The 49020-nt window shown below is 29.4% G+C and carries 43 protein-coding genes and 1 pseudogene; 23 read left to right on the top strand and 21 right to left on the bottom strand.

The window, feature by feature from the left end; all coding sequences use genetic code 11:
• The 3 genes and pseudogenes from Q0352_RS12090 to Q0352_RS12080 all read right to left on the bottom strand — a co-directional run.
• A pseudogene (locus Q0352_RS12090) lies at nt 1-2026 on the bottom strand (hypothetical protein); the annotation flags it as partial.
• A 63-nt stretch (nt 2027-2089) separates the two neighbouring features.
• Nucleotides 2090-2917 (bottom strand): ABC transporter permease subunit, encoded by an 828-nt coding sequence (locus Q0352_RS12085; RefSeq protein ID WP_299527849.1) that lies wholly within the window; start codon nt 2915-2917, stop codon nt 2090-2092.
• Nucleotides 2918-2919: 2 nt separating this feature from the next.
• Nucleotides 2920-3819 (bottom strand): ABC transporter ATP-binding protein, encoded by a 900-nt coding sequence (locus tag Q0352_RS12080; RefSeq protein WP_299527847.1) that lies wholly within the window; start codon nt 3817-3819, stop codon nt 2920-2922.
• 88 nt (nt 3820-3907) lie between these two features.
• On the opposite strand from Q0352_RS12080, the gene Q0352_RS12075 reads away from it, so the two are divergent.
• Nucleotides 3908-4972, top strand: a complete 1065-nt coding sequence (locus Q0352_RS12075; protein ID WP_299527845.1) for a hypothetical protein — start codon at nt 3908-3910, stop codon at nt 4970-4972.
• A 29-nt stretch (nt 4973-5001) separates the two neighbouring features.
• Here Q0352_RS12075 and Q0352_RS12070 read toward each other — a convergent pair whose 3' ends face one another.
• On the bottom strand, nt 5002-5502 hold the full coding sequence (locus tag Q0352_RS12070; RefSeq protein ID WP_299527843.1) for a hypothetical protein: 501 nt from the start codon (nt 5500-5502) through the stop codon (nt 5002-5004).
• A 78-nt stretch (nt 5503-5580) separates the two neighbouring features.
• Here Q0352_RS12070 and Q0352_RS12065 point away from each other — a divergent pair, with 78 nt between their 5' ends.
• From Q0352_RS12065 to Q0352_RS12045, 5 genes are all read left to right on the top strand, one after another.
• Nucleotides 5581-5997, top strand: a complete 417-nt coding sequence (locus Q0352_RS12065; RefSeq protein WP_299527841.1) for a PaaI family thioesterase — start codon at nt 5581-5583, stop codon at nt 5995-5997.
• A gap of 6 nt (nt 5998-6003) precedes the next feature.
• Complete coding sequence (locus Q0352_RS12060) at nt 6004-6864, top strand: alpha/beta hydrolase (protein WP_299527839.1); 861 nt, start codon at nt 6004-6006, stop codon at nt 6862-6864.
• A 6-nt stretch (nt 6865-6870) separates the two neighbouring features.
• Complete coding sequence (locus tag Q0352_RS12055; RefSeq protein WP_299527837.1) at nt 6871-7941, top strand: chorismate-binding protein; 1071 nt, start codon at nt 6871-6873, stop codon at nt 7939-7941.
• 95 nt (nt 7942-8036) lie between these two features.
• A complete protein-coding gene (gene menD, locus Q0352_RS12050) occupies nt 8037-9704 on the top strand; it encodes a 2-succinyl-5-enolpyruvyl-6-hydroxy-3-cyclohexene-1-carboxylic-acid synthase (RefSeq protein WP_299527835.1) in 1668 nt (555 codons plus the stop codon).
• A 3-nt stretch (nt 9705-9707) separates the two neighbouring features.
• The gene (locus tag Q0352_RS12045; protein WP_299527833.1) at nt 9708-10139 is read left to right on the top strand and encodes a DNA-binding protein; all 432 of its coding nucleotides are present in this window, start codon (nt 9708-9710) and stop codon (nt 10137-10139) included.
• 75 nt (nt 10140-10214) lie between these two features.
• Here the strand turns inward: Q0352_RS12045 and secA are convergent, their stop codons facing one another.
• The 4 genes from secA to Q0352_RS12025 form a co-directional block, all read right to left on the bottom strand.
• Nucleotides 10215-13553 (bottom strand): preprotein translocase subunit SecA, encoded by a 3339-nt coding sequence (gene secA, locus Q0352_RS12040; protein ID WP_299527831.1) that lies wholly within the window; start codon nt 13551-13553, stop codon nt 10215-10217.
• A gap of 174 nt (nt 13554-13727) precedes the next feature.
• The gene (locus tag Q0352_RS12035; protein WP_299527829.1) at nt 13728-13949 is read right to left on the bottom strand and encodes a DUF2795 domain-containing protein; all 222 of its coding nucleotides are present in this window, start codon (nt 13947-13949) and stop codon (nt 13728-13730) included.
• Between the two features lie 87 nt (nt 13950-14036).
• On the bottom strand, nt 14037-14612 hold the full coding sequence (locus tag Q0352_RS12030) for a cob(I)yrinic acid a,c-diamide adenosyltransferase (RefSeq protein ID WP_299527827.1): 576 nt from the start codon (nt 14610-14612) through the stop codon (nt 14037-14039).
• A 35-nt stretch (nt 14613-14647) separates the two neighbouring features.
• Nucleotides 14648-15424 (bottom strand): O-methyltransferase, encoded by a 777-nt coding sequence (locus tag Q0352_RS12025; RefSeq protein ID WP_299527825.1) that lies wholly within the window; start codon nt 15422-15424, stop codon nt 14648-14650.
• An 87-nt stretch (nt 15425-15511) separates the two neighbouring features.
• Here Q0352_RS12025 and Q0352_RS12020 point away from each other — a divergent pair, with 87 nt between their 5' ends.
• Nucleotides 15512-16291, top strand: a complete 780-nt coding sequence (locus Q0352_RS12020; protein ID WP_299527823.1) for a polysaccharide biosynthesis/export family protein — start codon at nt 15512-15514, stop codon at nt 16289-16291.
• Between the two features lie 8 nt (nt 16292-16299).
• Nucleotides 16300-18750, top strand: coding sequence for an exopolysaccharide transport family protein (locus tag Q0352_RS12015; RefSeq protein ID WP_299527821.1), 2451 nt, complete (start codon nt 16300-16302; stop codon nt 18748-18750).
• Nucleotides 18751-18755: 5 nt separating this feature from the next.
• Here Q0352_RS12015 and hutI read toward each other — a convergent pair whose 3' ends face one another.
• Nucleotides 18756-19991: an imidazolonepropionase gene (hutI, locus tag Q0352_RS12010; protein ID WP_299527819.1), complete on the bottom strand. Its 1236-nt coding sequence runs from the start codon at nt 19989-19991 to the stop codon at nt 18756-18758.
• A 142-nt stretch (nt 19992-20133) separates the two neighbouring features.
• Here hutI and pta point away from each other — a divergent pair, with 142 nt between their 5' ends.
• Together pta and Q0352_RS12000 are read left to right on the top strand one after the other, a co-directional pair.
• The gene (gene pta, locus Q0352_RS12005; RefSeq protein ID WP_299527817.1) at nt 20134-22230 is read left to right on the top strand and encodes a phosphate acetyltransferase; all 2097 of its coding nucleotides are present in this window, start codon (nt 20134-20136) and stop codon (nt 22228-22230) included.
• On the top strand, nt 22231-23415 hold the full coding sequence (locus tag Q0352_RS12000; protein WP_299527815.1) for an acetate/propionate family kinase: 1185 nt from the start codon (nt 22231-22233) through the stop codon (nt 23413-23415).
• A gap of 70 nt (nt 23416-23485) precedes the next feature.
• On the opposite strand, the gene fumC is transcribed toward Q0352_RS12000, so the two are convergent.
• Nucleotides 23486-24883 (bottom strand): class II fumarate hydratase, encoded by a 1398-nt coding sequence (gene fumC, locus Q0352_RS11995; protein WP_299527813.1) that lies wholly within the window; start codon nt 24881-24883, stop codon nt 23486-23488.
• A 216-nt stretch (nt 24884-25099) separates the two neighbouring features.
• Here fumC and Q0352_RS11990 point away from each other — a divergent pair, with 216 nt between their 5' ends.
• Nucleotides 25100-26707 (top strand): fumarate hydratase, encoded by a 1608-nt coding sequence (locus tag Q0352_RS11990; protein WP_299527811.1) that lies wholly within the window; start codon nt 25100-25102, stop codon nt 26705-26707.
• Nucleotides 26708-26937: 230 nt separating this feature from the next.
• Complete coding sequence (locus Q0352_RS11985) at nt 26938-27105, top strand: hypothetical protein (RefSeq protein ID WP_299527809.1); 168 nt, start codon at nt 26938-26940, stop codon at nt 27103-27105.
• 56 nt (nt 27106-27161) lie between these two features.
• Here the strand turns inward: Q0352_RS11985 and Q0352_RS11980 are convergent, their stop codons facing one another.
• From Q0352_RS11980 to prfB, 5 genes are all read right to left on the bottom strand, one after another.
• Nucleotides 27162-29615, bottom strand: a complete 2454-nt coding sequence (locus tag Q0352_RS11980; RefSeq protein WP_299527807.1) for a TonB-dependent receptor — start codon at nt 29613-29615, stop codon at nt 27162-27164.
• A 230-nt stretch (nt 29616-29845) separates the two neighbouring features.
• Complete coding sequence (arsC, locus tag Q0352_RS11975) at nt 29846-30184, bottom strand: arsenate reductase (glutaredoxin) (RefSeq protein ID WP_299527805.1); 339 nt, start codon at nt 30182-30184, stop codon at nt 29846-29848.
• Nucleotides 30185-30212: 28 nt separating this feature from the next.
• Nucleotides 30213-32606 (bottom strand): outer membrane beta-barrel family protein, encoded by a 2394-nt coding sequence (locus Q0352_RS11970; protein WP_299527803.1) that lies wholly within the window; start codon nt 32604-32606, stop codon nt 30213-30215.
• Between the two features lie 168 nt (nt 32607-32774).
• The gene (locus Q0352_RS11965) at nt 32775-33395 is read right to left on the bottom strand and encodes an HAD family phosphatase (RefSeq protein WP_299527801.1); all 621 of its coding nucleotides are present in this window, start codon (nt 33393-33395) and stop codon (nt 32775-32777) included.
• Nucleotides 33395-34501 carry a peptide chain release factor 2 gene (prfB, locus tag Q0352_RS11960; protein WP_299527799.1) on the bottom strand — a complete coding sequence of 369 codons (1107 nt, stop codon included), beginning with the start codon at nt 34499-34501 and terminating at the stop codon, nt 33395-33397. Before prfB ends, Q0352_RS11965 begins: the two co-directional genes overlap by 1 nt.
• 44 nt (nt 34502-34545) lie before the next feature.
• On the opposite strand from prfB, the gene Q0352_RS11955 reads away from it, so the two are divergent.
• The 3 genes from Q0352_RS11955 to Q0352_RS11945 all read left to right on the top strand — a co-directional run bounded on the left by Q0352_RS11955 (nt 34546) and on the right by Q0352_RS11945 (nt 36610).
• Nucleotides 34546-35568 (top strand): low specificity L-threonine aldolase, encoded by a 1023-nt coding sequence (locus Q0352_RS11955; protein ID WP_299527797.1) that lies wholly within the window; start codon nt 34546-34548, stop codon nt 35566-35568.
• Nucleotides 35569-35746: 178 nt separating this feature from the next.
• Nucleotides 35747-36289 (top strand): peptide-methionine (S)-S-oxide reductase MsrA, encoded by a 543-nt coding sequence (gene msrA, locus Q0352_RS11950; protein ID WP_299527853.1) that lies wholly within the window; start codon nt 35747-35749, stop codon nt 36287-36289.
• 45 nt (nt 36290-36334) lie between these two features.
• Complete coding sequence (locus Q0352_RS11945) at nt 36335-36610, top strand: hypothetical protein (RefSeq protein WP_299527795.1); 276 nt, start codon at nt 36335-36337, stop codon at nt 36608-36610.
• Here Q0352_RS11945 and Q0352_RS11940 read toward each other — a convergent pair.
• Together Q0352_RS11940 and Q0352_RS11935 are read right to left on the bottom strand one after the other, a co-directional pair.
• On the bottom strand, nt 36607-36918 hold the full coding sequence (locus Q0352_RS11940; RefSeq protein WP_299527793.1) for a DUF6787 family protein: 312 nt from the start codon (nt 36916-36918) through the stop codon (nt 36607-36609). The two genes, Q0352_RS11945 and Q0352_RS11940, sit on opposite strands and share 4 nt — an antisense overlap.
• Before the next feature lie 110 nt (nt 36919-37028).
• Complete coding sequence (locus Q0352_RS11935; RefSeq protein ID WP_299527791.1) at nt 37029-37652, bottom strand: DUF937 domain-containing protein; 624 nt, start codon at nt 37650-37652, stop codon at nt 37029-37031.
• A 395-nt stretch (nt 37653-38047) separates the two neighbouring features.
• Here Q0352_RS11935 and Q0352_RS11930 point away from each other — a divergent pair, with 395 nt between their 5' ends.
• From Q0352_RS11930 to Q0352_RS11920, 3 genes are all read left to right on the top strand, one after another.
• Nucleotides 38048-39034 (top strand): IS110 family transposase, encoded by a 987-nt coding sequence (locus tag Q0352_RS11930; protein WP_299527789.1) that lies wholly within the window; start codon nt 38048-38050, stop codon nt 39032-39034.
• 281 nt (nt 39035-39315) lie between these two features.
• Nucleotides 39316-39495 carry a hypothetical protein gene (locus Q0352_RS14790; RefSeq protein ID WP_367274635.1) on the top strand — a complete coding sequence of 60 codons (180 nt, stop codon included), beginning with the start codon at nt 39316-39318 and terminating at the stop codon, nt 39493-39495.
• A gap of 107 nt (nt 39496-39602) precedes the next feature.
• Nucleotides 39603-40910: a dicarboxylate/amino acid:cation symporter gene (locus Q0352_RS11920; protein WP_299527787.1), complete on the top strand. Its 1308-nt coding sequence runs from the start codon at nt 39603-39605 to the stop codon at nt 40908-40910.
• 56 nt (nt 40911-40966) lie between these two features.
• Here the strand turns inward: Q0352_RS11920 and Q0352_RS11915 are convergent, their stop codons facing one another.
• Nucleotides 40967-41380 carry a thiol-disulfide oxidoreductase DCC family protein gene (locus tag Q0352_RS11915; RefSeq protein WP_299527785.1) on the bottom strand — a complete coding sequence of 138 codons (414 nt, stop codon included), beginning with the start codon at nt 41378-41380 and terminating at the stop codon, nt 40967-40969.
• Nucleotides 41381-41479: 99 nt separating this feature from the next.
• On the opposite strand from Q0352_RS11915, the gene Q0352_RS11910 reads away from it, so the two are divergent.
• From Q0352_RS11910 to Q0352_RS11890, 5 genes are all read left to right on the top strand, one after another.
• Nucleotides 41480-42172 carry an ABC transporter ATP-binding protein gene (locus Q0352_RS11910; protein ID WP_299527783.1) on the top strand — a complete coding sequence of 231 codons (693 nt, stop codon included), beginning with the start codon at nt 41480-41482 and terminating at the stop codon, nt 42170-42172.
• Nucleotides 42173-42174: 2 nt separating this feature from the next.
• Nucleotides 42175-43404: an ABC transporter permease gene (locus Q0352_RS11905; protein ID WP_299527782.1), complete on the top strand. Its 1230-nt coding sequence runs from the start codon at nt 42175-42177 to the stop codon at nt 43402-43404.
• A 2-nt stretch (nt 43405-43406) separates the two neighbouring features.
• The gene (locus tag Q0352_RS11900; RefSeq protein ID WP_299527780.1) at nt 43407-44651 is read left to right on the top strand and encodes an ABC transporter permease; all 1245 of its coding nucleotides are present in this window, start codon (nt 43407-43409) and stop codon (nt 44649-44651) included.
• A gap of 86 nt (nt 44652-44737) precedes the next feature.
• Entirely contained in the window at nt 44738-45853 is a 1116-nt protein-coding gene (locus tag Q0352_RS11895; protein WP_299527778.1) for an efflux RND transporter periplasmic adaptor subunit, read from the top strand.
• Nucleotides 45854-46035: 182 nt separating this feature from the next.
• On the top strand, nt 46036-46416 hold the full coding sequence (locus Q0352_RS11890; protein WP_299527776.1) for a hypothetical protein: 381 nt from the start codon (nt 46036-46038) through the stop codon (nt 46414-46416).
• 31 nt (nt 46417-46447) lie between these two features.
• Here the strand turns inward: Q0352_RS11890 and Q0352_RS11885 are convergent, their stop codons facing one another.
• The 3 genes from Q0352_RS11885 to Q0352_RS11875 all read right to left on the bottom strand — a co-directional run.
• Entirely contained in the window at nt 46448-47335 is an 888-nt protein-coding gene (locus Q0352_RS11885; protein WP_299527774.1) for a 3-hydroxyacyl-CoA dehydrogenase family protein, read from the bottom strand.
• A gap of 9 nt (nt 47336-47344) precedes the next feature.
• A complete protein-coding gene (locus Q0352_RS11880) occupies nt 47345-48121 on the bottom strand; it encodes a PhzF family phenazine biosynthesis protein (RefSeq protein ID WP_299527772.1) in 777 nt (258 codons plus the stop codon).
• Between the two features lies 1 nt (nt 48122).
• Nucleotides 48123-49020, bottom strand: an 898-nt coding sequence (locus tag Q0352_RS11875) for a Gfo/Idh/MocA family oxidoreductase (RefSeq protein ID WP_299527770.1), incomplete at its 5' end; no start/stop codon positions are given.

Here is a 49020-nt window from a genome sequence, read left to right as displayed (position 1 = left end):
CAGTAGAACAAGAAGCATACAGATTATTAGTGATACGAACATATATAGTTTGTCCACCAGGAGTTGAGTTTTGAAATGAGTTAGGGTTTATAGGAGCAGTTAATCCTGCATCTGAAAAATACGAAATTGTAAAATTTGAAGCTGATTGTCCGTTTAAAATTTCAGTTATTTTTTGTGTTAAATCAAAAATTTCAATACCATCTGTATCTGTCCCAACTAAATTTGAATCACATTTTTCTAAAACAGCTATTGATGTTGGAGGAGTTGGAGATTCAAATACTTCAATTGTAAAACTTTCAGTTTCAAAACAAGTAGAATTGTGAATGTTTTGAATACGGGCAATTATTGTATCTGAACTATAAGGAGCAGTGTTTGTATACGGAATAGTAATTGCATCCGTGTTATTATCTGCATCCGTTTGATTTTTAAAGTATAATACTTCAAATTCTGTAGAACTTTGGCCGTTTAAAACTTCAACATTTTTTAAATTTTTTAAATTGAAAGTATAATAACCATCGTTATTATCATCACATTGTTTAATATTTGAAGGTTGGTTTATAGACGGGTTGTTAAAAACCTCAATTGTAAAACTACCTTCTAAAATACTTGAGATACCACATATATCAGTTTGTTCAACAACTAGAGAATAAACACCATTAATAGCTGATGTAACATTTGAAAACGATAAGTCTCTTAATGTTGAAAAAGGAGTAGAAGCTCCATTAAAGTACCATTTATAAATTGGGGTTCCAGTTAAAGGTTCTGGGTTTATATCAAAACTGTCACCAGTACATACATTGGTGGTTTGATCGTTTAAAACAATGGTATTACCATCAGTATCTTTAGTTGTAATTTCTATTTGAGAGAAAATAGAAGCGATAAAAGGAGGTAATCCTTGTGTTGAATTTTTGCCACCTAATGAAATTTCTTCATGTTTATAATTACAAGCAACACCATCATTTTCGGGGTTTTCAATAACGCCCAAAAATGGGATTCCTTGATTATAGGTTTTTGAAAGTGCTCTATATATTTTTTGATCTGGACCCAATTGTAATCCGCCTCTAAACAGATTTTGGGAATCTATAATTTTTCTTGAAGCTATAATTTCAGTTGTTACGTTTGAGCTTACATTAAATTGGTATAAGGTAGAAAGATGATTTACTGGATTGTCCCATTCCGTAGAAATGCTGCTATAAAAATCATTTGTTGCGTGTACATATAATTTTTCGCTATTAGAAGAAAATTCAACACCGTAAGGTTTGTTGATAGGAGCAACTAAAGGGAGGCTTTTTCCATTTGTTACATCTCCTGTTAGATTATTAAAATCATACAGTAAGAACTGTGAATCAGCCATATGTGCAATAGCTATTTTTTTTCCATTAGGAGCTATTTTTAAATAACCACGTCTATCTTCTGCAAAATGTGTAGTTAACGAAATTTTAGGAGTGCTGGTAACACCACCACTTGTTACTTTATATGCATAAAATTGATTTTTCGCGTAGGATAATACCCAAAATGTATTGCAATCACCTCCTTTAATCGCAGCGACTTTTTCTGTCCATTGGGCAGAATCAAAGCCTGACAAGTTATTAGGTCCATTTGTTACAGCACCCAAACCACCATCAGCAGTCATATTAATAATATAATAATTAAACCCAAATTCACCACCACCAACACTAGCTCCTACAGTAAAAATATAATATTCAGTGGTGCTTCCAGGTTTTGGAATTATCATAGCAGATTGTGTGCTAGATGGATTTCCTTTCAACCCCGTACCATTTAACATGATAGCATGATTTTTATTCCATACTGTAGTTCCGTCAGAATAAAATAATAAATTTCCGTTTGAATCAGAAGTAGTTGAGCACCCTTCAAAAGTATTTAATTTACCGCTAGTTAAAGAAGTAGGAGATCCACTGCTAAAATCTAAACCAGCATTTTCACCAAAATACCAAATATTAGCTTCGCCTTGAGCAAAAATAATTAAACTGTTTATTAGAAATATAAATGTGAGTAGTTTTTTCATTCAGGAAATAATTGTTACAATCCCCAAATATAAAAATTACTCACGTTTAAATTTAGAAATTAATTACAAATCTCTTTTTTTAAGTAAAGCATAAGATAAATAGACAAAAATAGCTGTCCAAACGAGTACAATTATAATATCTAATGGCTGAACAGAAAAGTCTTTTGATAAATCTTCACCAGCAGTTTTTGCAACAGCTTTAACCGCATCTAATCTTGTAAAAGGCTCTTTAATTAAATTAGCCATTGCTTCCAATGGAAAAAACTGCATAATTTCATCTACATAGTCTTTTAATTTCCAATAGCTCATTCCTTTAGCAAAGCCTTCTATCATGGCCCAAACTAGCATTGCACCAACAGCAAAAGCTGATCGTTTTACTAAGATTCCTAAAAACAATCCAAATGAAAAGAAACCAACCAATTTTATAAAAAATGCAAGTAAGTATTCTAAATCAGTGGTTACAATTGAAAATTCATTAAAATCAGAATAAATATAACCTAATACAATAGATACAATAAATACAAATATTGTAGAAATTAATGCCAATAAAATAACAGTATAAAATTTAGATAATACAAATTCTTTTTTACTTAATCCATCAATTAAGTTTTGCTTTAATGTTTTGTTACTGTATTCATTAGCCATCATTGAAACAATTACTAATAGTAAGAAAAATTTAAAGATGGAAGCCATGAAGGTGTTAAAATGCCAGATATAAGGAAAATTAAAAATACCTTGTTCAGCCAAATGAAATTTTATGGGACCAATATCAAATTTAATTGCAGCAATTAATGCTATTGAAGTTAATAAAATAAAATAAATTAATATTAAAACTCTACTTGCTCTGCTATGTTTTAATTTATGGATTTCTATATTTAAGAGTCTAAACATTATTAGTTTTTGTTAGTTAGTGATAAGAATTGTTGTTCTAAACTTGGTTTGCGTTTCACTAAATGAGATACTACAATTCCATTTTTAAATAAAAAGCTATTTATTTCTGTTGCAGAAATAGGTTTGCTTAAGGTTGCAATTATGGTGTCATCATCATTTTTAATTGAAGCAATTCCTTCAAAACTGGAAAGTAATTCTAATAATTTTTCTGAATCGGTTTCAACTTTAAGTTCGAACAAACCGTGTGAAGCAGTCATTTCATCAACTCTTCCCGAATATAATTTAATACCTTCTCTAATTACAACCACGTGAGAACAAACTTTTTCAACTTCATCTAATAAATGTGAAGCCAATAAAATAGTAGTTCCATTACTTGCAATATCTTTAATTATTTTTCGAATCTCATGAATTCCTTGAGGATCTAAGCCATTTGTAGGCTCATCTAAAATTAAAATTTCTGGGTCATTTAGTAGGGCAGAAGCAATTGCTAAACGCTGTTTCATCCCTAAAGAAAAAGTCTTAAATTTACTATTTCTTCGTTCGTATAAATTAACAGTTTTTAGTTTTTCTTCAATTCTGGAAAAAGGAATTTCCTTTATTTTACATACCAACTTTAAATTTTGGATAGCTGACATATATGGATAAAAATTTGGCCGTTCTATAATAGCACCTACTTTTTTTAATGCTTGATGAGTAGATAAATTACCGTCAAACCAACTGAAATTACCAGAGGTTTTATTAACTACATTTAAAATGATTCCTAAGGTAGTTGATTTTCCACTTCCATTAGGGCCCAAAATACCATATACATTTCCTTTTTTTATATCAAAGGATAAATTATTTACGGCATGAATATTTCCAAATTTTTTATTAAGATTGTTAAGCGATATAATTGTTTCCAATATTTTGTAGTTTAGTATTAAATTAAGACGATTATTATTGAAAATTGTTACAGCAATATACTAAATTTGGCTAAAAATCAAGATATTTATGGAGGAAGAAAAATTAATGTCGAAGAAAAAACCAGCGTATCCAATTAATGAACGCTTGTATAATTATTTAACAGAATACAACAGAAATATTAAAATTCCAGTATTTTATGATGACTTACTTCGTTTTGCGGGAGCAATTGAAGTGTATGATAAAAATGGTATAGATACATTATGGATTCGGGTTTATTATGCGGAGCATGAACGTGAAGAAATTGATTTGAGTTTGAAGCGAATGTACTTAATTTTGCACGGTGATGGTACGGAAGATTCTATGCCTTTTTTAACTATTGATGGAATTGACTACTGTACTTTTGGGAATTCAAAACCTTTTAGAGTTAAAATTAGAAATATTTTAAATGATAATCACACGTATATTTATATTAAAAAAGCGGATGCTTCTAGAGTTTACGGTTTAGAATTAGAACATATATTATCGCCAAATAGTATCAATTTCTTAATATATAAAGATACGCTAATAGAGGAGCATGTTTTAGGAATTCCTGGGGATCAATTTTTAATTGAAAATATGGATATGGTTTCAATTAGAGGTAAAAAAAGGTTATCAAAAGAATTTGTAAAATTTAATGAACGTTGTATGATTCGTATGTTAGGTGATATGCGGTCTTATAATTATGTAATTGTTGCTTCGTATGATTTTGATCAAGTAGAATACCGTATGCGTGCAATGGATTTTGATCAGCAAAGTTTTGAAGGAAATTTAAAAGTGTATTTTCCTCAATATTTTAAAGAAAATTACCCTTTTGTAAAAATGGTTTCTGATAATTTACAAGAAGAATCTATTGAACAATATAAAAAAGAGGAGCGTTCAGCTATTGCGAGAAGGCTAAGAGGCTCTCAGGATAGAGTGAATGATTTGTTAGATTGTATGTGTAATGATGACATTTCTACTCCTGAGAAAATTTATGAACTTAAAATGGGTCTTAAAAAATATACTCTTGATAAAAATTTTAAAAATTGTAATAATATGGGAGATATTTTAAGAGTAGCTTTCGATTTTGTTACTAGGAACTATGAAAATGTAAATACTTATATTATTAGGTAAAATATTAAAGGAGATTTTAAATTCCTTAGTTAATAATTGTCAAAGTCCACATCATCAATATTATCTAAGAAACTTTCGTCATCAAAAGCGTCAAAATCATCCATTGATTTTTCGGCTTTAAATTTCTTCTCTGGTGCTTCATCAGGTGTATTTCCAAATGATAAAGCTATTTTAGGTAAGCCTTCTTCAGGAGTGTTTATAATTTCAGCTAATTCAACAAAGAATGTCCACATTGCCATAAAATCATACACATAGATTAGTTTATTGCCTACTTTTTTGAAAATGTCAGAAACTAATAAAGTATTCATTTCTTGTAAGTTATCTTCTTCAGACATATCGATAAGCGGAATTTCATCTCCTTGTTCCCAATTATTATCAGTCTCGTAAAATGAAGCCATTTCTTGCCCTTTAAAGCCAAAAGCTTTTGCTATGGTAAAATGTAATTCTTCTAAATTTATAGTTTTATCTACAATTAGATCTCTAATCACATCATTCTTAACATCTAAAATAATTCTAATTCTGTAAGCCATTTTAATAAAATACAATTAGTTTGCAAAGGTACTATTTAAAGTTTTAAATTCTTATTTTTACGGCCTAACAATTTTTTTATGAGTGATAAAACAGCAACATTAACAATGTTAAATAAGATGTGTGAAAATACATTGATGGAAACTTTAGAAATTAAGTATGTAGATTTTGGTGAAGATTACTTAGTAGCAACAATGCCTGTGAATTCAAGAGTTCATCAGCCTGATGGAATTTTAAATGGAGGAGCAACCATGGCTTTGGCAGAAAGTGTTGGAAGTCCAGCTTCATTATTAGCAATTGATAGAGAAAAATATAGTGTTCGAGGTATTGAATTTTCAGCAAACCATTTAAGAAGTGTAAAAAGTGGAATTGTTACTGCTACAGCTAAAATTATTCATAAAGGAAAAACAATTCATTTAGTTGAAATTAAAGTTGTTGATGAAAGAGAAAGAGTGATTTCAATTTGTAAAATAACGAATTATATTTTAGCGAAATAATTAGCTATGTTGCAAAAATTTAAAAAGATTTTAAAAATTATTGCAATTTTTTTAAGTGTTCTTTTAGTAGCTTTAATAATTACGTTTTATCGTTTTTCAATTCCTAAATCTGATAAAAAAATTATAAATGATTTTGTTGAAAGTAATAGTCAGGTTTATATATCTGAACATACATTTAAAGAGTTTAAATATAGAGTTATAGAAACTCAAAAAGAAATGGATACCTTACTTCCGATCATTGTGTTTATTCATGGTTCTATAGGATCAGCGTTAGATTTTAAAAAGTATTTAGTTGATATTGAGTTGAATAAGAAAGCTAATTTAATTTCTTATGATAGAATTGGTTATGGTACAAAACAAACAGGAAATGTTCAAGAATCTATTGCTTTTGAAACCGATTTATTGGAAGATTTAACCAAAGATTTGATAAAAAAAAATACAATTTTGGTTGGATATTCTTATGGTGGCCCAATTGCTTTAGCTTCCAAGAATGAATATAAAAAAATAATATTGTTAGCTCCTGCGGTATATTCAAAAGTAGAACCAATGCCTTGGGCTCTTAATTTTTATAAATGGACTGCAACAAGATGGTTATTGCCAAAAGTTTGGAAAGCAGCTTCAAAAGAAAAGTTATCACATAAAAAAGATTTACAAAATTTTGATACTACTTGGAATGAGAATCCTTCAAAAATTATAAGTATTCATGGAAATGAAGATTGGATTGTTCCGTTTGAAAATTCATTATATTTAAAAGAAAAATTTTCTTCACAACAATTTGATTTAGTAACTTTGAATCATGCCGGACACGGATTGGTTTGGTCTAATTTTAATGAAATTAAAAGCGTACTACTTCAACAGTTAAATTAAAATCAATTGCAAAAAGAAATTATAAATTTTTTTAATGAAATTTCTGAGTTTTATAACTCAAATACACCATTGGTTGTTTTTAGAAAGCCGGATGAGGCATGCATAACTGCATATATTCAAAATAATGACGAACTACATTATTTAAATTCTTTTGAAGATCAAGGTTTCGTTTTTGCACCATTTAATAAGAATGAAAAAGAACTATTATTTCCTATAAATGAATGTACACTTCTAACTTCTGAAGTTTCAGAGAGTGCTGATTTAAAAATAAAGAGAAACGATTCGAATTTTAATATTATTTCTAATGAATATTCAAAAGAAAATCATATTCAATTAGTAAATAAAGGAATTGATTTTATTCAAAATAATAATGTAAAAAAAGTTGTTTTATCAAGAAAGGAAACGCTAGAAATTGATAAGATTGATGTTATTGATACCTTAAAAAAAATGCTGAATAGCTACAAAAATGCTTTTGTGTATTTATGGTATCATCCACGTGTTGGATTATGGATGGGTGCAAGTCCTGAACAATTGATAAGTGTAAGCCATAATAAATTTAAAACAATGGCTCTGGCGGGGACTCAACTATATGAAAATTCCACCAATGTTGTTTGGAAAGAAAAAGAAAAACAAGAGCAACAATTTGTAACTGATTATATTTTAGAAAATATAAAATTGAGTATTGATACTATTAAAGTTTCAGAAGCATATACCGTGAAGGCTGGAAATTTATTGCATATTAGAACAGATATTTCTGGAAAATTAAAATCGAGTAGCTCACTTAGCAATTTGATAGATTCACTACATCCAACACCTGCGGTTTGTGGTTTGCCTAAAGATAAAGCAATTAAATTTATTTTAGAAAATGAAGAATATAATAGGTCTTATTATACGGGTTATTTAGGAGAGCTGAATATTGATAATTGCACTAGTTTATTTGTGAATTTGCGTTGTATGCAATTAAATGATAATATAGTTTCAATTTATATTGGTGGTGGAATTACGATAGATAGTATTGCTGAAAATGAGTGGGAAGAAACAGTTTCTAAAGCAAAGGTTATGAAAAAAATATTATAGTATTTCATAATTTTGATGTGTAATAATACTTGTTTTTATTCAATAATTTCTAAAATTACTTTCCGTAACTTTGCATCTTTAATTTTATAGTGTAAATGCGTCAATTCCCAAAAAATAAATTAGCTCAATTAGTGGTAAAAAGCTGCGAGCATTTTAATGTAAATACAGTTGTAATTTCACCAGGCTCAAGAAATGCACCTTTAATTATGGGTTTTAATGAGGCTAAAGAAATTAAAACACTATCTATTGTTGATGAGCGTTGCGCTGCTTTCTTTGCGTTAGGAATTGCACAGCAAACTCGTAAACCTATAGCTTTATTATGCACATCGGGCTCAGCATTGTTAAATTATTATCCAGCAATTGCGGAAGCATTTTATAGTAATATTCCTTTACTAATTATTTCGGCAGATAGACCTGCTCATTTAATTGATATTGGTGACGGACAAACAATTAGACAAGAAAATGTATTTGATAATCATATTTTATACAATGCTAATTTAGGTTTTGAAAATGATGAAGAAAATATTAATAAAGCTATTGAAACAGCTATAAATAAAAAAGGTCCAGTACATATAAATGTTCCTTTTAATGACCCTTTGTATGAAATTGAAGAAGTTGAATATAATAAAATTGAAGATGTTGAAGAGCTAAAAGAGAGTTTATTAGATGAAATTCCTTTAGATGTAGATGAACTTCAAAAATTTGCAACTATTTGGAATGCTTCAACAAAGAAAATGGTATTGGTTGGAGAACATTTTCCTGATGAATTATTGCAAACTCAGTTAGAATATTTACTGAAAGATCCTTCGGTTTTAGTTTTGATAGAGAATACAGCGAATGTTTCACATCCAAAATTTATAAATAGTATTGATAAATTAATTTTTCCCTTAGAGGAAGATGAATTGGGAAAATTTCAACCAGATATTTTAATAAGTTTAGGGGGATTAATTGTTTCAAAAAAAATAAAGGAACATTTAAGAAAATTTAAGCCAACACATCATTGGCATGCCGATGCTAAAAGAGCATTTGACACGTTTCATTGCTTAAACCATCATTTTAAAATATCGCCACAATTATTTTTTAGTCAGTTTTTCTTTTTAACCAAACCAACCAAAAGTCACTATCAAGATTATTGGTTGCGAAAAAAAGAATTTAGATTAAATAAGCATCAAGAATTTATTGATAATTGTGCGTTTTCAGATTTAAAAGTATTCAGTAAGTTGCTACCTTCAATCCCTAATAGTTCACAATTGCAATTAGGTAATAGCTCAGTAATACGCTATTCGCAATTATTTAATATAAACAAAACATTGCGTGTATTTTGTAATAGAGGTACAAGTGGTATTGATGGAAGTACAAGTACAGCAATTGGTGCAGCATTTTCATCAAAAGAAAATACAGTATTTATTACAGGTGATATTAGTTTTTTTTACGACAGTAACGCTTTATGGAATAATTACATTCCAAATAATTTTAGAATTATTGTAATAAATAATGGAGGTGGAGGTATTTTTAGATTTATTCCAGGTCCAAAAGATTCAAATGCGCTGGATTATTTTGAAACACCACATAATTTAACTGCTGAACATTTATGTAAAATGCATAATTTTGAGTATGTTACAGCTAAAAATGAAGAAGATTTAAATAATCAACTTTCTAATTTTTATGAAACATCTAAGCTTCCGAAATTATTAGAAATATTTACACCAAGAGAAGAAAACGATCAAATATTAAAAGCATATTTCAACAATTTAAAAGAATAAAAAATGGATTTAAAAGTAGGAGATAAAGTAGATTTAATTGTAGTAAGAAATACTGGAATGGGTTTTACAGTGTTGGTAAATGAAGAATTTGAAGGATTGCTTTATAAAAACGAACTGTACCAAAAAATTGAAGAAGGTCAAAAATTGGTAGGCTATATAAAGAAAATTCGTGAAGATGAAAAATTAGATATAAGCTTACAAGCAGTTGGTTTTAAGCATACTATTGTTAAAAATGAAATTATTATACTAAATGCGTTAAGACAGCATGATGGTTTTATTGGTTTACACGATAAAAGTAGTCCTGATGAAATAAAATATCAATTAGGAATGAGTAAAAAGTCTTTTAAAAGTGCTGTAGGTGGTTTGTTTAGACAACAATTAATTACTATTTCTGATGAAGGAATTAGCTTATTTAAACATGAAGAAATCGAATAAAAATAAGGTTTGAAAATCTTATAATTAAGCAACTTAAACTTACCTATTATTCTAAGTTTAAGTTGCTTTTAAGTTTTATTCATCTACAAGTACCCAATCTCCTTTTTGAATTAACGGAATAGCTTGTTTGAATTTTAATGATTTGTTTTCACCAGTCATTACATTTTTTATAGTAACGTGCTCGTTTCTACCAACTTTTCGTTCAGATCTAACAATTGTTTCAACTATTTGAGGCTGTTGTGTTTGATTGGTTTGTGCACTTTCAGATTGGTTGCTATATTCTTCTTTACTTAATTGAACTTTTTCTCTTTTTTGCTCTCTTGCTTGTGAAACCTGATTTACCGCTTGAGATGGTAATTCTCCTTTAAATAAGAATGATAAAACTTCTTTATTAACTTTATCAAGCATTCCATTAAACAATTCAAACGATTCAAATTTGTAAATTAAGAGCGGATCTTTTTGCTCATATGTTGCATTTTGAACAGATTGTTTAAGCTCATCCATTTGGCGTAAATGATCTTTCCAAGTATCGTCAATTATTGCAAGCGTAATATTTTTTTCAAAATCGGTAACTAATCCTTTTCCATTAGATTCGTAAGCTTCTTTTAAATTTGTAACTACTTTTAATTCTTTTGTTCCATCAGTAAAAGGAACTACAATTCGTTCATACTTATCACCTTGATTTTCATAAACATCTTTAATTACAGGATAAGCTGCTTTTGCGCTTCTTTCTAATTTTTCTTTATAATTTTTATAAACGACATCAAATAGTTGATCTGTAAGTTCTTGCTCAGTTAATGTTTTAAATTCTTCTTGGGTAAAAGGAGAACTAGTTGATGAAAATCGAATTAATTCAAATTCGAAATTTTGAAAATCATTGGTAAATTTATTTTCTTTTACTAAGAGATTGCAAGTGTCAAAAATCATATTTACAATATCAACTTGTAAACGGTCTCCGTATAATGCGTGGCGGCGACGTTTGTAAACAACTTCACGTTGAGAATTCATTACATCATCATATTCAAGTAATCTTTTACGAACTCCAAAGTTATTTTCTTCAACTTTACGTTGTGCTCTTTCAATAGATTTGGTAATCATAGAATGTTGAATTACTTCACCTTCTTGTAATCCCATTCTATCCATCATTTTTGCAATACGTTCTGAGCCAAATAAACGCATTAAATTATCTTCTAATGATACATAAAACTGTGAAGAACCTGGATCTCCCTGACGACCTGCACGACCACGTAACTGACGGTCAACACGACGAGAATCATGACGTTCTGTACCAACAATAGCTAAACCTCCTGCAGCCTTTACTTCATCAGATAATTTAATATCCGTTCCACGTCCTGCCATATTGGTTGCTATTGTAACAATACCTGCATTACCTGCTTGTGCAACAATATCAGCTTCTTTTTTATGAAGTTTAGCATTTAATACATTGTGATTAATTTTTCTGATTGCTAGCATTCTACCTAATAATTCAGAAATTTCTACAGAGGTAGTACCAACTAAAATTGGACGACCTAGCTTCACTAATCTTTCAATTTCATCTATAACTGCATTGTATTTTTCACGTTTTGTTTTGAAAACGAAATCTTCTCTATCATCACGAATTAATGGAACGTTTGTTGGAATTTCAATAACATCTAATTTATAAATATCCCAAAATTCACCTGCTTCAGTAATAGCTGTACCCGTCATACCAGAAAGTTTACGATACATTCTGAAGTAATTTTGCAGTGTTACAGTTGCATATGTTTGCGTAGCAGCTTCAATTTTTACATTTTCTTTTGCTTCAATTGCTTGATGTAAACCATCTGAATAACGTCGGCCATCCATAATACGACCAGTTTGTTCATCAACAATTTTAATTTTGTCATCCATGATTACATACTCAATATCTTTTTCAAATAAAGTGTATGCTTTTAATAATTGGTTCATGGTGTGAATTCGCTCACTTTTTATACTGAAATCGCGGTATAATTCTTCTTTTTTAGAAGTTTTTTCCTCTACGCTAGAATCGTCACTATCTATCTGGCCAATTGCTGTACTTAAATCTGGTAAAATAAAGAAGTTTTCATCACCATCATCACCTGATAAAAATGTAATTCCTTTATCTGTTAATTCAATAGAATTGTTTTTTTCATCAATAACAAAATATAATTCCTCGTCAATTTTAGGCATTTCACGATTGTTATCTTGCATGTAAAAATTCTCAGTCTTTTGCAATAACAGTTTAATACCTTCCTGACTTAAAAATTTAATTAATGCTTTACTTTTTGGTAATCCTCTATAAACTCGAAGCAATAAAAAACCAGCTTCTTTCGTGTCACCATCCTTAATTAATTTTTTTACTTCAGCTAAAACTGCAGTTAAATAATTACGTTGTGTTGAAACTATTTTATCTACACTTGGTTTTAATTCATTAAATTCATGTCGGTCAGCATTTGCAGTTGCTCCTGAAATAATTAACGGTGTACGAGCATCATCAACTAATACAGAATCCACCTCATCTACTATAGCGTAGTTATGCGGACGTTGTACTAAATCATTTGGTGAATGAGCCATATTATCACGTAAGTAGTCAAATCCAAATTCATTATTAGTACCATAAGTAATATCTGAATTATAAGCTTTTCTACGAGCGTCGGAATTTGGTTGGTGGTGATCTATACAATCTATACTTAAACCATGAAATTCAAAAATTGGGCCCATCCAAGCCGCATCACGTTTTGCCAAGTAATCATTTACTGTTACAACATGCACACCATTACCAGTAAGTGCATTTAAATAAACAGGAAGTGTAGATACCAATGTTTTTCCTTCACCAGTCATCATTTCTGCAATGTTACCTTGATGTAAAACAGAACCACCAATTAACTGAACATCATAATGTATCATATCCCAAGTAACTTCTTTTCCTTGAGCATCCCATTTATTTGCCCATGTTGCTTTGTCATTATCAAGAGTTATGTTTTCTCTTGTTGCGGAAAGTTCTCGATCAAAAGGTGAAGCAGTTACTGTAATTGAGTCATTTTCAGTAAAACGTTTTGCCGTTTCTTTAATAACAGCAAAAGCCTCAGGCATAATTTCTGTTAGAACCTTTTCGGAAGTTTCATAAGAATCATCTGCTAAGGAGTCAATTTCAGCATAAATTTCTTCTTTTCTGTCAACACTAGCTTCATGAGCTTCTTCTTCTAGAGTTTTTATTCTTGAAGTAAATTCATTAGTAGCTTCTGCTATTTTAAGTTTGAAATAATTAGTTTTATCTCTTAATTGGTCGTTTGTTAATGCTGAAATTTCTTTTTCAAAAGAAATAGTATTAGTGACAATTGGTTGAAGTATTTTTAAATCTTTCTTCTTTTTATCTCCAACAAATACTTTCAGTACTGAATTTATAATACTCATAATTAATGTGTCAATTTTTATTGAATACTTATTGTTTGTGTAATCTGTGTTGTTATCTAAATAGTAAGCGAATTTAAAATATTTTAATTTTAAAAGGCTTAAAATATGATTAAAATTTTAGTTAATAAAGCAAAAAAAAAGTCTCCAACGAGACTTTTTGTATTTTGTTATTTTTTAGTATTCATCTTCGTTCCAAAGATAATCATCTTCAGACGGATAATCTGGCCAAATTTCAATTATAGATTCAAAATTTTCTTCTTCATCCTCAAGTTCTTGAAGGTTTTCTACAACTTCCAGAGGTGCTCCAGTTCTAATTGCATAATCAACCAATTCATCTTTTGTTGCCGGCCAAGGTGCATCTGATAAATAAGATGCTAATTCTAATGTCCAATACATGTGTTCTCGTATTAATTTTTTGCAAAAATAATTTTTTTACTCAAATAGTCAAGTTTTTTATTACTTTTTTTTAGTATTTAAAAGAACTTATGATATTTTCTCAGGAATCCACTGAACTTCTTGAGCGTTATTATCAGTTGTCAATTTCCGTGCCAGCACAAAAAGATAGTCAGAAAGTCTATTTAAATACATTAAAATTAGTGGTTCAATGCTGCTTTCGTCACTTAGTTGGGTGGTTATCCGTTCAACTCTTCTGCAAATACAACGTGCAATATGACAATATGACACTGTTGGGTGGCCACCTGGTAAAATAAAATGAGTCATTTCTGGTAATGATTCATTCATTTTGTCCATCTCTTTTTCTAAAAGTTCAATTGATTCATTGCTAATTTTTGAAATAGTTAAGCGTTCTTTTCCATTTTTTAACACTTTTTTCTCTGGTGGAGTAGCTAACATGGAACCAATAGTGAATAATTCATGCTGAATTATTAGTAAAATTTTAGAAGTATTTGCATCAATTTTTTGATCGCGAATTAGACCTATGTATGAATTTAATTCATCAACTGTTCCGTAAGCTTCAATTCTTAAATCATATTTAGGGACTCTAGTTCCTCCAAAAAGTGAAGTTTTACCTTTGTCGCCTGTTTTTGTATAAATTTTCATAATTTAAAGTATTTAATTTTTTATAAAATAAGATTCTAAACTCTTATTGTGAAATGTTCTTTTTCTTGTTCTTTTCTGAAGAAAATAATTCCCCAAAAAAAAGTATCAATGCTAATTGTTACTTTTGGATGTTTTTTTATTGCTTTCCAAGCTTGTTGCATTTCTGAAGACCAATTTATATCATCAAAAATAAATATAGAATTATTATGCGCTGAATCTAAACACAAATTAAAATAATTTAGGGTTGCTTCTTTTTGATGGTTTCCATCAAAATAAATTAAATCGAATGTATTGTTATTTACGGCTAAAGGTAATGTTTCTTTAAAGTTTCCAGTGGTTAATGTAATATTTTTCAATTTAAAAGTATCAAATAATTTTTGTGCAATACTTGCTGTATTTTCGCATCCTTCAAGAGTTGTAATAGTTGCTTTTGGGTTACCAATACTTAGTGCTGCAGTTCCTAAACCAACTGAGGTTCCAATTTCTAACATGTTTTTTATTTCAAAATAGGTTATTATTCTAAGTAAAAGTGCTGCCTTTTTATTGTTAATTCCTGCAATTTTTGCAATATCAGCTATTTTTCGTTCGTTATTTTTAAAGATTTTTGATCCACTACCAAAATCAGTAACAGTTATTGTATTTTTATTTTGAGATAGCCATTTTTTAGCGGTATTTACTAAATTAACTTTGGAAGTGTTGGCTCTTTGATAGAAACATTTTGTAACTAAGTTATACACAAAAGGCGAGTGTACTCCATGTTGATTGGTAGATTTTGATAGAAATAAAATAAATGACTTAACTTTGAACCACATATTAGGCTAAATTTAGCACGAAAATAATAGAAATATTATTTTAATTTGCTATTTAAAATTATATTTGCCTTACACCACTAAATTTATATGAAGAAACTTTTTTTATACGTATTGCTTTTAGGTTGTTTGTCTTCTTGTGTTACTACAAAACAAATGACTTATTTTCAGGGAGAGCCTATTGAGAAATCGGAAATTTACAAACTAAATAATGAACCTTATCGTTTACAAGTAAATGATGTATTATATATTGATATTAAATCTGTTAATTCTGAGATAGTTTCTCTATTTAAGAGTGAAGCAGGTAATAACAATAGCTCAAATAAAGGGCAAGGTTTGTATTTCTCGGGGTATAGCGTTGATAGACATGGAAATATTAGAATACCTTATATAGGAGATTTAAATGTATTAGGGTATACTGAAAATGAAGTTAGAAAAAAAATTGAAGGTGAATTAAGTAATTTTTTAAAAAATCCAGATTTGGTTTTTGTCACTGTAAAATTGGCGGGTATTAATTTTATAGTTACAGGTGAAGTGGGATCACCAGGTACTATTAATTTGGCTCAAAATCAGGTTTCAATAATTGATGCTATTGCAAATGCAGGAGAAATTTCTCAGTTGGGGAATAGAGAAGATGTAACATTAATTAGAAAGACATTAGATGGTGTTAAAAAATACAAGTTAGACCTCACAAAAATTGAAATATTTGAATCTGAGAATTTTTATATTCAGCCAAATGATATTATTTATGTAGCTCCCTTAAAACAAAAATCTTGGGGAACAGGAACTACAGGACTTCAAACTTTTTCGACAGTTGTAACCGTTTTATCGTTTTTGGTGAGCTCTGTATTATTAGTTAAAAATATATAATATTAATAATGGAGAATAAATTCAATTTTATTGAAAATAGAGCAGAGCACATATCAGATATAAAAGATTACCTGTTTAGAATTCTTGCGAATTGGAAATGGTTTTTATTTTCAATCATTATTGCTTTAGGAATTGCTTATTATTTCAATATTTCAACTGAAAAAATATATGGTTTACAAACAACTATAGCAGTTAAGGAGAAACAAAACCCACTTTTTTCATCAGGTACCAATATTGCATTTAATTGGGGAGGTGTAAGCGATAAAGTAGAATCAATTAGAAAAGCATTAATCTCAAGAACTCACAATGAAAAAGTAGTAAGGGAATTAAAATTTTATATAGATTATTTAAAAGATGGACGTTTTAGAACGGAGGATGTTTATGGTAAAACTAACTTTGTAATTACGCTTCAACCTAATCAGTATCAATTATTAAATACACTTATTAAAATTGATTTTATTGATAACAATAGTTTTAAATTATCGGTAGATTTTAATGGTGAAACTAGTAGTAATCTAATTAATTATAAAGATGAAACTACTAAAAAAATAACTGTTGAAAATGAGAACTTTTCTCAAACATTTTTAATTGATGAATATATTAATTTACCATTTTTAAAAGCGCAAATTGAAATTAAGGATACCTCAAAACCTTTAATGGGGCAATCGTTTTATATACAGTTAAAAACGATAGGTCAAGCAACGGGGAAATATCAAAATGTAAGAGCAAATGGACTTGCAGGAACTTCACTTGTAGAATTATCATTAACTGGTACAAATAAAAATAGATTAGTCGATTATTTAAATAAAACGGTTGAAGTTTTATCAGCATATGAATTAGAACAAAAAACAAATTATGCTTATAGTACAAAAGAATTTATAGATGCTCAATTTAAAAACACATCAGATAGTTTAAAATTAATTGAGGATAATATTGGAAAATTTAAAGAGCAAAATTCAATTTATAATTTATCTGCGGAAGCCGGAGAAATATTTTCGCAAACATTGGGACTTGACAAAATGCAACAGCAATTGGCTGATAGAATTGTATATTTTGAAAATTTAGAAAACTATATTAAGACCAATTCAAATTATTCTAAAATACCAGCACCTGCTATTATAAATATTGAAGATGGTTCTATTGCAGGGATGGTAGGTAAATTAACGGAACTTTCTATTCAAAAAGAAAAATTATCAAGTGAAGTTACTTCAAATCATCCTTCATTAAAGTTAATTAACGATGAAATTGAAACGGCAAGAAATGTGTTGCTTGAGAATATATCATCCTTAAAAAAAGTAACAAATGTAAGTTTAACGAACAGTGTAAATAGATTAAATTCTTATAATTACCAGTTAACCAAACTTCCAAATAAAGAACAAAAATTATTAAACTTTCAACGAAAGTATAGTTTAACAGAATCTAATTTTGTGTTTTTAATGCAAAAGCGATATGAAGCTGAAATAGCAATTGCAGCGAGTGTCTCTGATATTTCAGTTTTAGATACAGCTAAAGATACTGGTCAAGGTTTTATTTTGCCTAGAGTTTCATTTAATTATGTGATAGCTTTGTTATTAGGAACTATATTACCTCTTTTTGTAATAATTGCAAAAGAAATATTAGATAGTAAAATTTATACGGCTGAAGATATTGAGCGAATTTCACCAATTCCAATATTAGGAGTTGTTGGAAAAAATACGGCAGATAATAATTTAGCGGTGTTTTTAAAACCTAAATCCACGGTTTCAGAATCTTTTAGAGCCTTACGTTCCAATATTCATTTTCTATTTGCAAGAAATACAAAAGATAAATGTAAAACTATTATTATAACCTCTTCAGTTAGTGGAGAAGGAAAAACATTTGTTTCAATAAATTTAGCAACAGTTTTTGCCTTAGGAGGTAAAAAAACCATTTTGGTTGGATTGGATTTACGTAAACCAAAAATATTTGGGGACTTTGAAATTTCGAATAAAATTGGGGTTGTAAATTATCTAATTGGTGAGGAAAGCAAAGAAAGTATTATTCAAAAAACGAAAATTGAAAATTTAGATGTTATAACTTCTGGTCCAGTTCCTCCAAATCCGTCCGAATTATTAATTAATTCAGCAACTGAAGATTTAATAAACAGTCTTAAAGAGGAATATGATTATATTATTTTAGATACGCCACCTATTGGTTTAGTTTCAGATGCTTTAGAGTTGATAAAATATGCTGATTCAACAGTTTATGTTGTTAGACAAGGGTATTCTCAAAAAGGTATGCTAAAAATGATTAATGATAAGTATCGTAAGCAGGAAATTTCAAATATTAGCATTGTTTTAAATGATTTTAAAGTAAAATCTAAATATGGCTATGGATACGGATATGGGTACGGATATGGCTATGGAAAATATTCAAATGGTTATACTGAAAATGAAGAAAAATCGACTTTTAGAAAATTATTTAAAAAAAATAAGAGTTAATTAGTTTAAATAATTTTTCCTTCAATAATAACTTGGTATATGTTGTTATTTCCAAAAGAATATGGAATAAAATTATAACTTGGAATTTGTTCAGTAATTATAAGATTTGCTTTTTTACCTTTACAAATACTTCCATGAGTTTTTTCTAATCCCATTGCATAAGCACCATTTATTGTTGCTGCATTTATAGCTTCTTCAGGAGTCATTTTCATTTTAATACAAGCAGTTGACACCACAAAATTCATATTACCAGAAGGAGTAGAGCCGGGATTGTAATCTGTTGCTAAGGCCAATGGTAAACCAGCATTAATCATTTTCCGTGCTGGAGTATAAGGAATACTCAAAAAGAAGGAACAAGAAGGTAAAGCAACAGGCATTGTTTTAGTGTTTTTTAAAACGTCAATATCTTCATCTCTCATTTCTTCTAAATGATCAACAGAAAGAGCTTTATATTTAACTCCAGCTTGTATACCTCCAATAGCATTAAATTGATTTACATGTATTTTTGGCATTAATCCGTAATTACTTGCAGCTTTTAATAACCGATCAGTATCTTCTACTGAAAAATAACCCGTTTCACAAAAAATATCTATAAATTCAGCTAAGTTTTCTTTTGCAACAATTGGTAATATTTCATTAATAACTACATCTAAATAACCACTTTTGTTATTTTTAAACTCAAAAGGTAAAGCGTGAGCACCTAAAAAAGTCGCTTTTATAGTAATCGGATAATTTTCATTCAGTTTTTTTATAACTCTTAACATTTTTAGTTCAGCTTCTAATGTTAAGCCATAGCCAGATTTTATTTCTACAGCCCCAGTACCAAGTTTCATTATTTCTTCAATTCTTACAGCTGATTGTTTGTATAATTCTTCTTCGGATGTTGTTTGTAATAACTTTGCGGAATTTAGTATCCCGCCGCCTTTATTTGCAATATCTTCATAACTAAGTCCGTTAATTCTATCAACAAATTCGTGTTCTCTATTTCCAGCATATACAATGTGTGTGTGACTATCACACCAAGTAGGTAATACAATTCTTCCAGTAGCATCAATAATTTTGTTAGCAATTAAATTTGGTAAATTCTTCATGAATCCAAAATCAATTATTATGTCATTCTCAATACATAAAAATGCATTTTTAAGAGTAGGTAGAATTTTCATTTGATCTCCACAAACCATTTCCTTAGGTGAGTTTTCAACTTGTAATAGTTCTTTTATATTGATGATTAAAGTTGTCATATTTTAGTATATAATTAGGAGTTCAAATATACAGCTATTCTAATAAATTTTTTTGATTAAAGGTGACAAAAGTCACCAAAATATAGTCTAATTATTAATGAATTCATTGAATATTGAAGTATATTTGCAAAAAAAATAAATAATGAGTAAGGCCATATACATAGCTACCAGCGAAGCAAATAGCGGTAAGTCTATTGTTTCGTTAGGATTAATGAGAATGTTATTAGGGAAAACAGCAAAAGTTGGGTATTTTAGACCTATTATTGATGATGTTAAAAAAGGGAAAAAGGATAATCATATTAATACAGTTATCTCTCATTTCGAGTTAGATATCAATCCAGATGATGCATTTGCCTTTACACGCTCTCAGTTTATAAAAAAACGAAATGAAGGGAAAGAAGGTGAAATATTTGATAGAATTATTGAAAAATATAAAGCAATTGAAGAAAAAAATGATTTTGTATTAGTTGAAGGATCTGATTTTTCAGGTGAGGGAGTTGCTATAGAATTAGACGCAAACATTTTAATCGCAAAAAATTTAGGAATTCCTGCAATTATTGTTTCAAGTGGTGTTGGTAAAACTTTAGATGAGTTTATTAATGGGTTACATTTGGCCTATGATTCATTTAAAGAAAAGGATGTTGAAGTTTTAGCTGTAGTAGCTAATAAAGTTCAAGAAATTAATATTGAACTAGTAAGAGAAGGTATTGAGAAAAATTTACCAAAAAGTGTTTTGGTAAATGTTATTCCAAAAATTTCTTCATTAAATAACCCTACAATTAAAGAAATTGCAAAAGCTATTGACGCTAAAATTTTATTTGGTGAAGACAGTATTAATAACCAGTCATCTAGTTTCAAAGTAGGTGCAATGCAGTTAAGAAATTATCTTAACCACCTTGAAGAAGATAGTTTAATAATTACCCCAGGTGATAGAGCTGATATTATTTTAGGAGCATTACAAGCAAATGTATCTTCTAATTATCCAAAAATATCAGGAATTGTTTTAACTGGAGGTATAGTTCCAGATGATTCTATCATTAAGTTAATTGATGGGTTATCGCAAATTGTTCCAATTATATTAGCACAAGAAGGAACCTTTGAGGTAGCAAATAAAATTGGTGCTGTGCGCTCACATATGTACGCAGGGAATAAGCAAAAAATAAGAACTTCATTAAGTACTTTTGATAAGTATATTGAAATAGATAAATTGGACGAAAAACTAATTTCGTTTAAAGATAATGTTGGTATTACACCTAGAATGTTTCAATATAATTTAATGAAACGTGCAAGAACTCAACGAAAGCATATTGTTTTACCAGAAGGTAATGACGATCGTGTTATAACTGCTGCTTGCAGGTTGGTTGAAATGGATATTGTTGATTTAACTATTTTAGGAGATAGAAACACTATTGAAAATAATATTCTTCGACTTGGATTAAAATTAGATTTAAATAAAGTGGCTATTATAAATCCAATAGAATCAGAAAACTTTCAAGATTTTTCAAATACTTTATTTGAATTAAGAAAGCATAAAGGACTTACTATTGACATGGCTGAAGATTTAATGGGTGATGTTTCTTACTTTGGAACCATGATGGTACACAAAGGGTTAGCTGATGGAATGGTGTCTGGAGCAGCACACACAACACAACACACTATAAAACCAGCTTTACAGTTTATTAAAACAAAACCTGGAGTTTCAGTTGTTTCATCAATATTTTTTATGTGTTTAGAAGATAGAGTTTCAGTTTTTGGCGATTGTGCTATTAACCCAAATCCAAATGCTGAACAATTGGCTGAAATTGCAATTTCGTCTGCAGATTCTAGCAAAAATTTTGGTATAGATCCTAAAATTGCAATGCTTTCGTACTCATCAGGCGCTTCAGGGAAAGGTGAAGATGTTGATATTGTTCGTAGAGCAACAGAAATAGTAAAACAATTACGCCCAGATTTAAAAGTTGAAGGACCAATACAATATGATGCTGCTGTAGATGCTAGAATTGGGAAAAGCAAAATGCCAGATTCAGAAGTCGCAGGTCAAGCTAATATATTAATTTTTCCAGATTTAAATACAGGTAATAACACCTATAAAGCCGTTCAACGTGAAACCGGTGCATTAGCAATTGGGCCAATGTTACAAGGTTTAAATAAGCCAGTCAACGATTTAAGTAGAGGATGTACTACAGAAGATATTTTTAACACAGTTATATTAACAGCAATACAAGCACAAGGGATTTAAATGAAAATTTTAGTAATAAATTCAGGTAGTTCTTCAATTAAATATCAATTATTTAATATGCCTCAAGAAGAAGTTATATGTTCAGGATTAGTGGAGAGAATCGGCTTAAATGATGCCGAAATTCACTATAAATCTGAAAATAATAAAATAGATGAAGTTTTAGACATTCCAAACCATAAAGTTGGTTTAGAAAAAGTCGTAAACTTATTATTAGATGAAAAAGTAGGAGTCATAAAATCTACTTCAGAGGTTGAAGCAGTAGGGCATAGAGTTGTTCATGGAGGAAGTACTTTTTCAGATACAACTATTATAAATCAAGAAGTTAAAGATCAAATTAAAAAATTATTTTCATTAGCTCCACAACACAATCCAGCAAATTATGAAGGGATTGTAGTTGCAGAAACGATGTTTCCTAATGCAAAACAAATTGCTGTTTTTGATACTGCATTTCATCAAACTATACCAGTAGAAGCCTATAAATATGCCATTCCAAATAAATTTTTGGAAGAACACAAGATTAGAAAATACGGATTTCATGGTACTAGTCATAAATACGTTTCTGAAAAAGTAATTGAATATTTAGGAATTGAAAATTCTAAAATCATTACAATTCATTTAGGTAATGGTTGTAGTATGGTTGCTGTAAAAAACGGAAAAAGTATTGAAACTTCATTAGGTTTTGGACCTGTAACAGGGCTAATAATGGGTTCAAGAAGTGGTGAAATAGATCATGCTATTATTTTTCATTTAGTAAATAATTTGGGCTACACTCTTGATGATGTAAATAGTATGCTCCAAAAAGAAAGTGGAATGTTTGGTTTAACAGGTTTTAGTGATTTACGTGATATTGAAGCTGAAGCTGAAAAAGGAAATAAAGATTGTCAGTTGGCTTTAGATATGAGTGCTTATAAAATTAAAAAATATATTGGTTCTTATACAGCTGCAATGAACGGATTGGATGCGATAGTATTTACAGCTGGAATTGGAGAAAACTCTGATGTTATTAGAAAATTAGTATGTACTAATATGGAATACTTTGGAATTGAACTAGATGTTGAAAAGAATAATATTAGAGCTAAAAAATTGACTGAAATTCATAAAGAAAATTCAAAAACTAAAATTTTGATTGTTCCAACTAATGAAGAAGTTGAAATAGCTAAACAATCTTTTGAATTGGTAAATTAGAAGATAGGTAATTTATATAAAAAAAGCATTGAAGAAATTCAATGCTTTTTTTGGTTAAAAGTGTTGTCAGTTATTTTAACTGACCAATCATATCTTCAGGTTTAACCCAAGAATCATATTCTTCAGTAGTAACATAGCCTAAACGTACAGCTTCTTCTTTTAAAGTAGTTCCATTTTGGTGAGCAGTATTTGCTATTTCGGCAGCTTTGTAATACCCTATTTTTGTGTTTAACGCAGTTACTAACATTAATGAATTGTTTAATAGTTCAGTGATACGTTTATAATTTGGTTCAATACCAGTTGCACAATTATCGTTGAAACTTGCACATGCATCGCCAATTAAACGAGCAGATTGTAAAAAGTTCACAGTCATTACAGGTTTAAAAACGTTTAATTCGTAATGACCTTGAGTTCCTGCAATAGTAATTGCAACATCATTTCCCATTACTTGTGCACAAACCATTGTTAATGCCTCAGATTGAGTTGGATTTACTTTTCCTGGCATAATTGAACTTCCGGGCTCGTTAGCTGGAATAATTAATTCACCAATTCCTGATCTAGGTCCTGAAGCCATCATTCTAATATCGTTGGCTATTTTATTTAATGAGACAGCCAATAATTTTAATGCACCATGACTTTCTACCAAAGCATCGTGAGAAGCCAAAGCTTCAAATTTATTTTCAGCTGTTCTAAATGGTAATCCTGTAAATTCAGCAATTTTTTGAGCAACTAAAACATCATAACCTTTTGGTGTATTAAGCCCAGTTCCAACTGCGGTTCCACCTAAAGCTAATTCAGCTAAATGCGGTAATGTATTTCTTAATGCTTTTAAACCGTGGTTTAACTGTGAAACATAGCCAGAAAATTCTTGTCCAATAGTTAATGGTGTTGCATCCATTAAATGAGTACGACCAATTTTTACCACATCTTTAAATTCTATCGATTTTGCTTGTAAAGTGTCACGAAGTTTTTCAATACCAGGAATGGTAACATCAATAATCATTTTGTAACAAGCGATATGCATGCCAGTTGGAAATGTATCGTTACTTGATTGTGATTTATTCACGTCGTCATTTGCTTGTATTGTAGGATCGCCTTCGCCTATAATTTTCCCTGCAATTTCGTGAGCTCTGTTGGCAATTACCTCGTTGCAGTTCATATTACTTTGAGTGCCAGAACCAGTTTGCCAAATTACTAAAGGGAATTGGTTATCATGTTTTCTTGCTAATATTTCTTCACATACTTTTGAAATTAAATCTCTTTTTTCAGCAGAAAGTACTCCTAAATCACAATTAGCGTGAGCAGCAGCTTTTTTTAAGTACGCAAAACCGTAAATTATTTCTAAAGGCATAGAACCTGACTGTCCAATTTTAAAATTATTTCTTGACCGTTCAGTTTGAGCTCCCCAATATTTATCGGCAGGAACTTTAACTGGTCCCATGGTGTCTTTTTCTATTCTATATTTCATGTTATTGTGTTTGTCAATTTAAATGGTTTTTTAGTCGAATTAATCATTAGTTAGATCTTTTTTTAAGTTTTTATTTAAATGTAAGCATTAATTTTATAAATATTAGTTTACTAATATAATGTCCAACAAAAAAATCGCATTTATTCTACCAACTATTTTCATCTACCATTGTATATTTGTAGGAGTAAAAAATGAATTACAATAAAATTATATAAAATGTCTGAATTTAAATATCAAAAGCCGTTTCCTATTACAAAGGACACTACAAAGTATCGTTTATTAACTAAAGACCACGTTTCTGTTGTGGAGTTTGATGGGCGAAAAATTTTAAAAGTAGCACCTGAGGGGCTTGAGTTGCTTTCACAAGCAGCATATCATGATGTGTCATTCTACCTTCGTGCTTCTCACTTAAAAAAATTAGAGACGATTCTTAAAGATCCAGAAGCTACAGATAACGACCGTTTTGTTGCTTATACTATGTTGTTGAATCAAATGGTAACTGCAGCTGGCGAATTGCCAACTTGTCAAGATACTGGTACTGCAATTTGTATGGGTAAAAAAGGGGAAGATGTGTATACTGGAGTAGATGATGCTGAATACATTTCAAAAGGAGTGTACAATACTTTTCAAACTGATAATCTTCGTTTTTCTCAAATTGTTCCTCAAACAATGTTAGAAGAGAAAAACTCGGGAAATAATCTTCCCGCTCAAATCGATATTTATAGCACACCTGGTAATAAATATGAATTCTTATTTATAACAAAGGGTGGAGGCTCTGGTAATAAAACTTACCTATATCAGATGACTAAGTCTTTGTTGACGGAAGAAAACTTAACTAATTTTGTTAAGAAGCATATTATGGATTTAGGAACTTCAGCATGTCCTCCTTATCACTTAGCATTTGTTATTGGTGGAACTTCTGCTGAAGCTAACTTAGCAACAGTAAAAAAGGCATCGGCAGGTTATTTGGATCACTTACCAACAAAAGGTAATGATGGCGGACAAGCTTTCCGTGATCTTGAATGGGAAGAAAAAATAACGAAGATTTGTCAAGAAAGTGGGGTAGGAGCTCAGTTTGGTGGTAAGTATTTTGTTCACGATGTACGTGTTATTCGTCTTCCTCGTCATGCTGCGTCTTGTCCAGTAGGTATGGGTGTTAGCTGTAGTGCAGACCGCAATGTAAAAGGTAAAATTACTGAAGAAGGTATTTTTCTAGAAGAATTAGAAAAAAATCCAGGACAATTTTTACCAAAAGAAGCACCGCACCTAAAGGATGCTATTGAGTTAGATTTAGATCAACCAATGGATAAAATACGTGAAGAACTTTCAAAATATCCAGTAAAAACACGTTTCAACCTTAGAGGAACATTAATTGTTGCTCGTGATATGGCGCATGCACGAATTAGTGAAATGCTAGCAAATGGTGAAGAAATGCCTCAGTATTTTAAAGATCATCCTGTGTATTATGCAGGTCCTGCAAAAACACCTAAAGGAATGGTTTCAGGTAGTTTTGGCCCAACAACAGCGGGTAGAATGGATCCTTATGTAGATCCTTTCCAAAAAGTAGGTGGTAGTATGGTGATGGTAGCAAAAGGTAATCGTACGCAGCAAGTAACAGATGCTTGTAAAGCTAATGGTGGTTTTTACCTTGGTTCTATTGGAGGACCAGCCGCAATTCTTGCAAAGCAAAGTATTAAATCTGTTGAAGTAGTTGACTTCCCAGAATTAGGAATGGAAGCTGTTCGTAAGATTAGAATTGAGAATTTCCCTGCATTCTTATTGGTAGATGATAAGGGGAATGATTTCTTTGCAGAATTTAAATAGTAAATAGAAAACAATATTTATAGATTAAAGACATCAGAGAACTTTGTTTCTTTGGTGTCTTTTTTTATTAAAAAAGTTTATTACTAGATATGAACTATATAGGTAAAAAAGGTGCTATTTATTTTAAAAATTTAATAAGAAATGTCATTTATAAAAAATAATAAAAGAAGAGTGATAAATTAAAAATAAATACTAATTTTGTAAAAAACATAAAATAACATTTATAAGTTATGGATTTATCACAATTTTCAGGATTTTTAGTATTTTTAACCATATTCACTATGGGATTTTGGTTAATGATTTTTTTAATCACGTTTATTATTCCTTATTGGTTAATAGGGTATTTTAAAGAATCTTGGAAATATAGAAAAGAAGGAAGAGCGATACCTAAAAAGTAATTTTCGGTATTTAATATATAAAAAAAGGGCAATTTTTAAATTGCCCTTTTTTGGTTTTATGCTTTAAACATTTCTTCTTCTCCACCGCCATCATAACCGTTTTGCGATCTTTCTCGTTTCTTTTTCTGGTTAAATCTATATGTAAAATTCAACATAATTTGACGTTGTCTCCATTGAAACTCACCTACAGATTCTGTTGTTGGTGAATAACTAGTTGATTTTCTTTTTCTTGTATTAAATAAATCACTAACATTTAAAGATACCGTTGCATTTTCTTTAAAAACATCTTTACTAAATGCTAAATTAACACTTAACATGCCTTCTCTTTTAGATTGTGCTCCTTCTGAAGGGCCCATATAAAAACCAGTTGTTTGCCAATCAATTTTACCAGGTAGTGTAACTCTAGAAACCATTCTAGTAAACCAGCTTACATCATCAGAATCGTAACTAATATTATTAAATTCACCATCAGTTACAGATTTAAAAAAGTTAAAACTATTGTTAAGTCTCCACCATTTAAATGGATTGTAGTTTGTTGTAAATTCAAAACCATAGCGATCTTGTGAACTAAGGTTAATAGGGTTTCTAATTATTACCAAAGTAGGTACTCCATCAATATCTCTAACATCTTCAGTTATTGCCATTTCAATATTATTAACGGCATGTTGGTAATAAATAGAAGTGTTTAATGTGAATTTTTCCCATCTTTTTAAATAACCTAAATCAAATGAATTAGTATAAGTTGGATCTAAATTTACGTTTCCTTTTCTAATATAAGTTTCACTTGTTCTAGATTCAAAAGGATTTAAAAACCAATGACGAGGACGTCTTAATCTTTTACTATATCCCAATGTTAAACTTTCAGAATCATTAAACTCTAATCCTAAATTTACTGTTGGAAATAATTCAGTAAATTTTTTATTATAAACTTCGTCTGTTTGTATTAAGTTAATTTGTCTATCTGTAGTTTCAGCTCTTAAGCCAACTAAATAGGAGAATTTGTTTATTTTTTCTCCATATTGAGAATATACAGCAAATACATCTTGATCAAAGTTTAATGTATTTGAAAAATTTGTATTATTAAAAAATTGATTGGTGTCTTCATCAAAATCTTCTACTAAATAATCGGTTGTTAGTTTGTTTAAATCAGCTTTAAAACCAAATTCAAATTGAGCATTTTCTCCAATTGGTAACACATAATCAGCCTTCACTAAAACATCTTTAGATTCTTCGTCTGTAGTATTTTTTTCTGGATTATTTTCAATAAAAGAAGGAAAGGTATCAAAATCTGAAATATAAGCATTGCTGTTTTCAGTACTTTTTCCATATTGAAAATCTATTATTAATTTATGCCCATCCGTTTTAAAATTTTGTGTAAAATTAAATGAATATTCAATAGTTTCATCTTTTTCATTTTCATTTTCAACACGCTGGTAAGTTCTAATTGGATTACTGAGTAAATCTAGTGTATTATTAATGTTAGTAGAAACATCTTCACCATCAGATTTTCTATAAAGTACGGTACCTGTTAGAGAACTTTTATCAGATAAAAAATATTCTACCCCAAACGTTGTATTAAACCTATTGTTTTCTCTGTCATATGTTGTTTTTTCATTTCTGAAACTAGAAATAGATCCATTTTCATTAAAATATTTGGTATTACTAGTAGAATTTCCAGGGGCATTTCTATAATTATAACCTGTACTATTAAAGAAGTTCGCATTTTTTGTACGGTAATTTACATTTACAGAAGCTCCAAAATTATCTGGGTTACCAGCATTTGCTGTTATTGAACCATTAAAACCTTGTGCTTTTCCTTTACGTAAAATAATATTTAATATTCCGGCAGTTCCTTCGGCATCATAACGAGCAGATGGACTTGTAATAACTTCTACTTTTTCAATGGCATCTGCAGGTAATTGTCTTAATGCATCTGTACCACTTAAACCAACTAAACCAGATGGTTTTCCATTTATTAAAATCTTAACATTGTCGTTTCCTCTTAAACTTACGTTTCCTTCAACATCAACAGTAACTGAAGGCACATTGTCTAAAACATCAGAAGCTGATCCGCCCTTTACGGTCATATCTTTACCAACATTGTATATTTTTTTATCCAAACGTATTTCAACAGTGCTTTTTTCGGCAATAATTTCTATTTCATTAAGAGATTCAGCATCAATTTCTAAAAATATTGAACCTAAATCAGTTGACCCATTAATTTCTTTATTAAAAAAAGATTTTGTTTTAAAAGAAATAAATTCAACAAAAATATTATAAGTACCTTTTGCTACAGGAATATCAAATAAACCATTACTATCAGTAATTCCACCAGTAATAATTTTTCCTTCAAGATTTTTTATTACTATAGTTGAGTATTCTAATGGTTGTTTTGTGTCGCTGTCTATAACTTTACCATAAATTGAAACTTTTTCAATAGGTTCGTAATTATTAGCACTTATTGAGTTTACAAATAAAATTGCTAAAATTAAAAATACAATATTTTTCATGAATTATTTTTTAGTTAATATGGTGCAAATATAGCTTAAAGAGAACTCTTTTTGTGTTAACGAGTGTTAACGTTTGTTTAATTAATAATAGATAATGTTAAACAAAGTAAAATTAACCAATGTAAATATATTGTCTTTAAAATCAATATATTAAAAGGTTTTAAAAAGAAATTTATTTAAAAAAAGCAGCTATTTAGTGTGATTATAAGGTGTTAAAAAAAACTTAAATTTTATAAAATAGTTTTAATAATTTCTGGTGGACGTCCAATAATTGCTTTTCCATTGTTAATTACAATTGGACGTTCAATTAATTTTGGATGCTCAATCATTGCAGTTATTATTTCAGAATTGGAAAGAGTTTTACCTTTATAGTTTTCTTTCCAAATGACTTCATTTTTTCTAACTAAGTCTATTGGTTCAATTCCTAATAATTTTATAATTTCAGTTAACTCTTCTTTTGAAGTAGGTGTTTCTAAATATTTTATAATTTCAAATTTTAATTTTGATGCTTCTAAAATAGATAAACCTTCACGGCTTTTACTACAACGCGGATTGTGGTATATTTTCATTTAAATAAATTTTGAGCAAAAGTAAGAATTAGTAATTTGGATTGATTTGTTTTTTATCAAAATCTATTTTTCTATCTTTTTTACTTTGATTAAACCTATAGGTAAATGATAAAATAATAGTACGGTATTTATTTTGAGAAATACTTTTCGAAAAATAGTTGGTATCAAATCTATTCCTATCAGTTTTATTAGATAAAAATATATCATCAACGGTTAAGCTTATAGATGCTTCTTTATCAAATAAATCTTTAGTTACAGTAGCATTCGCATACGTATATGCTTTTCTTGTAGAAACCGGTCCTTCTGAAATTAAAGTATGCTTAACATTTGTTTGAAAATTAAATACTTCTGAAATTTTAAGTTGTGATAATAAACTAAATGAGCCATTTATACTAGCATGATTATAATCTATAATAATGTTTTGATTGGCATCATTTATAATATTAAATATACCAGACTGGTCAAAATTAGAAATAATGGCAGCAGCTGTAAAGTTTAAGCTGTTTGAAGCTTTTAGTATAGTTGTTAAGCTAATTCCATATGTATCTACCTTACCTATATTTATAGGTGTTGTAACAATTTTACTGATACCGTTTATTTGTTCACCCGTTTCATAAGTTACATCTTGCCAATAATCATTAAATCTATTAAAAAATAATGAAGTAATTACTGTTAGTTTATTTCCATTATAAGAGTACGTTAATGTAGCATTATCTTTATAAATAGGATTTAAATTTGGATTTCCAATATAAGAAGATGTTTCACTATATTTTTGCTCAAAAGGTTGTAGTTGACCATAGCTGGGTCTTCCAATGATTCGATTATAGGCTAAACTTAAACTTTTAGAATCGCTAAAACTATATTCTAAATATGCAGATGGAAATAAATCGTTAAATGTTTTTTCTATTTTAGTATTTAAAGTTTTGTAATTAATTTTTGAAGTTAAAAATTCAGCTCTTATATTTATACCGTAATAAAATTTATCACCCTCATTTTCATATTCTATAAATGTAGCGTGTACATCTTCAGCATAATCAATAAAATTATCACCCGAAGTGTCAGCATAAGAGAAAGGAATTTTACCAAATTCCCCCAAATAACCAACTCCCAAGGTGCTTTTTTTTCCAATTGGACTTGTATAATTTATAGAAAATTCATTATTTTTTAAGTTGTTATCCTCAATATAATTTTCGTTTGTGAAATTTAATATATCGGAGTTTGTAATAGTATTTTCGTAGATTTCGTTGTCATTATTTACTTTAATATAGGCTGTTAATTTTCGTCCTTCTTTTTTAAATAATTGTTCATAATCTATAATAAATTCAAAAATTTCATCATTAAAATTCCCGAAGTGTTTTCTAAGGTTACTGTCTGTTTGTACTTTAGAAGCATCAAAAATTTCAGAATTAGTTATGGTAAGTCCTTCATTATTTATACTTGTATAGTTAATACTTGAAGACAATGTAGCTTTGTCTGATAAATAGAAATCAGCCCCAATGGTACTATAAAAACCTTTATCTTTACTATTGTTAGTGCTGTTTTCATTTAAATAAGAAGTTGTAATGCCATTATTAAAATACTCATTTTCATAAGAAGCTTCTTTAATTGGGTTTCTATGAAAATAGGAAGCATTTGTATAAAAGTTTACTTTTTTTGATTTATGATTTAAAGTAAGCATTCCACCATAATAATCTTTATAACCACCTGCTGTAGTAGTAGAACCATTTAAACCTTCATCTTTGCCTTTCTTTAATATAATATTAATAATCCCCGATGAAGAAGCTTTATATTTAGCCCCAGGGTTTGTAAGAACTTCTATTTTTTCAATAGAGCTTGCGGGAATTGTTTTTAAAACATCAGTTTTTGATAGTGAAGATGTTTTTCCATTAATTAATACTGTAGGAGTATCAAAACCTCTTAAAGTTATTCCTCCATTTGGATCCACTGAAACTAAAGGAATGTTATTTAAAATATCAGTTGCAACACCGGCGTCAGAAGAAATATCTTTTCCAACTGTATAAATTACTTTACTACGTTTAAAATCAAGTGTGCTTTTTTCACCAATAATTTCTATTTCATCTAAAAATTCGGTATCTATTTCTAATTCAATAGTTCCAATATTTAAATCTCTTGTAATTGAAGAAATGTTTAGTTTTTTTGTTTTAAAAGAAAGAAACTCAACAGAAGCATTGTAATTACCTTTTTCAACTTCAATAGAAAACTTACCTTTTCTGTCTGTAATTACTCCAAATTTCACTTGATTGGAATCTATGTTTTTAAACACAATGGTTGCATCCTCTAAGGGTAATTGTGTAGATGCATCAATTATTTTACCTGATATTGTGTATAGGGAATTGTTTTTTTCTTGGCCAATTAATAGTGAAGGGAAAATAATAAATAGCACTAAAAATAGTCTTCTCATATAAAAACTTTAAATTAATAATTCGTAACAATTTTTTGTATTTATGCTTTTTTACGAAAGCTTCATCTTTTTTCAAGCGTAAAAATACAAATTATTGTTAATAAATAACATTTTATATAAATTAAATTGCTGTTTATTAATGAATTAATAATTAATGTGATCTCAAGGTTAGAATTCTATTTGGAAAGTATTAAGTGTGCTTAATAATTGGGTTGGATTTTTATAATGTATTCCTTTTAAACCTATATTTTCTGCTGCAATAATATTTTCTTTATTATCATCAATAAAAATTGCATTTTCAGGTGTAATTTTATATCTATTAATTAAGATTTTATAAATCTCAGGATTGGGTTTTCTAGTTTTTTCTTGTCCAGAAACTACTATACCATCAAAATTATTAAAAAAAGGAAATAACTCTATTGCTAACTCCCATTTTTCAGCACTCCAATTTGTTAAAGCGTATATTTTATATTTTTTAGAAATTTTTAGTTTTTTAAATAACTCAACATTTTGGATTATTGGTCCCGAAAACATATGCTCCCATTCGTTATAAAATAGCCGAATTAAATCTTCATATTTTGGAAATTCAGCAATTTTAAGACGTACGCCTTCTTCAATTGAGCGTCCACCATCTTGTTCAATATTCCATTCGGGTGTGCAAATAGTATTTAAAAACCATTGTACTTTTTCTTCATCTCCATTAAAAACTTTTCTATAAACATATTCAGGTTTCCAGTCTACAAGTACTCCACCTAGGTCAAAAATGATAGTATCAATTTCATAGTTCATTACAATTCTTTTGTAGTTTCATTTTGTCCTTGAGCCATTAAAAAGGCTTTTATAAATCCATCAATTTCACCATTCATAACGGCATCAACATTTGCAGTTTCGTGGGCTGTTCTAACATCTTTGACTAATTTATATGGATGCATAACATAATTTCTAATTTGAGAACCGAATTCAATTTTCATCTTTCCTGCTTCAATATCTTCTCTGGCTTCATGTTGTTTTTTTAACTCAATTTCATATAGCTGAGATTTTAACATTTGCAATGCTCGGTCTCTATTTTCGTGTTGTGATCGAGTTTCAGAACAAGAAATTTGAATTCCTGATGGTTTATGAGTTAGTTGAACTTTTGTTTCTACCTTATTCACATTTTGTCCACCAGCACCACTACTTCGTGAGGTTATTATTTCAACATCAGCAGGATTAATATCTATTTCAATACTATCATCAACAAGTGGGTACACATAAACTGAAGCAAATGTAGTATGACGTTTTGCATTGCTATCAAACGGAGAAATACGTACCATTCTATGAACACCGTTTTCACCTTTTAAATATCCGAAGGCATATTCCCCTTCAATTTCAATAGTGACTGTTTTAATTCCAACCACATCACCAGCCTGAAAATTAAGTTCCTTAACTTTATAACCTTGATTTTCGCTCCACATTAAATACATTCTCATTAGCATTTGAGCCCAGTCACAACTTTCTGTACCACCAGCACCAGCAGTAATTTGAAGAACGGCACTTAAATTATCACCCTCATCAGATAGCATATTTTTAAACTCAATTTTTTCTATTAAAGTAAGTGTAGTATTGTATAATTTTTCAATTTCTTCTTCTGAAGATTCACCTTCAGCATAAAAGTCAAGTAGGATTGAAACTTCTTCAAAATTTGTTTTTATCTTATTGTAATCTTCAATCCATTGTTTTTTAGATTGAAGTGTTTTCATGACCATTTCAGCTTCCTTCGGATTGTTCCAAAAATTAGGATTTGCTGTTTTTTCTTCCTCGTTTGAAATTTCAATTATTTTCTTGTCAATATCAAGGTAAGTTTTTAACTTGCCAATGCGTTCTTGTAATTTATTTATATGTTCGTTAGCTATCATTTCTTTAATTAAGTAATACAAAAATAACCTTTCATTTTTAAACTATGCAAATAAATTTAATAAGCGATACTGTAACAAAACCAACTAAAGGAATGTTGCAAGCAATGATGAATGCTGAAGTAGGTGATGATGTTTTTAAAACAGACCCTACAGTTAATAAATTACAAGATAAACTTGCCGAAATGTTTGGTATGGAAGCCGCATTGTTTTTCCCATCAGGAACCATGGCAAACCAAGCAGCTATAAAATTACATACCCAACCAGGTGATAAAATGTTTTGTGATAAATGGGCTCATGTGTATAATTTTGAAGGAGGAGGACCAGCCTTTAATGCAGGAGTAACTTCTTTTTTAATTGATGGAGAGAGAGGAATGTTTACAGCAAAACAATTGCAAGAAGCTGTTTCAGGAAGTAGATCAGATATTCATGTGCCATATTCAAGATTAGTAGCTCTTGAAAATACTACTAATAAGGGAGGTGGTGCTTGTTGGAGTTTTGAAGAAATGTTAAAAGTAAAAAAAGTTAGTGCTGAAAATAAACTAGCATTTCATTTAGATGGTGCGCGTTTATTTAATGCTATGGTTGCTAAAAATGAAACACCTGAGCAATATGGAAAAGTATTTGAAACTATTTCAATTTGTTTATCTAAAGGACTAGGAGCGCCAGTTGGATCAGTTTTATTGGGTACTAAAGAGCATATGGAAAAAGCTTTGAGAATTCGAAAATTATTTGGAGGTGCCATGCGACAAGCTGGTTATTTAGCTGCTGCAGGTATTTATGCGTTAGATAACCATGTTGAAAGATTGGCAATAGATCATACAAGAGCAAAAATACTAGGATCAACGCTACAAAATTGTGAACTCATTAAAAATGTGGAACCAATTGAGACAAATATTGTAATTTTTAATGTTATAGATTCTATAAATGAACTAGATTTTATTAGTCGTTTAAATGATGCAGGTATTCAACTTATTTCAATGGGGCAAGGTAAATTACGTATGGTAACACATTTAGATTTTACGGAAGAAATGTTAGAAAGTGTTGTACATACGATTGAACATATTTAAACTGAAGTTAATAACTAGAATTGATAATTATTTTTAAACGACATGTAATTTTGGACAAGAAGAATCGACTTATTTAAAAATATTAAATATAATGAGACGAAAAGTAGTAGTAATTATAGTTTTAATTTTTGGAATTATTAATTTTTATGGACAATCTTCAATCACAAAAAAAACTAAAATGTCAAATAAATTAGAAACCGCAACACTAGCAAATGGATGCTTTTGGTGTACTGAAGCAATTTTTCAACAATTAGAAGGTGTTGAAAGTGTAAAATCTGGGTTTTCAGGCGGAACAATTAAAAACCCAGCTTATAGAGAAGTTATTACAGGTAGAACGGGTCATGCTGAAGCAATTCAAATTGAATTTAATCCTACAATAATAACGTTTCAAGAAATATTAGATGTGTTTTTTAGTACTCATGACCCAACAACATTAAATAAACAGGGTTATGATAGAGGTACTCAATATAGATCTGCTATTTTTTATCATTCTGAAGAACAGAGAATTACTTCTGAGGAGTTTATTGAAAATTTAAATGAAGCTAAAGTTTTTGAAAGCCTTATTGTTACAGAAGTAACTAAATTTGATGCTTTCTATAAGGCTGAAGATTATCATCAAAACTATTACAATAATAATAAAACTCAAGGATATTGTATGGCTGTAATAAATCCTAAATTAGAAAAATTCATAAAAAAATATAAAAATAAGTTAAAGAAATAAATAATATAGGCTGTATGTTATTAGATCGCTTAAAATTTAATTTTGATGAAGAAAAAATATAAATTACTTTTATTAAGTGTCCTATTTGATGGCATTGGAATGCTTTCCTTTGTAGTCCCGTTAGTTGGTGAATTTTCTGATATTATTTGGGCTCCCTTATCTGCTTTTTTAATTTATAAAATGTACCAAGGTGTTGAAGGTAAAATAGGAAGCTTAGTTTCTTTTGTTGAAGAAGCTGGTATTTTTGGAACCGATTTTTTACCAACTTTTACATTAACTTGGATCTATAAATATGTTATAAAAAAGGAAAAGAAAGATTAATCTTGATTGAAAAACTTTTTAAACCCCATTCTCATTAACATTTTTCTTGTAAAGAAATTCCAAAAGAATTTAAACTGACCAAAGAAGAAGCCAACCAATGGTAAGGTAAGTTGGTAAATAAAGAAAATTAAAATAATGCGTACAGGCCAAAATAACCAAGGGTTTGTAGTTTCGTAATTTAAGCCTATAAATTCAGTTAAAGGTTTAGCGACCCAAGCAGCAAAAGACCCGTTTACCGAAAAGACTATTATAATTAATAGTACTTGAAAGTTGGATGTTAACCCCCAACGTTGTTTTAATTTTTCCATTAGTAGTATATTGCGTGCAAATGTACATTTATATTTGAAAAATAAAATTACAATATAAAAAAAGGTCAAATTTTATAATTTGACCTTTCATATTTTATGCTAATTTAGTCTTATTTACCACCAAATAATCCACCTAATAAACCTCCAAGGCCACCTTTCTTTTTCCCACCAGCAGCCATTCCAATTAAATCATCTACTACACTACCATCTCCATCTGCATCTAAAAGTTTTGTAACTAAACTTTGCTCTTTCTGAGCGCCTCCACCTAATAGTCCACCTAATAAATCACTAATCCCATTGCTATCACTTACATTTTTCTCTCTAGTTTGTTTTCCTAAATAGGCCATAATAAATGGAGTAGCCATTTTTAATAAATTCATAGCTGAACCTAAATCCATACCACTTTTTTTACTAACTGCATTTGCTATATTTTGTTCTTTTCCACTAAAAACGTGTCCAAGAATACCCGCTCCATCTGATAATATATCACTATTACCAAGTAAACCTCCTAAATTATCTAAAAGACTACCATCATGCTTTCCTGAAAGTGCACCTAATAACCCTTCTGCACCTTGAGGTGTTGAAGCATTATTTTTCATGGCGCCTAAAATTAAAGGCAATGCAGTACTTAATGCTGAAGTTGTTTTTAATTCATTTTGACCAAGTTGCTTACTTGTGCTGCTTATCAATGTTTTGCCTAAATCACTATTCAATAAATCTAATAATCCTGCCATTTTGTTTTTGATTTTAATTTAAGCCAAAATAAGTAATTTATTTAAAATATTGAAGAGTTGTATTATTTAATTTTAACTGCATAAAATATAAATTATGAATTTTCGTTGTGAACGTAATGGCATAAAAATTGTTTATTAATTAAAATAATCTTTAAAAATAGTATATATGAATAAATATGTTTTAGTATCGGTATTATTACTCCTTTAGATTAGCAATTATAAATTTAATAAATTTATAAACGGAAAAGGTACACTATCTAATTACTCTAAGTTTTAAAACTTATACTTCGATACAGACCTTTTCCGTTTTAGTTAAAACTCAAATAGAAATTAGGGATTTAAAGCCCATTATCAAGGAGTTGAGTTTAACTTATTGTTTCACTAAAAACAAAGATATGAAAACAAATTTAAGATTTATTGGAATTGATGTTAGCAAAGATACTTTAGATATTGGAATCTATTCTGAAGAAGAAAAATCAACGGTTATTAAAAATAACAAGAAAGCCATTCTAAAGTATTTTAACACTCTTTTATCCAATAAGAATGTATCCCATGTTTGTATTGAAAATACAGGTAAATATTCTTGGGTATTGATGGAACTATTACCTGAACTAGATTGCTATTTTTATGTTGTAAACCCTTTACATTTAAAAAGATCTCTAGGTTTAATTAGAGGTAAAAATGATAAAATTGACGCTATTAGAATTGCTGAGTTTATAAAGAAAAATTTTGAAGAAATTAAACCATATATACAACAAAGAGAAGAAATAAACTTAATGAAAATACTGCTCTCTGAAAGACGTTTTAAAGTAAAACAACGTAAACAATTAAAAACAAAAAATAAAGAAAATAGTATTTTAAGCAATAAAACTATTGCTAAAACCCTAACCAAAAAAAATGATAAATTAATTAAAGAACTCACCAAACAGATAACAGAATTAGAAAGAGAAATTAAACAATTAATCTCAAATGATGAGGCACTAAAAACACTTAACAAGCAACTAAAATCTATCCCAGGAGTGGGAGATATTTTATGTTGGAATGTTTTAGTAAAAACAAATGAATTTAAAACAATTACAGATCCAAGAAAATTGGCCTGTTATGCAGGGGTTGCTCCTTTTTCTAATACTTCTGGGATTTCAATTTTCGGAAGAAATAAAGTGTCAAATTATGCAGACAAGGGACTGAAAAAAATATTGCATATGGGAGCTCTTAGCGCGATAAGATTGGAAAATGATTTGGCTTATTATTACCACCGAAAAGTTGAAGAAGGTAAAAATAAAATGCTTGTTTTAAACGCAGTTAGAAACAAAATTATTCATATTATATTTGCATTAATTAAAAATCAAGAATTTTATCATAATCGTTTGGTTATGTCATAGAAATCGTTGTAAGTTTTTCAGCGAGTTCGCAAGAAATATCAAATCATGCAATTGGGATAAGATTTGGAGATAATGATGGGTTTGGTGGTGAAATTTCCTATCAGCGTCAATTATCGGAAGAATATCGGTTTGAAGTTGATTTAGGTTATAGAAACCATAAAGATTATAATGCATTTAAGTTAACAGGTATATATCAATGGGTTTGGAATATTGATGATGGGTTTAATTGGTATGCTGGTTTTGGTGCAGGAATTGGTTCTTGGAGTTATGGTAATAGTTATATGGGAGAAGGAGATGAAGGATTATTTATTAACGCTGATGGAAATATAGGTATTGAATATAACTTTGAAGCTCCTATATTAATTTCCCTTGATTTTAGACCGGAAATAGGTATTATAGGTGATTATGGAAAAGATACAGATTTAGATTTAGCCTTGTCAGTAAGGTATCAATTTAATTAATTTGATTGATTATTTCATAAAAAGCACCTTGAGTGCTTTTTTTTATGTAAATAATTCACGTAGCTTTTTTGTTTTATTTATCTTTCCACGAATTTTAAAACTTTTAGATGAAAAAATTAGCATTACATTGGCAAATATTACTAGGAATGGTTGTAGGTGTTTTAGTAGGTTTAATAATGACACAGTTTGAAGGTGGTAAAGAAATAGTGCAAGATTGGATAAAACCATTTGGAAAAATATTTATCAATGCTTTAAAATTAATTGCAGTTCCATTAATATTAGCATCACTTATTAAAGGTGTTTCCGATTTAAAAGATATTTCTAAATTATCTAAAATGGGAGGAAGAACAATAGGTATTTATATAATTACCACTGTGGTTGCAGTTTCTATAGGATTGTTATTAGTAAATATTATTAAGCCAGGAAATTCAATTTCAGAAGAAACACGTCTAGAGTTAGTTCAAAATTATAGTGGAGATGCAGGAAAATATGCAGAGGAAGCAGCAAAACAAAAAGAAAGTGGCCCTTTGCAGGCTTTAGTAGATATTGTACCTGAAAATATTTTTGGTGCTGCTTCAGAAAATAAGAACATGCTTCAAGTTATATTTTTCGCCTTAATTTTTGGTGTGGGTTTAATATTAATTCCTGAAAAAAAATCTAAGCCTGTTAAAGATTTCTTTGATGGTTTTAATGAAGTTATATTAAAAATTATTGACCTTATTATGCTTGCAGCTCCTTATGGGGTTTTCGCATTATTAGCAGCTTTGGTTGTTGAATCTCCTAGTTTAGATCTATTTAAAGCATTAGTTTGGTATGCTTTTACAGTGATTTTAGGGTTGTTAATTATGATAGCGTTTTACAATTTAGTTGTATGGATTGTTACTAAAAAAACACCGGCAACATTTTTAAAAGGAATTTCACCAGCACAATTATTAGCATTTTCTACAAGTAGTAGTGCTGCAACTTTGCCAGTAACTATGGAGAGAGTAACTGAACATTTAGGCGTTGATGAAGAAGTAAGTAGTTTTGTTTTACCAATTGGTGCAACTATAAATATGGATGGAACAAGTTTATATCAAGCAGTAGCCGCAGTATTTATTGCACAAGCTTTTGGGATGGATTTATCTTTAGGAGTTCAATTAGGGATTATTGTTACTGCAACTTTGGCAAGTATTGGTTCAGCTGCTGTGCCAGGAGCTGGAATGGTGATGTTGGTAATTGTATTGGGACAAGCAGGAATTCCTGAAGCTGGTTTGGCTTTAATTTTCGCAATTGACAGACCTTTAGATATGTGTAGAACAACTGTTAACGTAACAGGAGATGCGTCAGTTTCTATGATTGTGGCCAAAACTTTAGGAAAACTTCATAAACCAAAAGTTAAAGATTGGGATGATAATTATCCTAAAAAACAGTAATTAATAAAAATGAGGAGCTAACAAACTCCTCATTTTTATTATAAAATTAATTATATTTAATATTCTAAAAACCGACTTTTAATTTCAAGTGTAGGAATCATACAATTGTCTTTTTTACCAAACCATTTATAACGATTTTTTGCAATACAACTATATACCCAATCACGTATGAATTTTGGGAATATCATAAACGCATAAAGTAATTTATAACCTCCATTTAAATGTTTTAAAATTTTTAATACCGCTGTAGATTTTTCATAAATTTTACCATTATCTATTAGAACAATAGTATCTAAATTTAATTTTTTTATGTTGAACTGTAACAAAATTTCTTTTGCGACGTCTGATTGAAGTGAGGTAAATACAAATTGTGTTTTTTTATCATGTTTTATGATAAAATTTACAGATGAGTTGCAAAGATTGCAAACACCATCAAAAAGAATAATTGATTTACCTTTAGAATTGTTCATAAAACAAAGTTACATTTTAAAAAATTTAATTTGTTTTAACAAAATATTAATAACTATTTTAAGTAGCAATTCATAAATTCGTTTAAAACAACAAACCAAATGATTAAGATTGAAAAACTGCATAAATCTTACCCAATGGGAAAAGATTCTCTCCATGTATTAAAGGGGCTAGATTTACATATTAAGGAAGGTGAATTTGTAGCTATTATGGGTTCATCAGGTTCTGGAAAATCAACGTTGTTAAATATAGTTGGTTTATTAGATGGTCATGATGAAGGTAACTATTATTTAAACGGACAATTAATTGAAAATTTAGATGAAAAAAAGGCAGCAATACTTAGAAATAAATTTTTAGGTTTTGTATTTCAATCATTTAACTTAATAACTTATAAAACTGCTGTAGAAAATGTAGCACTCCCTTTATATTATCAAGGTTTGGGGAGAAAAGAACGTCAAGAAATTGCTTTAAAATATTTAGATAAAGTAGGCTTAAAAGATAGAGCCAACCATTTACCAAGTGAACTTTCAGGTGGTGAAAAACAGCGAGTAGCAGTTGCACGTGCTTTGGCAACAAACCCTAAAGTAGTTTTAGCTGATGAGCCTACAGGAGCTTTAGATTCAGCAACTTCAGATTCTGTAATGGAATTATTGAAAGATATTAACAGAGAGGGGATGACCGTTTTTGTAATTACACATGAAGAAGACATTGCAGCGCAAACAGACAGAATTGTTCGTTTAAAGGATGGTGTAATAATAAGTGATGAGAAAGTTAATAAAAATGTAAACGCTTAATTATGTTCGATTTAGACCGTTGGCGCGAAATTTTTCAAGCGATAAGTAAAAACAAGCTACGAACTGCCTTATCGGGTTTTACAATATCATTTGCTATTTTACTTTTTACCTTACTATTTGGTATTGGGAATGGTTTAAAACATACGTTTGAGAAACAATTTGCGGGAGATTCACAAAATTCAATTTATATTAATTCTGGGAATACTACAAAACCATATAAGGGTTTACAAAGTGGTAGAAGAATTCAATTTAGAGATGATGATTCTAAATTTATGAATGATAAATTTGAGGATGAAATTCAATATTTCAGCCCAAATATTCAACGTAGTATGCAAGTAATTTATAAAGGGGAACAAAACAGGTATACTATTAGAGGAGTTTATCCTGATTATCAACCTTTAGAATCTGCTGTAATCCAAGATGGAAGATTTTTATCGTATTTAGATATTGAAAAAAGAGCCAAAGTTGCTGCAGTGGGACGATTAGTAGAAAAAGATTTATTTGGAAGTCTAAGTGCTGTTGGTAAAAACATTAATATGGAAGGCATTTCCTATAAAGTTGTTGGAGTATTTAACGACCCAGGAGGTGATAATGATGAACGTTTTATTTATACACCTTTTACAACAATGCAAGGAATGTATAAGCCAAATGATGAAATAGATTATATTGGGCTTACATTCAATCCAGAATTAAGTGTTGATGAAGCTTTAGCTTTTAGTAATTTGTTAACCAAAATGCTAAAAGAAAAACACAATGTTGATCCAAGAGACCAAGGAGCAATTCGAGTTCGTAATTATGCTGAAGGAACTAAAAATGTACAACAATTTATGTTGGTTCTTAATATTTTAATAATATTTATTGCACTTGGGACTTTAATAGCTGGTATTATAGGTATAAGTAACATAATGGTTTATATCGTAAAAGAACGAACTAAAGAATTGGGTATTAGAAAAGCTTTGGGAGCAACACCAAATTCAATTATTGGAATGATTATGATGGAATCTATATTTGTTACAGCACTTGCAGGTTATTCTGGTTTAATGTTAGGTGTTTTTGCTTTAAGAGCTATTGGTGACAGTTTAGAAAAATATTTTATTATTAATCCAAGTGTTGAAACCTATGTTGTTGTGGGAGCAACTATTATACTTATAATTGCAGGAACAATTGCAGGTTATATACCTGCAAAAAGAGCAGCAAGCATTAAACCAATTGTAGCATTAAACGACGAATAATTATGAAGTTTTTATTTGATAAAGATACCTGGCAAGAAATATACAGTAGCATTCGTAAAAATAAAATGCGAACTGGTATTACAATAATTGGTGTAATGTGGGGAATGTTTTTGTTGGTTGTTTTATTAGGTTTAGCTAGAGGGATGGAAAATAATTTTAATAAATTATTTGGAAGTTTTGCAACAAATAGTGTTTTTGTTTGGGCACAACAAACAAGTAAACCGTTTAAAGGATTTCAAGAAGGTAAAAGTCTTACCCTGAAAATGTCTGATTTAGAAAGTATTAAAAATGAAATTAAAGGATTAGAATTTGTAGTACCACGTCATCAAACTCAGGCGATGGCTATTAATAATTTTAAATCTGGAACTTTTGGAATTTTTGGAGACTATCCAGAATTAGATAAAGTACAAAAGAAAGACCTAGTTTACGGTAGGTTTATTAATGATAATGATATAAAGGAAAAGAAAAAAGTTTGTGTAATTGAAGAAGAAATTTACAAGCAATTATTTGATATAGATGAATATCCTATTGGAACTTATATTAAAATTAATGATATTAATTATATTGTGGTTGGAATGTATAAGCAAGGACAAGTTGGTTCTGGTGGGCCACAAGGAAATATACATATTCCTTTTACAACATTTCAGCAAGTGTATAATAGAGGTGATAGTATTGGTTGGATGATGATTACAGGTAAACCTGAATTTGATATTACTCAAATTGAAGCAGATATTAAATTACTATTAAAAAATTTGCATAAAGTTCACCCAAAAGATGATAGAGCATTTGGAAGTTTTAACTTAGGAAAAGAGATAGCAAAAATAACAGGATTTTTAACAGGTATGCAATTTTTAACTTGGTTTGTAGGTATAGCAACTTTAATAGCAGGTGTTTTTGCGATTGGGAATATTTTATTAATAACAGTAAAGGAGCGAACTAATGAAATAGGAATAAGAAGAGCAATTGGAGCAAAACCTTGGGAAATAAAACGTCAAATCATTTTAGAATCAGTATTTCTAACAAGTATAGCGGGTGCACTAGGAATTATTTTTGGAGGCTTGGTATTAATGTTAATTGATGCAACTTTGGGACAAGGACCCGAGTCGGTACTTTCAAACCCAACTGTTAATATTCCTGTAGTGTTAATTGCGGCCTTAACATTAATTGTGTTAGGAACTTTAATAGGATTAATTCCTGCGCATACAGCTGTAAGTATTAGACCAATTGAAGCATTAAGAGAAGAGTAATTAATTGTCAATTCAGAATTGATAATTATAAATAAATAATTTTTAAAATCTTTAAATTTTTAAATCATTCAATAAAAAATAAACAAATGAAAAAAACATTAATTTTTGGAGGAATAGGATTGGCACTTATAGCTGTTTTAGTCTGGTTTGGAGTTAAGAATAGCAAATCTCCAATACAATATGAAACAGAAAAACCATTTAAAACTAATATTGTTAGAAAAACGGTAGCTACAGGTAAAGTAGTTCCTTTAGAAGAAGCTGAAATAAAGCCAAAAGTCTCAGGGATTATTGAAGAAATATTTGTTGAAGAAGGAGCAGAAGTAAAAATAGGTGATTTAATAGCTACTATTAGAGTAGTTCCAAATGTGCAATCATTAAATAGTGCTCAAGGAAGTGTTAAAACATCTCAACTTCGTTATGATAATACTAAAATATTATTTGAAAGAAATAAAGGATTATTTGAAAAAGGTGTAGTATCTCGTCAAGAATTTGAAACTGCTGAATTAAATTTTAATAGCGCTAAGCAAGATTTAAATAATGCTCAAAATAATTTGGATATTATTAAAAAAGGATCAGCAGCAGGTATGGGGAAAACTGCAAACACTTATGTGAAAGCTGAAATTTCTGGTACAATTTTAGAAATTCCAGTTCGTAGAGGTACACAAGTAATTGAAAGTAATACTTTTAATGCAGGGACAACTATTGCAACTATTGCAGATATGACAAAAATGATTTTTGAAGGAAAAGTTGATGAAGCTGAGGTTGGGAAAATTAAAAAAGGTACTGTTTTAGAAGTTTCTTTGGGAGCTATTGAAAAGAAAAAATATCCTGCAAAATTAAACTTTATCGCCCCAAAAGGTACTGAAGAAAATGGAGCAGTACAGTTTAAAATAAAAGGTGATGTAACTTTAGATGATGAATTTTTTGTTCGTGCAGGCTATAGTGCAAACGCAGATATAGTTTTAGAGAAGAAAGATAGTGTTCTTTCAATAAAAGAAGCCTTATTGCAGTTTGATAAAAAAACTGAATTACCTTATGTAGATGTTAAAACAGGTGATCAAACGTTTGAAAAACGTGATGTAGAATTAGGAATTTCTGATGGGATTAATGTAGAAATACTTTCGGGAGTAACTATTGAAGATGAAATAAAAATTTGGAATAAAACATCTAAAAAAGAAGAAGAGGAAAATGGTAATGACTAATTAGTGTTTTTTTATAAAATTTAAAAGCGATTTAATTTAAATTAAATCGCTTTTTTTATATCTTTATACAAATACTTTTAGTTTAATTTGTACTGATTTAATTATATATGATTTTTGTCAGATTCAAATTAAAATAATTGTTAGAAATTTATAGTATTAAAATTTTAAAAAGCAGATAGCGTATGGAAAGTCAGTTAGTTTACTTAAGTGATTTAAATTTCAATTTAGATGTTTGGAAAAGAGAGTTGAAGTTTCAGGAAGGTGAAATGGATTATTTTCAAGAAAAATTAGAGCATATTGCAATTCGTAACCCTGAAAAAGAGGTTTTGGTGCAGTTAGAATCTTTTCAAAATAAAATAATTCGTGAAAGAGAGGTGATGGGTCATTTAAGACATAGAATTAGAATGAAGAAAAGAGAATTAGCTCAATCAAAATTTGAAAATAATGCAGAGATTTTATTTCAAGAAAAACAAGTAATGTTGAAAGATGAAATGGCAACATTTGTAAAAATGCATTATGAATTGAAAGAAGGGATGATGGATTTTTTCTTAAAGTATCTATAAAAAAAAGAGCCGCAATTTGCGGCTCTTTTTTTTATTTAAATTGTTTGGAAATGATTGATGCTTTTCGTGATTCTGAATAATCATAGAATCCTTCACCAGATTTTATTCCAAGTTTACCTGCTTGTACCATATTAACTAATAATGGACAAGGCGCGTATTTAGGATTTTTAAATCCATCATGCATAACATTTAGAATAGATAGGCAAACATCTAATCCAATAAAATCAGCTAATTGTAAGGGGCCCATTGGATGTGCCATTCCTAATTTCATTACTGTATCAATTTCATAAACACCAGCAACGCCATTGTATAATGTTTCAATGGCTTCATTAATCATTGGCATTAAAATTCGATTTGCTACAAAACCTGGATAGTCATTAACTTCTACAGGTACTTTTTTTAAGCTTTCTGAAAGCTTCATAATGGTTTTAGTAACTTCATTAGACGTATTATAACCTCTAATTATTTCAACCAATTTCATAATTGGTACTGGGTTCATAAAATGCATTCCAATAACTTTATCAGGTCGGTTTGTAACCGCTGCAATTTTAGTAATTGATATAGATGAAGTATTTGTTGCTAAAATTGCTTTTGCAGGAGCTTCTTCATCCAATTGTTTGAATATTTTAAGCTTTAAATCTACATTTTCTGTAGCAGCTTCAACAATTAGGTCAATATTTTTAACACCTTCAGATATAGAAGTAAATGTTGTAATATTAGCCAATGTTTTGCTTTTTATTTCTTCAGAAATTATTTCTTTACTAACTAATCTATCTAAATTTTTAGTTATTGTAGATAGTCCTTTGTTTAAAGCTTCCTGAGAAACATCTATTAAATGTATATTGTAATTGTTTTGAGCAAAAACATGAGCAATTCCATTACCCATTGTACCTGCACCTATAACGGCTATATTTTTCATAATTTATATTTATAATTTTAATTCTCCTTTTAAATAGGTAATTGCTTGTCCGCTCATTTCAACTCGATCGTTTAAAAATGTACATTTTAAAATACCAACTCGTTTTGAAAGTTGAACTGCATTCAAATTAGTTTTATTTAACTTTTTGGACCAAAATGGAATTAATATTGTATGAGCTGACCCAGTAACCGGATCTTCATTTATACCAAGTTTTGGGGCGAAAAATCTTGAAACAAAATCTACTTTATCTCCTTTTGAGGTGACTCCAATTCCGTTTGATTCTAATTCAGATAACAAACTAAAATTGGGTTTTAAATTTGCAATAGTAGTTTCGTCTTCAACTTCAACTATTAATTTCCAAGTTCCTTTGTACGTTCTTAAAATAGGGACATTTAAAGCTTCTATTAAAATTTTAGGCGTTTCAATTTCTTCAATTTCTTCAGAAGGAAAGTTTAATGTATACCAGTCTTCATTTTTTTTAACAGAAAGGTTTCCGCTTTTAGAATTAAAAGTTATTATTTTTTCTTCATAATTTAACTCAGTAAAAATAATATGTGCTGCAGCTAATGTTGCGTGCCCACATAAATCAATTTCACAAGCTGGTGTAAACCATCTGATATCAAAAGATTGTTCATTTTTAACAAAGAAAACAGTTTCAGATAAATTATTTTCTTCAGCAATAGCTTGCATTAAATCTTCTGAAATCCACTCATTCAAAGGAATTACCGCTGCTGGGTTTCCTTTAAAAATTTCATTGTTAAAAGCATCAACCTGATAAATAGTCATTTTAAAAATCGTTAATAATTAAATGCGCTACACGTAAAGCCTCGGTTCCTTGTTCTAAAGTAACAATTGGTGTTGTATCATTATTTATGGCATCTGCAAAGGTTTCCAATTCATCTAAAATAGCGTTATTATTAGCAATAACCGGATTTTCAAAATAAATTTGCTTTTTAACGCCTTCAGCATTTTGTAAAACCATATCAAAATCACCTTGAACTTTTGGTGCATCTTTCATTCTTACAACTTCAGTTGCTTTTTCAAAGAAATCTACTGCAATATATGCGTCACGTTGAAAAAATCGTGTTTTACGCATGTTTTTCAAAGAAATTCTACTGGCAGTTAAATTTGCAACACAACCGTTTTCAAATTCAATACGAGCATTTGCAATATCTGGTGTCTCACTAATTACAGAAACACCACTTGCATTTACACTTTTAACTTTAGATTTTACAACACTTAAAATAATGTCAATATCATGAATCATTAAATCTAAAACCACAGGCACATCGGTACCACGTGAATTAAATTCAGCCAATCTATGTGTTTCAATAAACATTGGATTGGTGATTAGATCTTTAACTGCTGTAAACGCAGGGTTAAAACGTTCAACATGACCAACCTGACCTTTTACGTTGTGCTTTTTTGATAATTCAATTAAAGCATCAGCTTCCTCAACAGTTTTAGTAATTGGTTTTTCAATAAATATATGTTTGCCTTTTTCAATGACTTCTTTAGCGCAATCAAAATGAGACAGCGTAGGAGTTACAATATCAATAACATCTACTGCATCAATCAATTCTTGAATGGTTTCAAAAGATTTATAGCCAAATTCGGCTTCAACTTTTACTGCATTTTCTTTTATAGGATCATAAAAACCTACTAAATTATATTTTTCTGATTGA

The organism is uncultured Lutibacter sp. (assembly GCF_937891065.1).
Classification (GTDB): Bacteria; Bacteroidota; Bacteroidia; order Flavobacteriales; family Flavobacteriaceae; genus Lutibacter.
Note: the sequence above shows the minus strand (reverse complement) of the source record. Positions and strands in the feature narration are given on the sequence as shown.

Coding starts and splice junctions, on each gene's coding strand:
- Q0352_RS11970 (WP_299527803.1), bottom strand. CDS start 32,606: ATGAGAAGACTATTTTTAGTGCTATTTATTATTTTCCCTTCACTATTA.
- Q0352_RS11890 (WP_299527776.1), top strand. CDS start 46,036: ATGGAAAGTCAGTTAGTTTACTTAAGTGATTTAAATTTCAATTTAGAT.
- Q0352_RS12000 (WP_299527815.1), top strand. CDS start 22,231: ATGAAAATTTTAGTAATAAATTCAGGTAGTTCTTCAATTAAATATCAA.
- Q0352_RS12020 (WP_299527823.1), top strand. CDS start 15,512: ATGAAGAAACTTTTTTTATACGTATTGCTTTTAGGTTGTTTGTCTTCT.
- Q0352_RS11900 (WP_299527780.1), top strand. CDS start 43,407: ATGAAGTTTTTATTTGATAAAGATACCTGGCAAGAAATATACAGTAGC.
- Q0352_RS11915 (WP_299527785.1), bottom strand. CDS start 41,380: ATGAACAATTCTAAAGGTAAATCAATTATTCTTTTTGATGGTGTTTGC.
- menD (WP_299527835.1), top strand. CDS start 8,037: ATGCGTCAATTCCCAAAAAATAAATTAGCTCAATTAGTGGTAAAAAGC.
- secA (WP_299527831.1), bottom strand. CDS start 13,553: ATGAGTATTATAAATTCAGTACTGAAAGTATTTGTTGGAGATAAAAAG.
- Q0352_RS12070 (WP_299527843.1), bottom strand. CDS start 5,502: ATGGCTTACAGAATTAGAATTATTTTAGATGTTAAGAATGATGTGATT.
- prfB (WP_299527799.1), bottom strand. CDS start 34,501: ATGATAGCTAACGAACATATAAATAAATTACAAGAACGCATTGGCAAG.
- hutI (WP_299527819.1), bottom strand. CDS start 19,991: ATGACAACTTTAATCATCAATATAAAAGAACTATTACAAGTTGAAAAC.
- Q0352_RS11940 (WP_299527793.1), bottom strand. CDS start 36,918: ATGGAAAAATTAAAACAACGTTGGGGGTTAACATCCAACTTTCAAGTA.
- Q0352_RS12045 (WP_299527833.1), top strand. CDS start 9,708: ATGGATTTAAAAGTAGGAGATAAAGTAGATTTAATTGTAGTAAGAAAT.
- Q0352_RS11935 (WP_299527791.1), bottom strand. CDS start 37,652: ATGGCAGGATTATTAGATTTATTGAATAGTGATTTAGGCAAAACATTG.
- Q0352_RS11880 (WP_299527772.1), bottom strand. CDS start 48,121: ATGACTATTTATCAGGTTGATGCTTTTAACAATGAAATTTTTAAAGGA.
- Q0352_RS11990 (WP_299527811.1), top strand. CDS start 25,100: ATGTCTGAATTTAAATATCAAAAGCCGTTTCCTATTACAAAGGACACT.
- Q0352_RS11955 (WP_299527797.1), top strand. CDS start 34,546: ATGCAAATAAATTTAATAAGCGATACTGTAACAAAACCAACTAAAGGA.
- Q0352_RS11980 (WP_299527807.1), bottom strand. CDS start 29,615: ATGAAAAATATTGTATTTTTAATTTTAGCAATTTTATTTGTAAACTCA.
- Q0352_RS12065 (WP_299527841.1), top strand. CDS start 5,581: ATGAGTGATAAAACAGCAACATTAACAATGTTAAATAAGATGTGTGAA.
- Q0352_RS12085 (WP_299527849.1), bottom strand. CDS start 2,917: ATGTTTAGACTCTTAAATATAGAAATCCATAAATTAAAACATAGCAGA.
- arsC (WP_299527805.1), bottom strand. CDS start 30,184: ATGAAAATATACCACAATCCGCGTTGTAGTAAAAGCCGTGAAGGTTTA.
- Q0352_RS11910 (WP_299527783.1), top strand. CDS start 41,480: ATGATTAAGATTGAAAAACTGCATAAATCTTACCCAATGGGAAAAGAT.
- Q0352_RS12030 (WP_299527827.1), bottom strand. CDS start 14,612: ATGAAAATTTATACAAAAACAGGCGACAAAGGTAAAACTTCACTTTTT.
- Q0352_RS11985 (WP_299527809.1), top strand. CDS start 26,938: ATGGATTTATCACAATTTTCAGGATTTTTAGTATTTTTAACCATATTC.
- Q0352_RS11895 (WP_299527778.1), top strand. CDS start 44,738: ATGAAAAAAACATTAATTTTTGGAGGAATAGGATTGGCACTTATAGCT.
- Q0352_RS11945 (WP_299527795.1), top strand. CDS start 36,335: ATGAAGAAAAAATATAAATTACTTTTATTAAGTGTCCTATTTGATGGC.
- Q0352_RS12015 (WP_299527821.1), top strand. CDS start 16,300: ATGGAGAATAAATTCAATTTTATTGAAAATAGAGCAGAGCACATATCA.
- Q0352_RS12025 (WP_299527825.1), bottom strand. CDS start 15,424: ATGTGGTTCAAAGTTAAGTCATTTATTTTATTTCTATCAAAATCTACC.
- pta (WP_299527817.1), top strand. CDS start 20,134: ATGAGTAAGGCCATATACATAGCTACCAGCGAAGCAAATAGCGGTAAG.
- Q0352_RS14790 (WP_367274635.1), top strand. CDS start 39,316: ATGGGAGAAGGAGATGAAGGATTATTTATTAACGCTGATGGAAATATA.
- Q0352_RS11965 (WP_299527801.1), bottom strand. CDS start 33,395: ATGAACTATGAAATTGATACTATCATTTTTGACCTAGGTGGAGTACTT.
- Q0352_RS11930 (WP_299527789.1), top strand. CDS start 38,048: ATGAAAACAAATTTAAGATTTATTGGAATTGATGTTAGCAAAGATACT.
- Q0352_RS11905 (WP_299527782.1), top strand. CDS start 42,175: ATGTTCGATTTAGACCGTTGGCGCGAAATTTTTCAAGCGATAAGTAAA.
- fumC (WP_299527813.1), bottom strand. CDS start 24,883: ATGAAATATAGAATAGAAAAAGACACCATGGGACCAGTTAAAGTTCCT.
- Q0352_RS11885 (WP_299527774.1), bottom strand. CDS start 47,335: ATGAAAAATATAGCCGTTATAGGTGCAGGTACAATGGGTAATGGAATT.
- Q0352_RS12035 (WP_299527829.1), bottom strand. CDS start 13,949: ATGTATTGGACATTAGAATTAGCATCTTATTTATCAGATGCACCTTGG.
- Q0352_RS11920 (WP_299527787.1), top strand. CDS start 39,603: ATGAAAAAATTAGCATTACATTGGCAAATATTACTAGGAATGGTTGTA.
- Q0352_RS12060 (WP_299527839.1), top strand. CDS start 6,004: ATGTTGCAAAAATTTAAAAAGATTTTAAAAATTATTGCAATTTTTTTA.
- Q0352_RS12075 (WP_299527845.1), top strand. CDS start 3,908: ATGGAGGAAGAAAAATTAATGTCGAAGAAAAAACCAGCGTATCCAATT.
- msrA (WP_299527853.1), top strand. CDS start 35,747: ATGTCAAATAAATTAGAAACCGCAACACTAGCAAATGGATGCTTTTGG.